52 protein-coding genes (2 of these 52 running past the window's edge) are annotated in these 56,604 nt (G+C 73.3%); 33 read left to right on the plus strand and 19 right to left on the minus strand.

Annotation, left to right across the window (positions count from 1 at the left end; all coding sequences use genetic code 11):
• From BLS99_RS05980 to BLS99_RS05995, 4 genes are all read right to left on the minus strand, one after another.
• Positions 1-37, minus strand: the start of a protein-coding gene (locus BLS99_RS05980) for a carbohydrate ABC transporter permease (RefSeq protein ID WP_091045316.1). It extends 917 nt beyond the left edge of the window; 37 of the gene's 954 nt are visible here — the first part of the coding sequence; the start codon lies at positions 35-37; its stop codon lies beyond the left edge, outside the window.
• A gap of 244 nt (positions 38-281) precedes the next feature.
• Positions 282-1,544: an ABC transporter substrate-binding protein gene (locus BLS99_RS05985; RefSeq protein ID WP_218126307.1), complete on the minus strand. Its 1,263-nt coding sequence runs from the start codon at positions 1,542-1,544 to the stop codon at positions 282-284.
• Positions 1,545-1,739: 195 nt separating this feature from the next.
• Positions 1,740-3,155, minus strand: coding sequence for a glycoside hydrolase family 16 protein (locus BLS99_RS05990; protein ID WP_091045320.1), 1,416 nt, complete (start codon positions 3,153-3,155; stop codon positions 1,740-1,742).
• Positions 3,156-3,522: 367 nt separating this feature from the next.
• On the minus strand, positions 3,523-3,978 hold the full coding sequence (locus BLS99_RS05995; RefSeq protein ID WP_091045324.1) for a hypothetical protein: 456 nt from the start codon (positions 3,976-3,978) through the stop codon (positions 3,523-3,525).
• A gap of 104 nt (positions 3,979-4,082) precedes the next feature.
• On the opposite strand from BLS99_RS05995, the gene BLS99_RS06000 reads away from it, so the two are divergent.
• Positions 4,083-4,814 carry a M50 family metallopeptidase gene (locus BLS99_RS06000; RefSeq protein ID WP_218126308.1) on the plus strand — a complete coding sequence of 244 codons (732 nt, stop codon included), beginning with the start codon at positions 4,083-4,085 and terminating at the stop codon, positions 4,812-4,814.
• Between the two features lie 15 nt (positions 4,815-4,829).
• Here BLS99_RS06000 and hrpB read toward each other — a convergent pair whose 3' ends face one another.
• The 3 genes from hrpB to msrB form a co-directional block, all read right to left on the minus strand.
• Complete coding sequence (gene hrpB, locus BLS99_RS06005) at positions 4,830-7,337, minus strand: ATP-dependent helicase HrpB (RefSeq protein WP_091047686.1); 2,508 nt, start codon at positions 7,335-7,337, stop codon at positions 4,830-4,832.
• Positions 7,338-7,493: 156 nt separating this feature from the next.
• Positions 7,494-9,071 carry a serine/threonine protein kinase gene (locus tag BLS99_RS06010; RefSeq protein WP_143034702.1) on the minus strand — a complete coding sequence of 526 codons (1,578 nt, stop codon included), beginning with the start codon at positions 9,069-9,071 and terminating at the stop codon, positions 7,494-7,496.
• 237 nt (positions 9,072-9,308) lie between these two features.
• Positions 9,309-9,722, minus strand: coding sequence for a peptide-methionine (R)-S-oxide reductase MsrB (gene msrB / locus BLS99_RS06015; protein WP_091045334.1), 414 nt, complete (start codon positions 9,720-9,722; stop codon positions 9,309-9,311).
• Between the two features lie 104 nt (positions 9,723-9,826).
• On the opposite strand from msrB, the gene BLS99_RS06020 reads away from it, so the two are divergent.
• The 4 genes from BLS99_RS06020 (at position 9,827) to BLS99_RS06035 (ending at position 15,092) form a co-directional block, all read left to right on the plus strand.
• On the plus strand, positions 9,827-10,855 hold the full coding sequence (locus BLS99_RS06020) for a lactonase family protein (protein WP_091045337.1): 1,029 nt from the start codon (positions 9,827-9,829) through the stop codon (positions 10,853-10,855).
• A 74-nt stretch (positions 10,856-10,929) separates the two neighbouring features.
• Positions 10,930-11,547, plus strand: coding sequence for an acyl-CoA-like ligand-binding transcription factor (locus tag BLS99_RS06025; protein ID WP_091045340.1), 618 nt, complete (start codon positions 10,930-10,932; stop codon positions 11,545-11,547).
• A 172-nt stretch (positions 11,548-11,719) separates the two neighbouring features.
• Positions 11,720-13,960, plus strand: a complete 2,241-nt coding sequence (locus BLS99_RS06030) for an MMPL family transporter (protein ID WP_091045343.1) — start codon at positions 11,720-11,722, stop codon at positions 13,958-13,960.
• 73 nt (positions 13,961-14,033) lie between these two features.
• Positions 14,034-15,092 (plus strand): DedA family protein, encoded by a 1,059-nt coding sequence (locus BLS99_RS06035; protein ID WP_091045346.1) that lies wholly within the window; start codon positions 14,034-14,036, stop codon positions 15,090-15,092.
• Positions 15,093-15,176: 84 nt separating this feature from the next.
• On the opposite strand, the gene BLS99_RS06040 is transcribed toward BLS99_RS06035, so the two are convergent.
• Complete coding sequence (locus BLS99_RS06040) at positions 15,177-16,205, minus strand: pirin family protein (RefSeq protein ID WP_091045349.1); 1,029 nt, start codon at positions 16,203-16,205, stop codon at positions 15,177-15,179.
• Positions 16,206-16,274: 69 nt separating this feature from the next.
• Here BLS99_RS06040 and BLS99_RS06045 point away from each other — a divergent pair, with 69 nt between their 5' ends.
• Positions 16,275-16,760, plus strand: coding sequence for a MarR family winged helix-turn-helix transcriptional regulator (locus BLS99_RS06045; RefSeq protein WP_091045352.1), 486 nt, complete (start codon positions 16,275-16,277; stop codon positions 16,758-16,760).
• A gap of 163 nt (positions 16,761-16,923) precedes the next feature.
• A complete protein-coding gene (locus tag BLS99_RS06050; protein WP_091045356.1) occupies positions 16,924-17,526 on the plus strand; it encodes a response regulator transcription factor in 603 nt (200 codons plus the stop codon).
• A gap of 196 nt (positions 17,527-17,722) precedes the next feature.
• On the opposite strand, the gene BLS99_RS26525 is transcribed toward BLS99_RS06050, so the two are convergent.
• The 4 genes from BLS99_RS26525 to lanKC all read right to left on the minus strand — a co-directional run bounded on the left by BLS99_RS26525 (position 17,723) and on the right by lanKC (position 24,483).
• Positions 17,723-19,945: an ATP-binding cassette domain-containing protein gene (locus tag BLS99_RS26525; RefSeq protein WP_218126310.1), complete on the minus strand. Its 2,223-nt coding sequence runs from the start codon at positions 19,943-19,945 to the stop codon at positions 17,723-17,725.
• Complete coding sequence (locus BLS99_RS06060) at positions 19,942-21,657, minus strand: ATP-binding cassette domain-containing protein (protein ID WP_091045359.1); 1,716 nt, start codon at positions 21,655-21,657, stop codon at positions 19,942-19,944. Before BLS99_RS06060 ends, BLS99_RS26525 begins: the two co-directional genes overlap by 4 nt.
• A gap of 67 nt (positions 21,658-21,724) precedes the next feature.
• A complete protein-coding gene (locus BLS99_RS06065) occupies positions 21,725-21,877 on the minus strand; it encodes a SapB/AmfS family lanthipeptide (protein WP_091045362.1) in 153 nt (50 codons plus the stop codon).
• A gap of 20 nt (positions 21,878-21,897) precedes the next feature.
• Complete coding sequence (gene lanKC / locus BLS99_RS06070; protein ID WP_091045366.1) at positions 21,898-24,483, minus strand: class III lanthionine synthetase LanKC; 2,586 nt, start codon at positions 24,481-24,483, stop codon at positions 21,898-21,900.
• A gap of 163 nt (positions 24,484-24,646) precedes the next feature.
• Here lanKC and BLS99_RS06075 point away from each other — a divergent pair, with 163 nt between their 5' ends.
• From BLS99_RS06075 to BLS99_RS06085, 3 genes are all read left to right on the plus strand, one after another.
• Positions 24,647-26,332 (plus strand): DUF2264 domain-containing protein, encoded by a 1,686-nt coding sequence (locus BLS99_RS06075; protein ID WP_176953225.1) that lies wholly within the window; start codon positions 24,647-24,649, stop codon positions 26,330-26,332.
• A gap of 114 nt (positions 26,333-26,446) precedes the next feature.
• Positions 26,447-27,361 (plus strand): sigma-70 family RNA polymerase sigma factor, encoded by a 915-nt coding sequence (locus BLS99_RS06080; protein WP_176953226.1) that lies wholly within the window; start codon positions 26,447-26,449, stop codon positions 27,359-27,361.
• A gap of 127 nt (positions 27,362-27,488) precedes the next feature.
• Positions 27,489-27,845 (plus strand): DoxX family protein, encoded by a 357-nt coding sequence (locus BLS99_RS06085; protein WP_091045412.1) that lies wholly within the window; start codon positions 27,489-27,491, stop codon positions 27,843-27,845.
• Between the two features lie 199 nt (positions 27,846-28,044).
• Here BLS99_RS06085 and BLS99_RS06090 read toward each other — a convergent pair whose 3' ends face one another.
• Positions 28,045-28,794, minus strand: a complete 750-nt coding sequence (locus BLS99_RS06090; RefSeq protein WP_218126311.1) for a TetR/AcrR family transcriptional regulator — start codon at positions 28,792-28,794, stop codon at positions 28,045-28,047.
• A gap of 87 nt (positions 28,795-28,881) precedes the next feature.
• Between BLS99_RS06090 and BLS99_RS06095 the strand changes: the two genes are divergently transcribed.
• The gene (locus BLS99_RS06095; RefSeq protein ID WP_091045416.1) at positions 28,882-29,550 is read left to right on the plus strand and encodes an SRPBCC family protein; all 669 of its coding nucleotides are present in this window, start codon (positions 28,882-28,884) and stop codon (positions 29,548-29,550) included.
• 36 nt (positions 29,551-29,586) lie between these two features.
• On the opposite strand, the gene BLS99_RS06100 is transcribed toward BLS99_RS06095, so the two are convergent.
• The gene (locus tag BLS99_RS06100) at positions 29,587-30,156 is read right to left on the minus strand and encodes a TetR/AcrR family transcriptional regulator (protein WP_091045419.1); all 570 of its coding nucleotides are present in this window, start codon (positions 30,154-30,156) and stop codon (positions 29,587-29,589) included.
• A 101-nt stretch (positions 30,157-30,257) separates the two neighbouring features.
• Between BLS99_RS06100 and BLS99_RS06105 the strand changes: the two genes are divergently transcribed.
• Positions 30,258-31,463, plus strand: coding sequence for an MFS transporter (locus tag BLS99_RS06105; protein ID WP_091045423.1), 1,206 nt, complete (start codon positions 30,258-30,260; stop codon positions 31,461-31,463).
• 112 nt (positions 31,464-31,575) lie between these two features.
• Here the strand turns inward: BLS99_RS06105 and BLS99_RS06110 are convergent, their stop codons facing one another.
• Complete coding sequence (locus BLS99_RS06110) at positions 31,576-32,541, minus strand: alpha/beta fold hydrolase (RefSeq protein ID WP_091045426.1); 966 nt, start codon at positions 32,539-32,541, stop codon at positions 31,576-31,578.
• Positions 32,542-32,625: 84 nt separating this feature from the next.
• Here BLS99_RS06110 and BLS99_RS06115 point away from each other — a divergent pair, with 84 nt between their 5' ends.
• The 5 genes from BLS99_RS06115 to BLS99_RS06135 all read left to right on the plus strand — a co-directional run bounded on the left by BLS99_RS06115 (position 32,626) and on the right by BLS99_RS06135 (position 36,124).
• Positions 32,626-33,285: a TetR/AcrR family transcriptional regulator gene (locus BLS99_RS06115; protein WP_091045428.1), complete on the plus strand. Its 660-nt coding sequence runs from the start codon at positions 32,626-32,628 to the stop codon at positions 33,283-33,285.
• 228 nt (positions 33,286-33,513) lie between these two features.
• Positions 33,514-33,969 (plus strand): hypothetical protein, encoded by a 456-nt coding sequence (locus BLS99_RS06120; RefSeq protein ID WP_091045430.1) that lies wholly within the window; start codon positions 33,514-33,516, stop codon positions 33,967-33,969.
• 230 nt (positions 33,970-34,199) lie between these two features.
• On the plus strand, positions 34,200-34,829 hold the full coding sequence (locus BLS99_RS06125) for a ClpP family protease (RefSeq protein ID WP_091045433.1): 630 nt from the start codon (positions 34,200-34,202) through the stop codon (positions 34,827-34,829).
• Positions 34,826-35,413, plus strand: coding sequence for a ClpP family protease (locus BLS99_RS06130; protein WP_091045435.1), 588 nt, complete (start codon positions 34,826-34,828; stop codon positions 35,411-35,413). Before BLS99_RS06125 ends, BLS99_RS06130 begins: the two co-directional genes overlap by 4 nt.
• Before the next feature lie 39 nt (positions 35,414-35,452).
• Positions 35,453-36,124: a GOLPH3/VPS74 family protein gene (locus BLS99_RS06135; RefSeq protein ID WP_091045440.1), complete on the plus strand. Its 672-nt coding sequence runs from the start codon at positions 35,453-35,455 to the stop codon at positions 36,122-36,124.
• A 33-nt stretch (positions 36,125-36,157) separates the two neighbouring features.
• Here BLS99_RS06135 and BLS99_RS06140 read toward each other — a convergent pair whose 3' ends face one another.
• Entirely contained in the window at positions 36,158-36,547 is a 390-nt protein-coding gene (locus BLS99_RS06140) for a helix-turn-helix domain-containing protein (RefSeq protein ID WP_091045444.1), read from the minus strand.
• Between the two features lie 191 nt (positions 36,548-36,738).
• Here BLS99_RS06140 and BLS99_RS06145 point away from each other — a divergent pair, with 191 nt between their 5' ends.
• The 3 genes from BLS99_RS06145 to BLS99_RS06155 are packed head-to-tail and all read left to right on the plus strand — an operon-like array spanning position 36,739 to position 40,226.
• Positions 36,739-36,951 carry a heavy-metal-associated domain-containing protein gene (locus tag BLS99_RS06145; RefSeq protein ID WP_091045447.1) on the plus strand — a complete coding sequence of 71 codons (213 nt, stop codon included), beginning with the start codon at positions 36,739-36,741 and terminating at the stop codon, positions 36,949-36,951.
• On the plus strand, positions 36,948-37,922 hold the full coding sequence (locus BLS99_RS06150) for a heavy metal-binding domain-containing protein (protein WP_091045452.1): 975 nt from the start codon (positions 36,948-36,950) through the stop codon (positions 37,920-37,922). The genes BLS99_RS06145 and BLS99_RS06150 overlap by 4 nt, the downstream gene beginning before the upstream one ends.
• 60 nt (positions 37,923-37,982) lie before the next feature.
• Entirely contained in the window at positions 37,983-40,226 is a 2,244-nt protein-coding gene (locus tag BLS99_RS06155; RefSeq protein WP_091045455.1) for a heavy metal translocating P-type ATPase, read from the plus strand.
• 53 nt (positions 40,227-40,279) lie between these two features.
• On the opposite strand, the gene BLS99_RS06160 is transcribed toward BLS99_RS06155, so the two are convergent.
• Both BLS99_RS06160 and BLS99_RS06165 read right to left on the minus strand, forming a co-directional pair.
• Positions 40,280-41,125, minus strand: coding sequence for an SRPBCC family protein (locus tag BLS99_RS06160; protein ID WP_091045458.1), 846 nt, complete (start codon positions 41,123-41,125; stop codon positions 40,280-40,282).
• Positions 41,122-41,496, minus strand: a complete 375-nt coding sequence (locus BLS99_RS06165) for an ArsR/SmtB family transcription factor (RefSeq protein ID WP_245712170.1) — start codon at positions 41,494-41,496, stop codon at positions 41,122-41,124. The genes BLS99_RS06160 and BLS99_RS06165 overlap by 4 nt, the downstream gene beginning before the upstream one ends.
• 161 nt (positions 41,497-41,657) lie before the next feature.
• On the opposite strand from BLS99_RS06165, the gene BLS99_RS06170 reads away from it, so the two are divergent.
• From BLS99_RS06170 to BLS99_RS06230, 13 genes are all read left to right on the plus strand, one after another.
• The gene (locus BLS99_RS06170) at positions 41,658-41,975 is read left to right on the plus strand and encodes a DUF3817 domain-containing protein (RefSeq protein WP_091045461.1); all 318 of its coding nucleotides are present in this window, start codon (positions 41,658-41,660) and stop codon (positions 41,973-41,975) included.
• A 185-nt stretch (positions 41,976-42,160) separates the two neighbouring features.
• Positions 42,161-43,174, plus strand: a complete 1,014-nt coding sequence (locus tag BLS99_RS06175; RefSeq protein WP_091045465.1) for a LacI family DNA-binding transcriptional regulator — start codon at positions 42,161-42,163, stop codon at positions 43,172-43,174.
• A complete protein-coding gene (locus BLS99_RS06180; RefSeq protein ID WP_091045469.1) occupies positions 43,171-44,091 on the plus strand; it encodes a carbohydrate ABC transporter permease in 921 nt (306 codons plus the stop codon). Before BLS99_RS06175 ends, BLS99_RS06180 begins: the two co-directional genes overlap by 4 nt.
• Positions 44,088-44,930 (plus strand): carbohydrate ABC transporter permease, encoded by an 843-nt coding sequence (locus tag BLS99_RS06185; RefSeq protein WP_218126312.1) that lies wholly within the window; start codon positions 44,088-44,090, stop codon positions 44,928-44,930. The genes BLS99_RS06180 and BLS99_RS06185 overlap by 4 nt, the downstream gene beginning before the upstream one ends.
• Positions 44,931-44,962: 32 nt before the next feature.
• A complete protein-coding gene (locus tag BLS99_RS06190) occupies positions 44,963-46,246 on the plus strand; it encodes an ABC transporter substrate-binding protein (protein WP_091045473.1) in 1,284 nt (427 codons plus the stop codon).
• 73 nt (positions 46,247-46,319) lie between these two features.
• Entirely contained in the window at positions 46,320-47,495 is a 1,176-nt protein-coding gene (locus tag BLS99_RS06195; protein WP_091045476.1) for an ADP-ribosylglycohydrolase family protein, read from the plus strand.
• A complete protein-coding gene (locus BLS99_RS06200) occupies positions 47,492-48,838 on the plus strand; it encodes an ADP-ribosylglycohydrolase family protein (protein WP_091045479.1) in 1,347 nt (448 codons plus the stop codon). Before BLS99_RS06195 ends, BLS99_RS06200 begins: the two co-directional genes overlap by 4 nt.
• Complete coding sequence (locus BLS99_RS06205; RefSeq protein ID WP_091045483.1) at positions 48,835-49,728, plus strand: ribokinase; 894 nt, start codon at positions 48,835-48,837, stop codon at positions 49,726-49,728. The genes BLS99_RS06200 and BLS99_RS06205 overlap by 4 nt, the downstream gene beginning before the upstream one ends.
• Positions 49,715-51,748: an SUMF1/EgtB/PvdO family nonheme iron enzyme gene (locus tag BLS99_RS06210; protein WP_091045487.1), complete on the plus strand. Its 2,034-nt coding sequence runs from the start codon at positions 49,715-49,717 to the stop codon at positions 51,746-51,748. The genes BLS99_RS06205 and BLS99_RS06210 overlap by 14 nt, the downstream gene beginning before the upstream one ends.
• Positions 51,745-52,932 (plus strand): CaiB/BaiF CoA transferase family protein, encoded by a 1,188-nt coding sequence (locus tag BLS99_RS06215; RefSeq protein WP_091045488.1) that lies wholly within the window; start codon positions 51,745-51,747, stop codon positions 52,930-52,932. The genes BLS99_RS06210 and BLS99_RS06215 overlap by 4 nt, the downstream gene beginning before the upstream one ends.
• Positions 52,929-53,735, plus strand: a complete 807-nt coding sequence (locus BLS99_RS06220; protein ID WP_091045492.1) for an HpcH/HpaI aldolase/citrate lyase family protein — start codon at positions 52,929-52,931, stop codon at positions 53,733-53,735. The genes BLS99_RS06215 and BLS99_RS06220 overlap by 4 nt, the downstream gene beginning before the upstream one ends.
• Positions 53,736-53,752: 17 nt before the next feature.
• Positions 53,753-54,271: a GNAT family N-acetyltransferase gene (locus tag BLS99_RS06225; protein WP_091045495.1), complete on the plus strand. Its 519-nt coding sequence runs from the start codon at positions 53,753-53,755 to the stop codon at positions 54,269-54,271.
• A gap of 61 nt (positions 54,272-54,332) precedes the next feature.
• Positions 54,333-54,980, plus strand: coding sequence for a maleylpyruvate isomerase family mycothiol-dependent enzyme (locus BLS99_RS06230; RefSeq protein ID WP_091045497.1), 648 nt, complete (start codon positions 54,333-54,335; stop codon positions 54,978-54,980).
• A 102-nt stretch (positions 54,981-55,082) separates the two neighbouring features.
• On the opposite strand, the gene katG is transcribed toward BLS99_RS06230, so the two are convergent.
• Positions 55,083-56,604 carry the 3' portion of a catalase/peroxidase HPI gene (gene katG, locus BLS99_RS06235; RefSeq protein WP_091045500.1) on the minus strand. Its footprint extends 704 nt past the window's final position, so the window shows 1,522 of its 2,226 coding nt (coding positions 705-2,226); its start codon lies off the right edge, out of view; its stop codon occupies positions 55,083-55,085.

Consider the following 56,604-nt stretch of genomic DNA (forward strand, 5'->3'; position numbering starts at 1 on the left):
CGCCTCGCGCGCCGGTCCCCTTGGCGGCGATGGTCATCGGGTCGCTTTCACGGTGGGTCGGAACACGGTTCGAGTGGGCAGGGTTTCGAGAGGCAGGGTTTCAGGAGGCAGGGTTTCGGAATGCAGGGTCTCGGAGTGCAGGATGCCGGGAGGCAGGGCTTCGACACACCGCTGCGAAGACGTGCTCCGCGGCGGTGCTTCGAGCATCGGCGGCCTCGGAGCGGCACGGGTCGCGAGGGGCCGGGCGGCGGGCCCGCGGGCCCGCCGCCCTCGCTCTGGGGCTAGAACGATTCGAGATCCGAGAGCACCTGGCTCCAGGCGTCCTCAGGGGACTGGCTGCCGTCCTCGATGCGGCCGAGGCCCTGGCCGATCGTGGCGAGCACGTCGCCCTGGAGCGGGCCCTGGTACTGCGGCTGCACCGCCTGCGCGGCGGCGGTGAAGATCTCGCCGACCGGCGCCTCGTTGAAGTACGTCTTGCTCAGGCCCGTCAGGGCCGGGTCCTCGTACAGCTCCGGCGTGGACGGGAAGTTCCCGGTCGCCTCGAACACCTTGAGCTGCTGCTCGGGTGCGGTCAGCCACTCGATGAACTCGTACGCCTCCTCGGCGTGCTCGCCCTGCTCGGGCAGGACCAGGTGCGAGCCGCCCATGTTCCCGGCGCCGCCGGGCACGGTGGCGATGTCCCACAGGCCGGCCGCGTCGGGCGCGTTCGTCTCGATGTAGGAGGTCATCCACGCGGGGCAGATGATCGTCGCGAACGTGCCCTCGTTGAACCCGGCGTTCCACTCCGGGGTCCACGCGGTCAGCCGGTTCGACATGCCGGCCTCGATCGCGTCGACGGTGAGGTCCCACGCCTCGCCGATCGCGGGGTTCGACTCGACGATGAGGTTGTCCTCGCGGTCGTACACGCCCTCCTCGGCCTGCTCGACCATGGCGCGGAACATGTTCCCGGAGGACTCGAAGAAGAACCCGCCGGTGTCGGCGGTGTACTGCTCGCCGACGGCGACGTAGTCGACCCAGGACCCGGCCCACAGGGCCGAGACCTCGTCGCGCTCGACCGGGAGCCCGGCGGCCTCGAACAGGTCGCGGCGGTAGCACATGGCCATCCCGCCGACGTCGGTGCCGAGGCCGATGAGCGACTCGCCGTCGGCCGACAGCGCCTGCTGCCACTTCCAGTCGAGCCACTGGCCTTCGAGCTCGTCGGCGCCGAGGTCGAGCAGGTTGTGGAAGCGGTCGGGCTGGGCGGTGTACTGCGAGATGTACCCGACCTCGACCGCCTCGATGTCGGCCGCGCCGGAGCCGGTCGCCAGGTGCGTGGTCAGGTTCGTGTGGTGGTCGGCGAACTCGGCGATGCGCTCCTCGAACTCGATCTCGGGGTGGAGCTCCGAGTACTCCTCGTACAGCGGGCCGAAGCCGAAGTCGCCGAACAGGCCCACGCTCAAGGTGATCTTGCCGTCGTCGTCCCCGCCGGAGCAGGCGGTCAGGCCCGCCGCGGTGACGAGGGCCGCGGCGAGGGCCACCGCGCGGATCGGTCTGCTTGTGTTCACTGGTTCTCCACTGTGTTCATCGGGATTCGGATGAGGGATTCACGCTCGCGCGCGATGAGAGAGCGCTCTCTGGGCGGAGGCGATCGCCGCCCTTCGAGTCGCTCAATCAAGCAATGTGTGACATGTGACGTGCCACTGCCCCGGGGAGGCGGGCGGGCCGGAGAGGCCGCGGCCCGCCCGCACCCCCGGGCCGGATCAGCGCCGGAAGTGGAACTGGTCCACGGACACGAAGTCCTGGGGCTGGCCGGAGGTGAACGTCAGGAACACGTCATGGACGCCGGTCACCGCGGACACGTTCCCGGGGATGTTGCTCCACGAGGTCCACCCGCCGGTGTTCGCGAGGGCGAACGAGCCGATCGGCGTCGCCGTCCGGGAGTCGATCCTGACCTCGATCAGGCCGCTCACCCCGCCCGCGGCGCCGGAGGCGACCCGCGCCATGAAGTCCAGCGGCGCCGTCGACCCGAAGTTCACGTCGTCGTAGCGGACCCAGTCGCCGTTCCCCAGCGGGCCGATCGCCCCGCCCGAGGACGGCAGGCTCGCCGACGACGCGTCGAACGAGGTCGCCTCGATCGCGGCGTAGGCGTCGCGGTTCCCGCCCCCGCCGGGCGTCGTGGTCGGCTCCCCGGTCGGCTCGCCCGAGCCGGCCGCGGTGTAGACCCGCACGTAGTCGACGAGCATCGAGGCGCCCGGCTGCGTCGCCGAGGTCGGCGTCGCGTGGCCCGCGACCCCGTCGGGGAAGGCCCCGCCCATCGCCAGGTTGAGCAGGATGAAGTACCCCGCGTGGTTCGTCATCGACGCCCACGTGTCGGCGGGCAGGGCGCTCTCGTTCACGGTGTGGAACAGCTGCCCGTCGGCGTACCAGCGCAGCTGGCCCGACGCGCCGGAGTCGTCCCACTCGAACCGGTAGGTGTGGAACCCGTTGTGGCAGTTGCCGCCGCACTGGGTGGTCGCGCCGAGGCCGTTGAACTCGTTGCAGGGGCCGCCGGGGGCGACGCCGCAGTGCAGGACGCCGTGCACGGTGCTCTGCCCGTTGACGTTCTCCATGATGTCGTACTCGCCGATGCCCGGCCAGTTCCAGTAGTTGCCGCGGAACGGCGAGCCCAGGGCCCAGAACGCCGGCCAGTACCCGAGGGCGGCGTTCCCGCTGACCTGGGGGAGCTGGAGGCGGCCCTCGATGGCGAGGGTCCCGCCCGAGGGCGCCTTGAAGTCGGCGCGGGCGGTCTCGATGCGCGCGGAGGTCCACGCGCCCGCGCCGTCGCGCAGCGCGGTGATCTTGAGGTTGCCCGAGCCGTCCATGGAGACGTTCGCCGGATTGTTGGTGTGGTAGGCGATCTCGCCGGTGCCCCAGTTGCCGGGCCCGCCGGGGTAGCCGTGGCCGATGTCGAACTGCCAGTTGGCGGTCGAGGGCAGCTGGCCCGCCGACCCGTTGAACTCGTCGGACCAGACGAGGTTCCACGCCTGCGCGGCCGCGGCGTCCTCGGTCTGGGCGTTGGCGTTGGCGATGGCCAGGCCGACGCTCGCGATGAGCGCGGCTCCTGCGGTGACGGCGGCGATCGCGCGGGCGAGCCGCCGCCCGGTCCTCGTGCGTACGGGGGTCTGAACGTCTGCCATGAAGGCTCCTCTGCCGGGATGGAGAGATCGCGCTCTCTCCGGTCCGATCAGTGATCAGAGCCGAGATGAGAGAGCGCTCTCTCATTCGTTCCAGGACTCATTCGTACCCAACCGATAGGCACATGTCAATGGGTTGTGGCCGAAACGTTACCTTCGGCGGTCATCGCGCCCGAGGTAAGCCCTTGCAGCGCAACCGATCGGCGATGCGGTCCGAATGCGAGAAATGTCCGCCGCCGGTGCGGTCCCGGCCGGTGGCGCCAACCGGTCAGCGGCTCACTGCCACCGGAAGCACCGGCGCCGGAAGCATCATCGCCGGAAGCACCGCCGTCGGCGGCACGCCCGCGCGGAGCAAGTCGGCGAGGCCGCGCTAGCGCGCGCCGTCCTCGCCGTCGTTCTGCGGCGGCCGCTGCGCCTCCTCGGCCCGGCGCCGCAGCTCGCCCATGCGCGCCTGCCGCTCCTCCCGGAGCCGCTCCAGCCGCTGGTGCCGCTCGATGCGCTCCTCCGGCGACTCGGTCCCGCCCAGGATCCGCTTGTCCAGCCACTCCAGGTGCTCGGCGTGCGCGGCCGCGTTGATCGCCCGCACGTCCTGGTAGGCGCCCCGCAGCGACTCCATCCGCTTGAGCGCGTCGTGGCACTGGGCGATGAGGATCTCGATGTCGGCGTGCTCGTCCTCGTCCGCGTCCGCCCGGCGGGCCTCCAGCCAGGCGATCCCCTCCCGGATCCGGTCCCGCGCCCGCAGATTGTGCATCGTCAGGTCCTCCACGAGACGGTCGCTCATCTCGAGGAAGCTCAGATGCGGATCGGGCCGGTCGTCGGTGCCCATGGGGCCGTCCTTCCACGAGGAGGTGCCTCTGCCTCCTCTACCATATGCCCGCCGCTAGGATCATCCTTCACCGCGCGTCCGTTTCACCCCGAAGACGAGGTCCTGTGGCACCGATCGAGTCCGTCATCGACACCCTCACCCAGACGCAGGACGCCCCGCCCGTCGGCGTCATGCTCGCGTGCCTCGCCGCCGCGGCGGCGGCCGTCCTCTCCGCGCCCGTCTGGCGCTGGAGCCGCGGCCTGGTCACCATCGCCCACGAAGGCGGCCACGCCCTCATGGCGGTCCTCATGCGCCGCCGCCTCACCGGCATCCGCCTCCACGCCGACACCTCCGGCCTCACCTTCTCCCGCGGCCGCCCCACCGGCTTCGGCGCCGCCATGACCCTCGTCGCCGGCTACACCGCCCCGGCCCTGCTCGGCCTCGGCGCCGCCGCCCTCGTCGGCGCGGGCCGGATCGTGCTGCTGCTGTGGATCACGCTGGTGCTCCTGGCGGTCATGCTCGTGTTCATCCGCAACTGGTACGGCGCGCTGGCGCTCCTCGTCGTCGGCGCGGGCGTGTTCGCCGCGACCTGGTACGGCAACGCGATCGTGCAGACCGTCGCCGCCTACGCGGGCGTGTGGCTGCTGCTCCTCGGCGCCGTCAAGCCCGTCATGGAGCTGGGGTCGCGCCGCCGCGGCGGGCGCGGCGCGGGCCAGTCCGACGCCGACCAGCTCGCCGGGATCACCCCGTTCCCGGCCGCGTTCTGGATCTTCGTGTTCATGCTCGCGACGATCGCCGCCGCGTTCTGGGGCACCTGGATGCTCCTGCCGGTCGACACCTGGCTCGACGCCGCCTGATCGGCGGGACGGCCGCTAGCCGCCGCGCAGCCGCCGGTTCGTCCACGCGGTCGGCGCGGCCGACGCCGGGTCCTCGGGCCACGGGTGCTTCGGATACCGCCCGCGCATCTCCTTGCGCACCTGCAGGTACGACCCCTGCCAGAACGACGCGAGGTCGGAGGTCACCGCGAGCGGCCGCCCGGCCGGGTCGAGCAGGTGCGCCCGCACCTGGACGCCGCCGATCCGCGGGATCGCGGCGGCGCCGAAGAACAACTGGAGCTTCATCGACACCACCGGCCACCCGGTCGCGTAGTCGACCGCGGTCTCGGAGCCGTTGTCGAGGCGGAGCCGGACCGGCGCGGTCCGCTCCAGGTCCTCCGACCACGGGACCAGGTTCCTGAGCGCGGCGCCCGCCTCGATCCGCTCCAGGTCCCGGCGGCGCCGGGCGCGGCTCCACCACGGTTCGAGCCAGTCCGGGGAGGCCAGCAGCGCGGCGTCGGACACGTCCGGCCACTGGTCGCCGATCTCCCGGTGGCAGAACGCCATCCGCTCGCGCGTCCGCCGTGCCGCATCGGTCCACTTGAGCACGTCCAGGCCCTCCTCGCGGAGCCCGTCGAGGAGCGCCGCGCCGACGAGGGCCGGGTCGGGGTCCCGGAGCGGTTCGGACGCGTCCTCGATCGCCCCGACCATGCGCACCGACCGGGCGGCGACGTCGCGCCGCTCCCGGTCCCAGGCGACGCGCTCCTCGCGCCGCTCGCCCGCGATCTCGCGCGCGAGCCCGCCGTCGATCGGCACGCCCGCCCTGACCTGGGCCGCGGCCCGGCCGGGGTTCCGGGAGGCGTCGGCGATCGCGAGCCATTCGCTGCCCGCCAGCGGGGAGCCCTCGGCGCAGACCGCGCCGGTGCCGCCGACGGTGAGCCACTGGCCGCCGCTGCGCTTGGCGATCCGCTCGGGGAACGCGAGCGCGACCACGGTGGCCGCGGCCTCGTCGTCGCCCACGTGCCGGTCGGTCGCGGGGACCGTGCGGGACAGGCGCTTCACCTCCCGCTCCCACTGCCGGTCCCGGCTCGCGCGGAGCTGGCGCCATTGTGCGAGCAGGTCGTCGCCGCGGCCGCGCTTGTCGAGCCCGAGCAGGGCCGCGACCTCGGCGGCCTTCACGGAGCCGACGCGCGCGGCGCCGTCCACGAGCGCCCGCGCCAGCCGCGGATGCAGCCCGGCCCTGGCGAGGACGCGGCCGCGGTCGGTCGCCGCCCCATCGTCGTCGATGGCGCCCAAGGCTTGCAAGGTCGCCTCGGCGGCTTCGACCGCGCCCGCCGGGGGCGGGCCGGGCAGCGCGAGCTCGGCGACGGGGGTGCCCCAGCAGGCCGCCTGGAGGCGGAACGCGGTGAGGTCGGCGGCGGCCACGTCGGGCACGGGCTGGGCGGCGCGGCGCAGGTGCTCGGCCTCGCTCCAGCAGCGCCACACCGCACCGGGTCCCTCGCGCCCGGCGCGGCCCGCGCGCTGGTCGGCCGCGGCCCGGGAGGCGGGCGTGGTCGTCAGGCCCGGTAGCCCCCGGGCGTGGTCGACGACGGGGCGCCGCGCGAGCCCGGCGTCCACGACGATCCGCACCCCCGGCACGGTCAGGCTCGACTCGGCGATGGCGGTGGCGAGGACGACGCGGCGCCGGTCCCCGGCGCGCATCGCGCGGTCCTGCTCGGCCGGCGACACCGATCCGTGCAACTGATATATATCGGCATCAAGGTGTCTGAGTTGGTCGGCCACGCGCCTGATCTCGGCGGCACCGGGGAGGAAGACCAGCACGTCGCCGTCGTCCGCGTCCAGGGCCCGGTCGACGATATGTGACACATGACCGAGGAACCTGGGGTCGACCCGCAGCCCGTCGGGCGGGTCGAGGCGTTCGCGGGGCGGGACCCAGTGCATGGCGACGGGGTGGCGCATCGGCTCGGAGGCGACGGCGGGCGCGGGCCCCGCGTCCGCGGCGAGGAGGCCGGTCCACAGTGCGACGTCGGCGGTGGCGGAGGCGGCGACGAGGCCGAGGTCGGGCCGCAGGACCTGCCGGGACTCGATGAGGAAGGCGCAGGCGGTGTCGGTCTCCAGGTGCCGCTCGTGGCACTCGTCCAGGACCACGAGATCGACGCCGGGCAGTTCGGGGTCGGCCAGGAGCCGGTTGAGCAGCACCCCGGTCGTGACGACCTCGACCCTGGTGGCGGCGGACCGGCGCGTCTCGCCCCGGATCTGGAACCCGACCCGCTCGCCGGGCTTCTCGCCGAGGATAGCCGCCATGCGGGCGGCGGCCGCGCGCGTGGCGAGCCGCCGCGGCTCGGCCACGAGGACCCGCCGCTGTGACATATCACGTGTCACATATCGCGACCCGTCCGCGGCGCCCGCGTCGATGAGCCCGGCGAGGGCGAGCGGCGCGAGCGTGGTCTTCCCGGTGCCGGGCGGTGCGGCGAGGACCGCGGTCCCGGTGCGCGCCACGGCGTCGAGCAGGGCGGGCAGCGACTCCCGGATCGGCAGGTCGGGCAGCGCGGGCGGTTGCGGCATGCCGACCATTGTCGCCGAGCCGGCGCGGATCCGCCCCGCGGCCGGGAGGGGTGTGCCGTACCGCCGCCGGGCCCGGCGCGGGGCACCTGCACGGTCCGGCCTGGACGCGGTTCACTGTGCGTGCCGCGGTCCCCGCCCGAGGGCGGGAACCTGCGGTCAGACGTCGCCGCCGAGGTTCCCGTCCGGGCAGGCGTCGTCGTTGGCGATGTACTCCAGCTCGATCGGGGTGTCGTAGCCGACCTCGGCGCCGCCTTCGGGCGACTGGGAGACGACCTCGCAGGTGTCGTACTCCTCGCCCTCGGGGGCGAGCGGCGAGACCGAGACCTCGTTGAAGCCCTCGTTCTCCAGCTCGTCGAGGGCGTCCCTGACGTCCTGGCCGGTGTAGTCGTCGAGGTCGGTGAGCGGAGGCTCGTCCTCGGAGGTCTGCTCCTCCTCCTCGGTGTTCTGGTCCTCCTCCTCTTCCCCGCCGTTGTCCTCGCCCTGGCTGTCCTCCTCGGCCTCGGAGGTCGTGGCCTCCTCCTCGGCGGCCGCGGTGGTCGTGGCGGTGTCCTCGGCGGCGCCCGACGGGTCGTCGTCCTCGTTGTCCCAGGGGGACCACATGAACAGGGCGATGAGGATGACCGCGACACCCGCGATCGAGACGAGGATCGGCCCGGTCGGGTTCCGCTTGGGCTGCTCCGCATCACGCGGAGGCGGCAGCGGCCGCTCGCCGGCACCGCCGGCGCGGTACTGGCCGGTGCCCGCCGCGGGCCCGTAGTCGTCCTGGAACTGCTGCTGCATCGGGCTGGTGTGCGCGGCGACGACGCCGGCGCCCATGGCCGCGCCCATCGCCCCGCCGGCAGCGGGGCTCATGACGCGCGTGGACTGCGGCGACTGCGAGGGCGGTGGAGAGGCGAGGATCGCGGTCGTGCCCCCGGTGCCGCCGGCGCGGCACACGCGGGCGAGCTCGGCGGCCGAGGAGAAGCGCTGGCGCGGGTCCTTCGCGAGGCACCGCATGATGATGTTGGCGACCGGGCCGGGGACGTCGGCCGGGAGCGGGGCGGGCTGGCCGGTGAGGTGCCCGGCGATGGCGGCGGTCGGCTCGTTGCCCGCGAACGGCGGGCGCCCGGCGAGGGCCTCGTAGCCGACGATGCCCAGCGAGTACACGTCGGTCGCGCCGGTGAGCTGCGAGCCTTGGAGCTGCTCGGGCGAGGCGTACGCGAGGGTGCCCATGACGGTGCCGGTCTCGGTGAGTCCGGCGCCGCCCTTGGCCGCGGCGATGCCGAAGTCGACGATCTTGACGCTGCCGTCCTCGTTGACGAGGAGGTTGCCGGGCTTGATGTCGCGGTGGATGATGTGGGCCTGGTGCGCGACGTCGAGGGCTTCGGCGGCCGAGGCCATGATCTTCAGGGTCTCGTTGGGGGACAGGCGCCTGCGCTGGCGCAGGACGTTGTCGAGCGCCTGGCCGCGCACGAGCTCCATGATGAGGTAGGAGACCAGGCCCTCGGGGGCGTGCTCCTCGCCGTAGTCGTAGAGGGCGACGATCCCGGGGGACTGGAGCTGGGCGACCGCCTGCGCCTCCTGGTGGAACCGGGCCCGGAACCGGTCGTTGCCGGACAGTCCGGAGTGGAGCAGTTTGACGGCGACGATGCGGTTGAGCCGGGTGTCGGTCCCGCGCCACACCTCGCCCATGCCGCCCGCCGCCAGGCGCTGTTCAAGGCGGTAACGGCCAGCGATCAGGTTCCCGGGTTCCACCCTCAGCCTCTTTCGTCATCGGAGCAGGGCACGAAGGTGAGCTTAGTCGGGTGCCGCGAGCGCGCCCTCGTCGAGCCCGCTGGGACTCGCGTCCATGCGAGTCCCAGCGGGCTCGACGAGGAGGAAGACCCCAGCTCAGAGCGCGATCACCGCTTCGGTGCGGTCGCGCTCTTGCGACCGCACCGAAGCGGCGATCATGATGCCGCACCGAGACTTGTTGCGGCTCAAGCGAAATACCTAAGCGGCCTGGTCCTCGACCGGCTCCAGCGTCAGGCTGATCGAGTTGATGCAGAAGCGAGCGTCGTCGGGGTTGTCCCAGCCCTCGCCGTAGAAGACGTGGCCCAGGTGCGAGTCGCAGTTGGCGCAGCGCACCTCGGTGCGCTGCATGCCGAGGCTGTCGTCGGTGAGCAGCCGCACCTTGTCGCCGGCCATGGGCGTCCAGAAGGACGGCCACCCGCAGCGGGAGTCGAACTTCGTGTCGGACGCGAACAGCTCGGCGCCGCACGCGCGGCAGCGGTAGACGCCGCGGCGCTTCTCGTCGACGTACTCGCCCGTCCAGGGCGCCTCGGTGCCGCCTTCGCGCAGCACCCGGTACTCGTCGCGCGTGAGCTTCTCGCGCCACCGCTCGTCATTTCCGCGTTCTGGACCCATGCCCCCAGTCTAGGACCTGCCGGGGCGGACCGGTCCCGGCCGCGCGACGGGCCCGGGCGCCCGAGCCCGCGCCGCTCTGTGACGGGGCGGCTAGGATTTGGCGCATGCGGTACCTCCTTGGCGACTACACCACTGAAGGCGGCCCCGGTCTGGTCGCGGCCGGACCCGACGGGCTCGGCGAGCCGGCGGCGGTGGTGAACCCGTCGTGGGTCCACGTCGGGCCCGAAGCGGTCTACACCCTGACCGAGACCGAGCCGGGTTTCGCCGGTGCCTGGCACCTGAGCGAGGACTTCGCGCTCGACCGCGCCGGGCAGGGCCGCTCGACCGGCGGCAACAACCCGTGCCACGCCACGGTGGACCCGTCGGGGCGCTGGCTGCTGGTCGCGAACTACGGCTCCGGTGAGGGCGCGGGCGCCTCGGTCGCGTCGCTGCCGATCGGGGAGGACGGCACGCTCGGCGAGGCCGCCGACGTCTTCCGGCTCTCCGGTTCGGGCCCGGTGCCCGACCGCCAGTCCGGCCCCCACGCCCACCAAGTGGTATGTCACATGTCACGCGTGCTGGTGGTGGACCTGGGCTCGGACCGCATCCACGCGCTCGACCTCGGCGAGGACGGCACCCTGACCCCGGCCGCGACCACGCAGCTCGAGCCCGGGTTCGGGCCGCGCCACCTCGCGTTCGTGGGCGACCGGGCGGTGATCGCGGGGGAGCTCGCGAACGCGTTCGCGGTCGGCTCCTATGACGACCGCTCCGCCACGTTCTCTTTCGGGCCCGCGGTGCCCCTGCCCACGGGTGAGGCCGTGGACTTCGCGGCGATGCCCGACATCGGCCTCGACGAGGACGCCCCCGGGTCGCTGCCGGCCGCGGTGGTCCCCGACCCCGAGCGCGGCCTCGTCTACATCACCGTGCGCGGCCCCGACCAGCTCGCCGTGGTCGACCCGGCGACGAGCACGCTGGTCCGGTCGGTCCCGGTCGGCGCGGCGTGGCCGCGCGACGCGGTGCTCACCGGCGACGGCACGCTCCTGGTCGCGTGCCAGCACGGCGGGGTGGTGACGCGGGTCGACCCGACCGGCGAGCGGCCGCCCGTCACCGAGTGGACCGTGCCCGGTGTGACGTGCGTGGCGCCTCTCACATAGCCAAACTTGCGTGATCTGCAAAATTTCATCCTGGGCATCTTGTGAACACCGGCGACCCCCGTTAGTGTTACGTCATGGCCGAATCGACCGGACTCCGCGAGCGCAAGAAGGCCGCCACCAAGGCGGCCCTCAGCGAGGCAGCGCTGCGCCTGGCGATCGCCAAGGAGGGCATCGAGTCGGTCACCGCCGAGGAGATCGCCGCCGAAGCCGGCGTCTCCACCCGCACCTTCCACAACTACTTCCCCTCCAAGGAAGCCGCGCTCCTCTACGACTTCCACGAGACCACCGGCCGCCTCCTCGCCGACCTGCGCGAGCGCGCCCGCACCCAGCCGATCTGGGACGCCTTCCGCGACGCCACGATCGACATGCACTTCGACGAGAAGTTCGACATCGACGACATGCGCTGCCGCGAGCAGCTCATCCACTCCTCGCCCTCCCTCATCAAAGAGCAGTCCGGCCAGTTCATGGAGCTGTTCGCCGAGGCCATCGACATCGTCGCCGCCTCCACCGGCACCAGCAAGGACGACCTCTACCCGCGGCTCCTCCTCGGCGCCGCCCTCGTGACCATGAAGTCCTCGACCGAGCACTGGCTCTCCGACCCCGGCGAACGCACCCTCGCCGAGGCCATCACCGAGGCGTTCGCACTCTTCGAACGCGGCATCACCCAGCCGCCGCCCGCGCCCGCGACCTGAACCGCCCGGACGCCCGAACGCACAACTGAACAAGGAACCACCAGGAAACCCACCGCCGACGACGCTGTCGGCGAACACCACCCGACCGGTCCCGCCGCACACACACCCACCGCGCTGCCGTGCAGCGCACCCTCTGGCGGGGCCGGCCAATCATCCGATTGGAGCACCCACCGTGGCCACCTTCCTCTACCGCCTCGGCAGAGGGTCCTACCGACTGCGCTGGCTCGTCCTCGCCGTCTGGATCCTCGTCGTCGGCGGCGTCGGCGCCGCAGCCGCCACCCTCCAGCAGGAGACGAACCCCGAGTTCGTCCTCCCCGGCACCGAGTCCCAGGAGGCGTTCGACCTCCTCGAAGAACGCTTCCCGGAGATGGACGCCGACGGCGGGACCGCGCAGATCGTCATCGAGTCCGAAGACGGGCAGCCCCTCACCGCCGAGGCCAACGCCGCGGCCGTCGACGCGCTCGCCGCCGTCATGGCCGACTCCCCGCAGATCGCCGGCGTCACCAGTCCCCTCGCGACCGGCCCGAACGGCGAACCGGTCGGCATGCTCTCGGCCGAGGACCAGACCATCGGCGTCATGCAGGTCGCCTACGCTGAGCCCTCCATGGAACTCGACGAGTCCACCGTCGACTACCTCGAGGACGCCGTCGCGGACGCCGAGGACCAGGGCATCCGCGTCGAAGTCGGCGGCGACGTCCTCCAGGCCATGCCCGAGACCAGCGCCACCGAGCTCATCGGCATCGGCGTCGCCCTCGTCGTCCTCATCATCACCTTCGGCGCGCTCCTCGCCGCCGGACTCCCGATCATCACCGCCGTCCTCGGCGTCATGCTCACCACCGCGGGCATCCTCGCCGCCACGTCCTTCATGAACGTCAGCGAGTCCACCGGCACCCTCGCCTCGATGATCGGCCTCGCCGTCGGCATCGACTACGCGCTGTTCATCCTCTCCCGCTACCGCTCCGAACTCGCCAAGGACGGCCGCGTCGAGGACAAGCGGGCCCGCGCCGACGCCATGGGCCGCGCCGTCGGCACCGCCGGCTCGGCCGTGTTCTTCGCCGGCCTCACCGTCATCGTCGCCCTCCTGGGCCTGTCGGTCGTGAACATCCCGTTCCTCACCGAGATGGCCGTGGCCGCCGCCGTCACCGTCGCGATCGCCGTGGTCATCGCCGTGACGCTCCTGCCCGCCTTCGCCGGGTTCGCCGGCAAGCGCATCTTCACCGGCCGCCAGCGCCGCCGCATCGCCTCGGGCGTCCACGGCAGCAAGCCCAACGGCGGCAAGCGCTGGGCCGGGTTCGTCACCCGCCACCCGATCCTCGTGGCGCTCGTCGGCATCGTCGGCCTCGGCGCGCTCGCCTACCCGGCCACCGACCTCGAACTCGGTCTCCCCGACGCCAGCTCCTACGGCGAGGAGACCACCCAGCGGCAGGCGTACGAGCTCATCAGCGACGGCTTCGGCGAGGGCTTCAACGGGCAGCTCATGCTCGTCGGCGACCTCCACGACGGCGTCGACGCGGCCACCGCCGCGGCCGACGTGACCGCCGCGCTCGGCGACGTCGACGGCATCGCCGTGACCGGCCAGGCCGTCCCCAACGAGGCCGGCGACACGCTCCTGGTCACCGTCATCCCCGAGACCGCGCCCGCGGCCGAGGCGACCAACCAGCTCGTCCACGACATCCGCGGCGTCCTCGCCGACGACGCCGACGCGGACTGGGCCGTCACCGGCGCGACCGCGCTCAACATCGACATCTCCGACAACCTCAACGACGCGCTGCTGCCGTACATGCTCATCGTCGTCGGCCTCGCGGCGCTCATCCTGCTGCTGGTGTTCCGCTCGATCCTGGTGCCGGTCATGGCCACGCTCGGGTTCATGCTCAGCGTGTTCGCGGCCCTGGGCGCGCTCGTCGCGGTCTTCCAGTGGGGCTGGGGCGCCGAGCTGTTCAACGTCGACCAGCCGGGTCCGATCATGTCGATGATGCCGATCCTCATGATCGGCCTCGTCTTCGGCCTCGCGATGGACTACCAGATCTTCCTGGTCACGCGGGTCCGCGAGGCGTACGTGCACGGCGCCGACCCCAAGGCCGCGATCGTGGAGGGCTACGGCCACTCCTCGCGGGTCGTGGTCGCGGCGGCGCTCATCATGATCAGCGTGTTCGCGGCGTTCATCTTCAGCGCCGAGTCGCTCATCGCCTCGATGGGCTTCGCGCTGGCCGCGGCGGTCGTGTTCGACGCGTTCGTGGTCCGCATGGCGATCATCCCCGCGGTCATGGCCCTGGTGGGCCGGGGCGCGTGGTGGATCCCGCGGTGGCTGGACCGGATCCTGCCGAACGTCGACGTCGAAGGGGAGCGCCTGCAGCGGCACCTCGCCGCGGACGCCCCCGAGGACGAGCGCGAGCTCGTCGGAGCGACCAAGTAGCCGAAGCCCCGATGGGGACTCGGGCCGACCCCCGGCCCGGGTCCCCGCGGGGGTTCGGTGAACGGGGGACCCCATGGTCTTCTTCTGGGCGCTGCTGATCCTGATCGGCATGATCACCGCGGACTTCTTCGTCCCGATGCTCCCGAGCGCGACGCTGGTGACCGCCGCGGCGGGGCTCGTGCTGGGGAACCCGTGGCTGATCCTCGTGCTGCTCGTCGGGGCGGCGGGCTCGTCGTGGTTCGGCGAGTTCATGGGCTACAAGGTGTTCCGCGCGGTGCGGGCCGGGCTGCGGCGGCGCCCGACCGGCTTCGCCGCGCGGGTCGCGCAGCGGACGGTGGGCGGTGCGGTGCTGAAGCTCGAGAAGCTGCTCCAGGGCAGTGTCGAGCGGCATCCCTACCGCACCACGATCGTCGCCCGCTTCCTTCCCGCCGGCCGCACCACACTCGCGTGGATCGCGGCCGGCGCCGGTCGTGTGCCGTACGGGCGGATGGCGGCGCTCGGCGGGGTGCTGTGGGCGGTGTACACGGTCAGCCTCGGCCTGCTCATCGCCTGGATCGCCGGTCCGGGCCTGCAGTCGCTGCTGGGGTCGGTGCTGACGGTCCTGGCGGTCGGGTTCGTTTTGGGGTGGGTCGCCAAGCGCTGGCAGCGGAGCCAGGTCGGCGAGCACATCGACGAGGTCGATCCTGCGGAACCGCGGGCGATCGTCGCCGGTTCCGGCGCGGCGTCGGCCCTCGATGCCGATCTGGGGGAGTCGGGTGCGGCCGGCCTGCGCGCGGCCGGGCCGGGTGCCGCTGATCGGAGCGCGGGAGAGTCGGGTGTTGATGGTCTGGGGGCCGCTGATCGGGGCGCGCTGGGCGCGGCCGAGCCGGGCAGGAGCGATCCTGGCAAGAGCGATCGGGGCGCGGCCGCTTCGGCCCGCCGGATCGATCCGGGCCGATCCGCGCGGTTCACCGGGGCTTCGGGCTCCGGCGCCGCCTGGAACGCTGCCGATTCGAGCGGCGATCTCGACACTGGCAGCGGGTCGCTCCCGAGCGATCCCGCGGTGTGCCGCCCGCGACCGGGCGGCGCCGCCGAACCCGGTTTCGGCGCGGATTCGGGACCGGCGCAGGCGGCATTACCGGCGTACAAGTAGCACATCACATGTCACACAGCACGGGCCCGTCCGGAATGGACGGGCCCGTGCCATGTCACACACTACTGAGCGTCTTCAGGCGCCTCAGAGCTGCTCGCAGCCGCCGGGGACCTCCGGCAGCCACGGGTCCTCCGGGTCGGGCGCGAACTCGCGGCCCTGCCGGCCGGCCGGGATCTCGCCCATCCGGCCCGCCTGGAAGTCCTCGACCGCCTGGACGATCTCGGACCGGGTGTTCATGACGAACGGCCCGTACCGTGCGACCGGCTCGTTGATCGGCTCGCCGCCGAGGAGGAGGACCTCCATGGCGCCGGTCGTGTGGTGCTGCTCGGGTCCGGCGCCGACGGTGATGTAGTCGCCGCCCGGCGCGAACTGCGCGAGCTGCGACTCCTTCAGCGCCCGCTTCTCGTCTCCGGCGTACCCGTCGCCGTGGAGCGCGAAGGCCATCGCCGAATACGAGTGCTGCCAGGGGATCCGGACCTCCGCGCCCGGTGAGAGCGAGGCGTGGACGAGCGTGATCGGCGTGTAGGTGCGCCCGGGCCCTTCGTGACCGGCGGCCGACCCGGCGATGATCCGGACCAGTGCGCCGCCGTCGCTGGAGGAGACGAGCGTCAGGCCGTTCCCGCGGATGTCCTGGTAGTTCGGCGGGTTCCACTTGGCGCGCTTGGGAAGGTTGACCCACAGCTGCACGCCGTCGAACACCCCGCCGGTCATGACCAGCTTCTCCGAGGGCAGCTCGTCGTGCAGCAGCCCCGAACCCGCGGTCATCCACTGGGTATCGCCTCCGCGAATGACCCCGCCCCCGCCGTGGGAGTCGGTGTGCACGAAGGTGCCGTCCATGAGGTAGGTGACGGTCTCGAAGCCGCGGTGCGGGTGCCACGGGGCGCCCTTGGCCTCGTGCGGCTCGTAGGCCGCGGTCATGTGGTCGAGGAGGAGGAACGGGTCGCCGCCGTCCATGAGGCTCGGCGTGGGGAACGGCCGCCGCACGGGGAAGCCGCCGCCTTCGAGGGCGCGGATCGAGTCGACGACCTTGGCCACGGCGCGCGGGCGCGACTCCAGCGCGGGCGCGTCGAGACGCGGCAGCGCGAGGATGTCGGGCACGGTCACTGCGGGCATGTTGGCCTCCTTTGAAGGTTGGTCAGCCAACAATATCATTGGCCGACCAACTATTGCTAGGCTTGCCCGATGGAACCCACCCGCACCGCCACCAGCGCACCGGGAAGCGACGTGTGCGACGACGAGCAGCGCGTCGGCGAGATCGGCCACGCCCTCTTCCGCGTCGCCCGCGCCCACCGCGCCGCCGCAGGGCGACTCCTGCGCGAGATCGGCCTCTACCCCGGCCAGGAGGTCATGCTCGGCCGCCTCGCCGACCACGGCCCCACCCGCCAGTCGCGCCTCGTCCTCGAACTCGGCATCGACCCCTCCACCGTCACCAAGATGCTCCAGCGCCTCGAACGGCAGGACCTCGTCGAGCGCCGCGCCGACGCCGTCGACCGCCGCGTCTCGGTCGTCGCCATCACATCGAAGGGGCGCGAACTCCTCGACAGCATCGAGGAGTCCTGGCGCCGCCTCGACGAGATCACCTGCGCGGGGTTCACTGAGGCCGACCGCAGTGCCCTCTCGTCACTCCTGGTCCGGTTGGAGCACAACCTGTCCACCTGCCAGGAATGATGAACGCTTGCATGCCTAGATGCTGATATGTCAATGATCAGACACTACGTCAGCCTTTAGTGTCCTTTCGCGACTGGTGGGTACCTCCCTAAGCTGAAGGCCGAACTTTTGGGGACGACGCGGTGGGGGCATCGTCCGCCCGACACAGATCAGGTGGGTGCCGATGATCCGGGTTCTCCTCAAGCACGACCAGGACCTCCTGCGGACCGCGCTCGCGCGCGGACTCGACGGGGCGCAGGGCATCACGGCCGTGCACGACGTCCCGTCCGACGAGGACGTCATCGCGGTCGCGCGCCGGATACGGCCCCACGTCCTGGTGCATGAGGCGGGTTTACTGCCCAACGAGCATGTGGCCTCGGTGTGCTCGGCGCTGCCGGACTCGAACGTCCTGCTGCTCCTCGATCCCGGACGGCCCATGGAGTTCCGGCCCGAACTGACGCGGTTCGCGCCGCGCGTGGGGGTCATGACGACCGGGGAGACCTTCGACCGCTTCGTCGAGGCCATCCACCGGCTGAGCCGCGGCGAGCCGGTGATCGACGCCGAGATCGCGCTGGCGGCCCTGCGCTCGCGCTCCAACCCGCTCACGCCGCGCGAGCGCGAAGTCCTCGGGCTCGCGGCGACCGGTGCGCGGACGGGCGAGATCGCCGAGAAGCTGTTCCTGCGGGTGGGGACGGTGCAGAACTACCTGTCGAACGCCATCCACAAGTCCGGCGCGCGCAGCCGCATCGACGCGATCCGGATCGCTCAGGGAGCGGGCTGGATCTGAGGCGGATGCCGAGTCGTGCTGGGGCACTGAGGGGCTGGGGCACTGGGGCACTGAGGGGCTGGGGATCTGGGGCGATGAGGTTGCGGTACTGCGGCGCTGGGACGTGGGTGCCGGGGGCCGTGCGACGGTCCAGAGGGTAGGAAACGGCCGCACTCGAGGTCGCAGCAGGACAGACGGTCCGCGATGCGGCTGGCTTCTACGTCCTGGCGTTGTGGGCGAGGAGTTCGCGGAACAGCGGTGAGACTCCTTGCAGGAGTTCGCGGTCGCCGATGGTGGCGGTGCCGCCGTCGAGGACCAGGATTCGTCCGGCGCGCAGTGCCGAGGAGGGCCGGTGCGCGATGACGATGAGGGTGCCGCGCTCGGCGAAGGCCCGCTCGGCGCGCTCCTCGGCCTCCGGGCCGAGGTGGCAGGTGGCCTCGTCGAGGATCGCCACGGGCGCGGGGGAGAGGTGCGCGCGGGCGAGCGCGAGGAGCTGGCGCTCGCCGTCGGACAGGTCTCTGGGCGCGAGCGGGGTGTCGAGCCCGCCGAGCCGGTCGACGAGATCTGCGGCGCCGACGGCCGCCGCCGAGGCGGCGATCGTCTCGTCGGAGGCGTTGGGGCTCAGGTAGGCGAGGTTGGCGCGGACGGTGCCGGTGAAGACGTACCCGCCTTGGGGCAGCAGCACGCGGTGGCGGGCGAGCGCGCGCGGCGACAGCCGCGCGGCATCGCTGTCGCCGTAGGCGACCGCGCCGGTGTTCGGCTTGAGGAGTCCGCAGAGCAGTGCGGCGAGCGTGGACTTCCCGACGCCGCTCGGGCCGACGATCGCGAGATGGTCGTCGGCGTGGACGGCGAACGCGAGGTCTTCGACGGCCGGGGCGGAATGCGGGCCGTAGGCGAAGGTGAGGTTGCGCGCGTCGAGGATCGGGACGGACGATCCGGTCGGTGCGGGTGCGGGTGCGGGTGCGGGTGCGGGTGCGGGTGCGGGGTGATTGGGAGTGTCCGGGCGATTGCCTTCAAATCGGGCGCCCGGGGGACCCCCCGTTTCAATCGTGCCAGCGGGGTCTGACATGTTGCGTTGCAGGTGAAGGTGACCGTTGCTCGGCTTCGGTGTCGCCCCCGCTTTGATGGTGCCAGGGGGGTCCGACGGGGTGATGTTCGACGGCGTGGTGCTCGGCTGGGCGGGGGTCGGCGGTGTGGTGGGGGCCGAGTCCTGGAGGGGGGCAAGGTGAGCGGGGTTCGGCTTCGGTGTCGCCCCCGGCTCAACTGTGCCTGGGGGGTCTGACATCGGGTGGCGCTGACTGGGGGTGGGGCTGAGGTGAGTTGGGCTCGGGTTGGGTGTCGCCCCCGTTTCGATAGTGCCTTGAGGGTGCGACAGGGTTTCGTTGGTGGTGGGGTTGGAGGCGGGCAAGGGCGCGGAATCGGGGTCGGCTGCGGTGCTGGGGTCGGCCGTGGCGTCGGGGTGGCCGTTGGGGGAACCGAGGTCAGTGAGGTCGTTGGGGGAGGTGGCGATGGGGTCGGTGAGGATTCTGGTGAGGGCTATGTAGAGGCGGAGGCCGCTGCTTCCGAGACCGGAGATGAGCGCCGACAGCGCCGGTTGGAGACCGGTGAGGATGTAGAGGAGGGCTCCGGTGAGCGCCCCGGCCGTGACGCCCTGGTCGAGCAGCCAGGGGGCCGCCGCCAAGAGCACCAGTAGGGGCAGCCATCCCCCGAGCGTGAAGCAGAGCGTCCGGAGCACCGCCGCTGCCGCAAGGGCCCGCTCGGCCTTCGCCTGGGCGGCGATCGGTGCTGCCGCCAGTGCCTCGGCATGGGCCTCTCCGCCGCAGGCGACCAGGTCTCGGGCGGCGGCCGCCACCTGCGTGGCCCGGTCGGTCAGGTTCGCGTCGGCTTGGGCCGCGTCGCGCTGGCGGTTCGCCGCGAAGCCGAGGGTGGCGATGAAGGCCAAGAGCCCCAGAAAGAACGGCGGCAGCACCAGGATCGCGAGCCTCGTGTCGAGGGCGATCAGGCCGGCGCCGACCCCGACCGTGGTGACCAGGCAGCCGCGAATCGACACCACGATGCCCGCGTAGGCGTCGCGGGCGATCTCGACCTGCCGGGTGAGGAGCGACAGCGCCCCTTGATCGGGGCGGCCCGCGACCGCGTTCTTCAGCGCCCGCCGGACCACCCGGCGCACCAGGCGGTCCCGGAAGGGTTCCACCACCGCCCCGAGCGCGGCGTAGACCCGGCCCGCCCCCAGGGCGCCCACGCCGGCGGCGAGGAGCACGCCGCCGAGCCATGCCGTGCCGGTCCACGGGCGGCCCGCCAGGAAGCCCTCGTCGATCGCTCGGGCGAGCATCAGGCCGAACAGGGCCGTCGGCAGGATCTCCAGGGCCGACCAGCCCAGCAGCGCCCAGGCCGAGCGCGGGTACAGACCTGATGCGGCGTAACGGATCTCGTGTCTCATCGTGCGAAGACTGCCCGGTACTCGGGGTTGGACCAGAGGACGTCGTGCGGCCCCGTGGCCCGGACCCGGCCGTCCGCCAGCCAGACGACGAGGTCGGCACGCGCGGCCAGTGCCGCGTCATATGTCACCACCAGGCGGGTGCGGCCCGTCGCCGCCAGGGCCTCCTCGATGCGGTCGGCGCTGAGGAGGTCGAGGCTGGAGGTCGCGTCGTCGAGGACCAGGAGGCGGTCGGCGTGCCAGGCGCGGGCCAGGCCGATGCGCTGGGCCTCGCCGCCGGACATGGGGACCTCGGGCAGTGGTGTGTCATATGCCGCCGGGAGGCGGGTGGCGAAGTCGTGGGCGCCGACCGCCTCGGCCGCCGCGCGGACCTCGTCGCGCGGCCTGCCCGGACCCATGGCGTCCGCGAGGGTCGCTCCCGCGAGGGCGGGACGGGCCGTGGCGAGTGAGACCGCTGTGCGGAGGTCGCTGCGGGCGAGAGCGGGGAGGGGGCTGCCGTCGAGGGCGACCTCGCCGCTGTCGGGGTCTCGCAGGCGGACCGCGGTCTCCGCGAGGGTCGATTTTCCGGAGCCCGCCTTCCCTACCACTGCCGCGGTCGCTCCTCCCGGGACCGTGAAGGTGATGTCCTGGAGGAGGACCCGGTCGCCGGCTCGGACGGTCACTTCTCGGAATGCGAGGCTGCCCGGGCCATCGGGGAGCGCATCGGTGCCATATGACATGGCACTGAGGTCGTGGACCTCGGCGATCCGCGCCACGGCCGCCCGGGAGCGGGCGACGGCGGCCACGATGCCGGTGAGGGAGCCCAGGCCCGCGCCCATCATCGCGTACTGCGCGGCGGCGAGGAGCTCCCCTGTGGAGAGGCGCCCGCCGGCGACCAGGAAGCCGGCCACCACGAGGACGCCGATCGTCGCGAGCGGGCCCGCGACCGCCGCCCTCGCACCCGCCGCGGCGAGGGCCCTCCAGGTCGCCCTGCCGTGCTCGGCGAGGGCGGGGAGGCCGGTGAGGACGCGTCTGGTCTCGGCGCCGAGCGTGCCGGCGGCGGCGATCGTGCGGGCGCCGTCCAGGGCCTCGGTCAGACGGGCCGCCATGTCCCCCTGCGCCGCCTGGTAGTGCAGGGCCGCGGTCGCGGTCTGCTTCGCGAACAGGCGCAGCACCAGCGCGACCAGAGTCAGGCCGACCGCGAACGCGGCCGCGAGGCGCCAGTCGAGCCAGATCAGGACCACCAGGCTGCCCAGGGGCGGGAGCGCCGCGGCGACCGCGCCGACCGCGCTCGGGCCGGCGTGCGCGGCGTCGGCGGCGCCCGCGGAGATCCGGGCCACGAGGTCGCCGGTGTCGAAGCGCCCGATCCGGTGCGGGGCGCCGAGGAGGCGCCGCACCATGCCGGTGCGGAGCCGCGCGGCCGCGTCCGCGGTGCATGTCGTGGCCGCGGTGGATTCGACCAGGTCGCAGGCCACGCCCAGTAGGACCAGGCCGGCGGCGATCGCGACGGGGATCCTCGCGTCGCCGCCCGCGGCGATCGCGTCGACCGCCGCGGCGAGGGCCAGCGGCAGGGCGAGCGTCCCGAGCGATCCGAGGAGGGACGCGGCGCCGATGAGCGGCAGCCGCGCGCGGGACTGCCGCACCACGGCCCCGAAGGTCAGCGGCCGCTCGGCCGCGCCTCCAGACGCGGCTTGGATCGCGGCTGTGGTCGCGGCCCCGGTCGCGGCGTCGGTCATGGTGCGGCTCCGTTCGCGGGCCGCGGCCCCGGACATCGGTGACTTGTCCGGGGCCGCGGCGGTGTTCTTAGTGGCAGAGCAGGATCGAGAGGCCGCTCGTGCCGCCGCAGAGGGTCGCGGACAGGTTCGAGGGGCAGGAGTGCCCGCTCGCGCTGGAGCCGCCGCCGTTGGTCGCGACCGCGTCGTTGTTGTCCATGCCCTGGAGGTCGAGGAGAGCCATGATCTTGTTCCTTTCGTAGGTCACCGGGAGGTGATCTTTTCGACCCGCGCGGGAGGCGCGGGCGTTCGAGGGGCGGTCGCGCCGGGGATCAAGGGAAGCCCGGGCCCGCCGTGCAGGGCGCCGAGGGCGAGCAGGACGCCCGCGCCTCCGGTCGCCAGGTCCATGGAGAGGCGCAGCAGCCCGGTCCCGGGGAACGCCATGCCGCCGCCGTACGGCAGCGCGTGCCACGCCAGCGCCGCGGCCTGCCGGCGCACCAGCGGGTCCGCGGCGGGCTCGGGCGTGCGCGAGGCCAGGTAGAGGAGGATGCCCGCGCGGCCGGTCGACAGGCCGGGCAGGATGTACATCGGGGAGGCCGCGGTGACCGCGATCCCCGCGGACGCCTCCGCGAAGTCCGCGTCGGCGCGGCGCGCGGCGTACATGTCGAGGACCAGGCCGATGCCGACGCTCCCCGCGTCGAGGTACGGCATGGTCCGCCAGCCCTCGTTGACCTCGCGGGACCCGTTGTCGCGCACGACGGTGCGCCGCAGGTCCGCCCGCAGCGCCGCCGCCGCGGCGTCGAGGTACCCGGCGTCGCCGGTGGCGTCGGCGGCGCGCATGAACAGCACGGCGCGGCCCGCGCCGCCGCGCATCAGGCCCGCCCACGGCTCGCGTCCGCCGCTGACGGCGGCGGTGCCGGTCTCGGCCGCGAGCCGGTCGGCGGCGATCGCCGCGCAGCGCAGGCCCGCCTCGGTCAGGTCCGCTTCGTCATGGGCCGCACCGAGGTGCAGCAGGCCCAGGCCGATGCCGGCGATGCCGCCGGACAGGTCGCCGCCGAGCGTCTCCCAGTCCTCGCGGAGCACGATGTCGGCGATGTCGAGCGCGTCCTGCGCGTACCCGAAGCGGTCCAGGGTGAACGCCGCGCCGAGGAGCCCGTCGTAGAGGCCCAGCCGTGTTCCCGCGGCCGGGTGGACCGCGCGGTCGCGCAGCCACGCCTCGTACTCCACGAACCGGCCCGCGCCCGCCGCGTCGAGCGCATACAGGACCCCGGCCGCGCCGAAGGACAGGCCCAGGCCGCCGGACTCGAACTGCTCGACGTCGCCGGGGAACAGCCGGTCGGTCCGCTCGGGGGTCGCGCTGGCGGTGACGGCCGCGGCGATCGCGTCCCGCACGCCCGGCCACGAGGCGGGGTCGGGGTCGATGCGGGGCGGCTCGTACGCGAAGGACGCCGGGGCGATGCGGTCGAGCGCGTCGTCGAACCAGGCGGCGGGGACGGGGAAGTGCCCGGTGATGATCTCGGTGAAGTGGCGGGCCTTGAGCCGGTGGAGGCCCAGGAGGTTCGTCATCGGCAGGAACAGCGCGAGCTTCATGCACGCCAGGGAGTACCGGTCCGCCTCGGCGCCGGCCATCGAGCGCGGGGCGGCGAAGCCCTGGTTGCCGAGCCCGGCGCGCCGCTCGGAGTCGACCGGCCCGGCCACCTCGAAGTCGAGCAGGCACGGGCTCCCGTCGGGCCGGACCATGACGTTGAACAGGTGCAGGTCGCCGTAGGCGACGCCGCGCTCGTGGACGGCCGCGACGATCGCGTCCAGGCGCTCGTACAGCCCGCGCGCCCAGTCGCTGAACACCGCGTAGTCCTCGGGCGCCGCGGTGGCGTCGATGAGCGGGTAGCGGGTGACGACGGCCTTGCTGAGGACCTCGCCCTCGATGTACTCCATCGCCATGAACCGGTGCTCGCCGAGCCAGAACAGGTCGTACACCTCCGGCACGCCGGGGACGCCCGCGAGGAGCGAGAGGACCTCGTGCTCGCGTTCGACGCGCCGCACCGCGTCCTCGCCCCACGCGTCGAGCCCGGCGTGGGGGCGCCCCTCCTTGAGCACGACCTGGCGGCCGTCCTCGTGCCGGGCGAGGTAGATGCCGCCGCCGTTGGAGAAGTGCAGCACCCTCTCGATCGCGTAGGGGATGTCGGTGACGGTGACCGCGTTGCGCGCCTTCAGGTGCGGTTCCAGGAACCCGGGGAGCTCGACCCAGTCGGGGACGTGGAACACGGGGTCGCGGCGGTCGGCGACGAGGTTGCCCTCGCCGTCCTCCAGGGCCGGGACGACCGCGCCGGTCGCGTCGGTGGTGAAGCGGTTCGCGAAGGCCCCGTAGCGGACGTGCAGGGGGCCGGTGCCCCAGCGCAGGTCGCTGAGGATGTACGGCCCGGGGGCGCCGTCGAGTTCGGCGCCGAGCTCGGTGAGGATGCGCTCGCACTCGGCGTCGTCGGCGGGGTAGACGGTGACGAGCTTCCCGGAGAACCCGCGCGGCGCGTACTTCGACACCCGCGCCCGGAACGCGCCGGGGGAGCGCAGGAACTTGAACTGGATGCCGCGCGGCACGCAGTAGTCCCACACCGCCTCCAGGACCCGCTCGGCGCCGTCGAGGCTCGCGGAGGCGTGGATCTTCCAGCCCTGGAGCGGCAGGACCGCCCCCTCGCGCCGGACGGTCAGCCAGTCGTCCTTGGCCGTGCACCGCCACGCCTCGGGGAGGTCGCGGCCCGCGACCGCGAACGAAGCGCCGGCCGTCGCCTCCGAGTGCATCGCGTCGTAGAACGACGGGTCCGCCATGCAGAACGCCTCGTACCGATCGCCCATGCGTGCCCTCCAGATCCGGCGCCGTTTGCGACGCCCACTCATATTGCGGTCCGCGGTCACGCAGAGCCACCCCGCTTTCACACGATTCGGGCCGTGAATAACCCACGGCCCGATACCCCGGCGGGGTTGCGGCGCAGGCCCGGCGTTGATAGCGTCTGCCAGCGTGACGTCTCCGCACCGCACGTTCGGACCACTGGACCAGAGCCACGCAGGATGGGGCGCCGCCGCGCTCGCGATCGGCCGCCCGGCGGTGGAGCTGGCCGCACGCGGCCCCGGTGCCATGCCGGTCACCATGTCCAACCACTCGCACCGCGAGAACTGGTTCGAACTGCTCACCCGCCCCCTCTGGGGCCTCGCCCCCGCCAAGGACCACGTCCCCGACGCCGTCTGGGCGCCCCTCGCCGCCGCCCTCGCCCGCGCCCTCGACCCCGACGACGACTGGTACGTCGGGGCCGGCGCCGGCCAGCGCAGCGTCGAGGCCGCCGCCGTCGGCTGGGGCCTCGCCACCGCCCCCGAGAAGCTCTGGGAGCCCTTGGAGCCCAAGGCGAAGGACAAGGCCGCGGCCTGGCTCTCGGCCGCCTACACGGCCGAGGTCGCCGACACCAACTGGCACTACTTCCCGGTCTTCGCCGGCCACGGCCTCAAGCGGATCGGCGTCAAGCACGACCCCGCCGTCGCCGCCGCGCACCTGGACCGCATGGGGGAGTTCCTGCTCGGCGACTCGGTCTTCGAGGACGGCTTCGGCGGGCGCGTCGACTACTACAACCCCTTCGCGTTCCACACCTACGCGCTGCTCCACTCCCGACTCTCCGGCGACGACCGGTTCGTGGAGAACGCGGTGGCGTTCGCCCGCCGCTTCGGCTCCTGGTTCGCCGCCGACGGCGCCGCCGTCCCCTATGGACGGAGCCTGGGGTACCGGTTCGCGCAGGCGTCGCTGTGGGGCGCGCTGGCCGCCGCCGACGTGGAGGCCGTCCCGTGGGGCGAGGCCGCCGGGTACGCGCGCCGCCACCTCGACTGGTGGTGGCGCCGGCCCATGCTCGACACCGAGGGGCGCCTGACCGTCGGCTACTCCTACCCCAACGACGCGGTCGTGGAGCAGTACCTCACCGCCGGGTCCCCGTGGTGGGCCACGAAGGTCTTCACCGGGCTCCTCGCCGGACCCGGCCATCCCTTCTGGACCGCCGAGGAGACCGTCCCCGGCCCGGTCGTGGAGGCGCACAAGGCCGCGCGGGCCGTCCACGTGCGCGACCGCGCCGGACACGTCACCCGCCTCAACGGCCAGGCGTGGCACCCGTGGGCGCGCAACGGCCAGGCGTCGTACGGCAAGTTCGCGTACTCCTCGCTCGCCGCGTTCTCCCACACCACGCCCGGCCCCGGCCTGGAGGCGGCCGTCCCCGACGGCGCCCTGCTCCTGTCCGAGGACGGCCGGCACTGGCGGGGCCGCGAGGACTCCGACGAGGGCACCATCGACGAGAACGGCGTCCTCACCGTCGAGTGGCAGCCGTGGGACGACGTGTCGATCACGACCTCCCTCGAAGCGGCCGTGGACGGCTGGCACGCGCGCGTGCACGTCGTCGACACCGCCCGGACCCTCCACACCGGCGAGGGCGGCTGGTGCGTCCCCAAGTCCGGGCACGTCGCCCAGGTCGGCGAGGCGCAGGCCGCCGTCACCAGCCAGGGCCTGCGCTCGGAGATCATCGACTCCGGGACCGGCCGCGAGGCGTCCCTCATCGAGCCGATGCCCGGCACGCACCTGTACTGGCCCGCGACCGTCCTGCCGGTGCTCCGGGGCATCCTCGAACCGGGCAAGTACGTCCTGAAGTCCCTCATCTACGTCGGGACCGAGTGACCCGGCCCCGCCCGGGGCTGTGCCTTCGGTCATAGCGGGCCCCCGGGTGTCACATCCGGGGCCCCCGCACCGCTCTCAGATCGGCGACACCACCCGCCGATCGAGGAGGCGCACATGGAACCCGAGGCGCAGACGCCCACCGCGGTCTTCACCGAGCACCGCGAGCTGCTGTTCGGCATCGTCTACGCGATGCTCGGCACCGTCGCCGACACCGAGGACGTGCTCCAGGAGACCTGGCTGTCCTGGGAGGCGCGCTCGCACGGCTCGCCGATCGGGCACCCGCGCGCCTACCTGGTGCGCGTCGCGGTCAACGCCGCCATCGCCCGGCAGGCCGCGATCCGGCGCCGCCGCGAGACCTACATCGGGCCGTGGTTGCCCGAACCCCTCGCCTCCGCGCCCGACCCGATCGGGGACCGCGCCGCCCGCGAGGGCGACGGCGCCGACCGGGTCCTGCTGGTCGAGTCGGTCTCCCTGGCGCTCATGGTGGTCCTGGAGTCGCTGACCCCGGCCGAGCGCGCCGTGTTCGTCCTCGCCGACGTCTTCGGCTACGGCCACAACGAGATCGCCGCGATGCTCGACCGCACCCCGGCCGCGGTCCGCCAGACCGCGCACCGCGCCCGCGCGCACGTCCAGGCCCGGCGGCCCAAGTACGCGGTCGACCCGGCCGTCCACCGGCAGGTCACCGAGCGGTTCATGGCCGCCGTCTCCGGCGGCGACCTCGACGCCCTCATCGGCCTCATGGCCCCCGACGTGGAGCTGACCTGCGACGGCGGCGGGCTCGCCCCCGCGGCCGGGCCCCGGCCCATGCACGGCCCCGAGCGCATCGCCGCGTTCCTGGTCGGACGGGTCTTCCGCCGCGGGGAAGGGCTCGCGATCGGCTTCCGGCCCGTCAACGGCTCCCCGTCGGCCCTCATGGTCCGCGACGGCGCCACGGTGGGCGTCCTCATGCTCGACCTGCGCCCCGAGGACGGGGCCGTCACCGGCGTCTACGCCGTCACCAACCCCGAGAAGCTCACCCGGCTGCGGTAGCGGCCCGCCCGCGCCCGCCGCCCTCCGGGCCGCGGGCGGGACCGGCCCTGCCCGCATCCGGCCCGGCCGCCGCACCGCCGGCGGCCCGCCTCACTTAGTTCACCCGACCACCGCAAGGAGCACTCCCATGTCCACCCTGTACCTCGTCCTGGTCCTCGTCGGCGGCCTCGCCAACCTCGGATCGGGGATCGGCGCCATCGTCCGCCTCAAGGTCATCCTGCCGCTCATGGACGGCGCGCACGTGCCGCAGTCGATGCTCGTCTTCCCCATCGGCGTCCTCAAGGTCCTCGGCGGCGCCGGCCTCCTCGCCGGCCTCGCCGGCCTCCCACTGCTCGGCACCGCGGCCGCCGCCGGACTGGTCCTGTTCTGGACCTGCGCCGTCCACACCCACGTCCTGGCGAACTTCTGGCCGAAGGAGACCTTCGGGACCTTCACCTTCCTCGGCCTCGCCGTCGCCACCCTCGCCCTCGATCTCGCCATGTGAGACCAGGCGAGTCGCGGTCCGGCCCCGCGAGGTCCGCCCCGCGAATCCAGCCATCTGCGACAGAACGATATCGACTCTGACCCGGGCGTCCGCCTCCTCGGCGGGCGCCCGGGCCGTCGAGAAAACCCCGCCCGAGGCGAATCGAGTGACGATCCGACCAGGCGGGCCGGGGGACCGCCCCCGGCTCCGGCCCGGGGCTTCAGGCGCGCTGCGCGATGAGGTCGCCGATCCCGACGAGGAGCCGTTCGAGCCCGAACTCGAACGAGGAGTCGTGGTCGGCGTCCCCCTCGCGCCGGGCCTCCTCGGCCACCCGGTGGGCGGTCGGGAACCGCGCCGGGTCGAGCACCAGGTGCAGGAACGGCTCGTGCTCCCGCCAGAACCGCTGCTCGGTGCGGCCGTCGCGCTCGTCGTCGCGGGCCTGGCTCTGGAACCGGGCCGCGCCGTAGACGAAGCTCGTCAGCGACATCACCGCCGCGTTCATCTCCGCCGCCCGCAGGCCCGTCCCCTCCAGGGCGGCCAGGTCGCGGTCGTACTTCGCGGCCACCCCCGGCCCGAACGCGGGCCGCGCGGCCGGCAGCTCCAGCAGCCACGGGTGCCGCAGGTACCGGTCCCGGTCCTGCCGCGCGACGGCCGCGCACCGCTCGCGCCAGCCGCTGCCGGACACCTCGCCGGCGTCGGCGAACACGCGGTCGAGCATGAGCGCGTTCAGCTCCTGCTTGCCCGGCACGTGCGTGTACAGCGACATCGTGCCCACGCCCAGCCGCTCGGCGACGCTGCGCATCGTCACCGCGCCGATCCCCTCGGCGTCGGCCAGCGCCACCGCCGCCTCCACGATCGCGTCCACGGTCAGCCCGCTCCCGCGGCTCGGACGCTCGGCGGTCCGCCACAGCAGCGGCAGCAGCGCGCCGGGACCGGGCCATCGTCGTTCGGGCGTACGTTGCGAAGTCACGCGCCGATTCTAGTGCCGCCCCGATCCCGCTTGCGCGAACTCTAGCGTACCTTGTACGGTACGACGTACGACAACGAAGGGAGCGCCATGAGCGCCATCAGGATCCTGCGCTGGAGCGAGCACGGCCGATCCGTCCTCGCCCTCACCCCCGGCCCCGTGCCGGGCCTCGCCGAGGAGCCCGCCCCCGCGGGACTCGACCTGCCCGGCGCCGCCGGCATCGCCGTCCTCGACGACCCGGACGGCTGGCTCGACACCGGGGCCGCGCCGCTCGGCGCCGCCCTTTACACCGGACCCGGACTCGACGCCCTCCTCGACGCCGTCGCCGACGGGCGCACCGACGCGCACGCGCCCACCCAGGCCGCGGGGGAGATCCGCATCGACGCCGACCCGCACACCGTGTGGTCGGTCCTCGCCGACGTCGCGAGCTGGCCGCACGTGCGCGGCGACGTCCACAGCGTCGAATCGGACGGCCCGGCCCGCCCCGGCGGCGCCTTCACCTGGAGCGCCGGACCGAACCGGATCGCCTCCACGTTCGCCGCCGTCGAACCCGGACGGCTCCTCACCTACGCGAGCACCAGCGCCGGCGCGCACTTCACGCACGTCTACCGCACCGCGCCCGCCGCGGACGGGACCCTCCTGTCCTGCGAGGAGACCCTGGCCGGGCCCGTCATCGCCGCGCTCGTCCCCAGCGCCGCCCTGCAAGCGGGCGTGGACACCTGGCTCGCGGGCGTCAAGGCCGTCGCCGAAGCGCGCTGAGCCGCGCCGCGGCGGGACGGGCGTCCCGCCGCGGCCCTACGGCTCCGGGTCGAGGCCCGCGACGATCGCGCGGACCGTCGCGGCCACCAGGCCCCGGTCGAGCGGGGCGCCCTCGATGACGCGCTGGATCGGCCATCCCTCGATGAGCACGTCGAGCGCCATGCAGACCCGCTCGGGGAAATGGAGGTGCAGGCTCTCGCGGGAGCGGTGGAGCCAGTCGCGGGCGATCGCCATGACCTGCGGATGGTGGTTCGCGTACCCGTACAGCTCGAAGATGAGCGTCATCTCCCGCGAGGTCCCGTACTCGGGCCCGCACACGAGCTCGACCACCGCCGCCTCCGCCTCGGCGCGCGTCCGCGCCCGCGCCAGCGAGTCCCGGTAGTGCTCGGACATGGTGTCGGCGAGGCGCGCGAACGCCTGGAACAGCAGGTCGTCGAGCCCCGCGAAGTAGTACGTGAGCGATCCGAGCGGCACCCCGGCCCGGGCCGCGACGCGGCGGTGCGTGGTCCTGTGGATGCCCGACTCGGCGACGACGTCGAGCACGGCGTCGAGGATGCGCGCCTTGCGTCCGGGGTCGTTGGGGACCTCGCGCCGTGTTCCGCCCATGTGACCAATCTGCCATAGCCCGCGCGGCGCCCCGATCCGAGACGCCCCCGCAAGTGTGTACGGTTGTACAGACTCGTGCCGCCGTCCTGAGAAGGCCCCCCGTGCCCGCTTCCCCCACCGCCCGCAGGAACGCCCTGTCCGCGCTCTTCTTCCTGCCCGGCATCACCATCTCCTCGTGGGTCACCCGGACCCCGGACGTGCGCGACCTCGTCGGCGCCTCCACCGCCCAGATGGGCCTCATCCTCTTCGGGCTCTCCGTCGGCTCGATGACCGGCATCCTCGCCGCCGGACCGCTCGTCTCCCGGTGGGGGACCAGGCCGGTCATGATCGCCGGGACCCTCGCCATGGCGTTCGGCGCGGCCGTCATCGGCACCGGCGCCCACCTGGGCTCCGGGCTCGTCGTCGCGATCGGCCTGGGCCTCTTCGGCTTCGGCATGGGCGGCGGCGAGGTCTCCTTCAACATCGAAGGCGCCGAGATCGAACGCGAACTCGGCCGCTCCACGATGCCGCTCATGCACGGCTTCTTCAGCCTCGGCACCGTCGTCGGCGCCACCGCCGGGATGGTGCTCACCGCCCTCGCCTTCCCCGTCTCCCTCCACCTGTGGACCGCCGCCGCGATCGCGGTCGCCGCACTGGCCGTCGCGATCCGGCCCGTCCCCGCGGGCGTGGGGAAGCGCACCGCGGCCGACACCGCCGTGGACGCGCCGCGCGCCGCCGTCTGGAAGGACTCGCGGCTCCTGCTCATCGGAGGCGTCATCCTCGCGCTGGCCATGGCCGAAGGCACCGCGAACGACTGGCTCCCGCTGGTCATGGTCGACGGCTACGGCATGGACGCCGCCCTCGGCTCCGGGATCTTCGCCGCCTTCGCCGCCGCGATGACCATCGGGCGGTTCCTCGGCGGCCGGCTCGTGGACCGCTTCGGCCGCGCCGCGGTCCTGTGCGCGTGCGCGCTCGTCAGCGGGGTCGGCATGGCCCTGGTCGTCTTCGCGGACAACCAGATCGTCGCGGGCGCCGCCGCGATCCTGTGGGGCCTGGGCGCCTCACTCGGGTTCCCGGTCGCCATCTCGGCCGCCGGCGACTCCGGCCCGAACACCGCCGCCCGCGTCTCCCTCGCCGCGACCATCGGCTACGTGGCCTTCCTCGTCGGCCCGCCCGCCCTGGGCTTCCTCGGCGAGCACTACGGCCTGCGCACGGCCCTCATCGCCGTCCTGGTCCTCGTCCTCGCCTCGGCCTTCATCACCCCGGCCGCCCGCAGGCCCGCGGCCCGCATCGAAGGCGCACCCGAGGAACCCGCCGAAGCCCGCTGAGCCCCGCCACGACCGGGCCGAACCGCCGGGGCGGCAGGTGCGCCCCAGCGCCCCGGGATCCGCTCCGGCCCGATCCCACCGGCGAACCGCTGGTGGAGGTCGCGGTCCCGGCTCAGGTTCGGACGGCCTTGTCGGCGTTGGCCCTCACCTCCTCCGCGTAGACCTCGTGCATCGGTGCGGGGATGTCGTGGCCGACGCCCGGCGTCACCACGAGGCGGGCGCCGGCGATGGCCCCGGCGAGGTCGCGGGCGCCCGCGGTGCGCAGGAGCTGGTCGCCGTCGCCGTGGAGGACCACGGTGGGGACCGCGATCGCGTGGAGCTTCGGACCCGACCAGTGGGCGCCGTGCTGGCGGCCCATCGAGTTGGTATCCCTGACCGAACCGGAGACGTCCTTCTCGATGCGCGACAGCGCTTCGGCCTCGTCGAACGCATAACCCGGCGAGGCCAGGGCCCGCGAGACCGCGAGCCCCATCGCCAGGTCGCCCTCGCGGGTCTCGGGGTAGCGGAGGCGCGCCATCTTCGCGACGGTGCCGAAGCGGATGCGGCGCAGCAGCTTCCACGGGCCCGCATCGGAGGACACCGAGGCGGAGAGGGCCAGGCTGCGGACCCGGCCGGGATGGCGCAGGGCGATCCGCTGGGCGCGCAGGCCCCCGTTCGAGTGCCCGAACAGGTGCGCCGAGGACCAGCCCACCGCGTCGAGCACCGCGACGGCGTCGTCCGCCACGTCCTCGCCCGTGTAGGCCGGGGCCTCCTTGCGGAAGAGGGCCGCCACCGGATGCGCCGGCGAGGCCGGGAAGTGCGTGGACTGCCCTGAGTCGCGGTTGTCGAAGGCCACCACGTGGAAGCCGCGGTCGATCAGGGCCCTGACGAGTCCGTCCGGCCACCAGAACCTGGTCACCGCCGACCCCATCACCAGCAGGAGCGGATCGCCCCCCTCGCCGCCCAAGTCCTCGTAGGCGATGCGGACCTCGCCGTTCCGCGCGTATCCGGTGGGGGCGAGGTGCGGTTCGACCGGCTCGGCTCGAGGCTCGGTCTGCGTCCGGCGCTCGGTCGGGGGCTGGGGCTGCTCTCGGTCCATGGTTCCTCCAGGTTCGGAGTTCGCGAACAGTGTTCCCGAAGTCTAGCCTTCGGGTACAGTGTTCGCAAACGACCGAGGAGTGACGTGGCCGACTACGACGAACCGATCTGGCTCCGGCCCGAGCGGGCCGCCACCGGCCGCCCCGCGGTGCGCAGCCGCCCCGAGATCACCGCCGCCGCACTGGCGGTCGCCGACCGCGGCGGACTGGAGACGGTCTCGATGCGCAACGTGGCGGCGGAGCTGGGCACCGGCGGCGCCTCGCTCTACCGGTACGTGTCCGGGCGCGACGACCTCCTCGACCTCATGGTCGACGCGACCGCCGCCGACATCGCCCTCCCGCCCCCCACCGGCGACCCGGTCGCCGACCTCGTCGCCGTCGCCGAGGGCCTGTACGCGGTCATGGCCCGCCACCCCTGGCTGCCCGAACTCGTCCTCACCCGCCCCTCACTGGGCCCCAACGGCATCGAGGTCCTGGACCATGTCCTGGCCGTCCTCGCCGACCACCCCGGCGACGGCCGGTCGAAGCTGGAGGTCTTCGCCCTCCTCAACGCCGTCACCGCGACCTTCGCCCTCAACGAGCGCGCCGCCGGGACCCGGCCCGCCCACGCCGCCGCCTACCTCGCCCACGTCGCGGCCGAAGGCGACCGCCCCCGCATCGCGGCACTCCTGGGCGACCTCACCACCTCAGACGACGACCACCGGCCGCGGGCGCTGGCGAAACTCCTCTCCGGACTCCTGGCCTGACACCCCGCGGACCGGGACTGGTCCGGCGCGCGCGACACCCCGGGTCGGCCGGTTCTCGAATACGCCCGTTCCGGGGACCGGGTTCCGGGCATTCGGGGTGAAATAGCAGTTCAGGCACGGTCTGCGGCCCTCAGGGCGGGTGTGACGCCGTCGCTCCGCACGCGCACGTGGCGAGGTAGATAACGGGCGGAGCGCGGCGACGGGGGCCGGGCCGGATACCGTTCATACATGACCTATCGATACCTCACCGACGCCCACGCCGAAGCGGTCCTCCAATCGACCTATCCCCAGGCGACGCAGCTGCCTGCGCTGTCGGAGCTGCTCGGGAGCGACCTGCGGTGGGACCAGCCGGCGCGGACGCTCGTCTTCATGGCCGAATGCTGGATCGAGGGCACCGGCTACGGGCAGCGGCTCCACACCTGCGCGGCGCGCAACATCAACAGCGACAAGGACCTCGCGGTGGAGTTCTCCCGCGCGGCCCGCAAGGGCGACCCCGAGCTCGTGGCCGCCGCGGCCGACGAGGTCCTCACCATGGTCGCCGAGGGTGTCAGCGCCGCCGACAACGCCGCGGCCGAGGCCGCGATCGGCGCGATGCTCCACGGCGGCCTGACCGAGTCCCCGTCCCGCAAGCCCATGTTCACGGCCCTGCGCACCCAGTGGACGGCCCGCACGCCCGCGTCCTGATCCGCGCCGAGGCGCGGGCCGGCCGGACACTGGTGGTGGCCCGACCGGCCCGCTCGCACAGAACACGCACCGGAACGTCGGCCATGACGCGGTTCGGGCGAAAAATCCCGCACCCATGCGGGCGCGCCGCCGCGGAGCTCCCTGCCGGACCTCCGCGGCGCTGCTGAGAGCGGATCCGCCCAGGGCGGATCCGGTTGCGGGGGAGGAGCACCCCCGCGCACCGTTGAGCCATGAGCGAAGACAACAGGCCGCAGCAGTTCTCCGAACGCGTGCGGCGGGAGCTGTACCAGCAGCGGGTGCTCGTCCTCGACGGCGTGCTCGACGACGACAACGGGACCCTGCTCGCGACGCAGATGCTGTCGCTGGCCATCGACGACCCCGCGAGCGACATCTCGCTGTGGATCCACTCCCCGGGCGGCTCCGTCCCGGCGATGCTCGCGATCCGCGACACCATGCGCCTCGTGCCGTGCGACGTCGCCACGCTCGCACTCGGGATCGCGTGCAGCGCGGGCCAGTTCCTGCTCTCGGCCGGGACCAGGGGCAAGCGCCGGGCGCTGCCCCACGCCAGGATCCTCATGCACCAGGGCTCGTCCGGGATCGGCGGCGCCGCCGTCGACATCGAACTCCAGGCCAACGACCTGCGCTACACCAGGGACACCGTGCTCCGGCTGACCGCCGAGGACACCGGCCAGGCCGTGGAGCGGATCTTCGACGACTCCCTGCGCGACCGCTGGTACAGCGCCGAGGAGGCGCGCGAGTACGGGTTCGTCGACGCGATCGTGACGTCGTTCGACGAGATCGCCCCCAAGGAGCGGCCGGGCATCGGCCTGCGGGTCCGGGCCGAAGGAGGAGCGCGATGAGCAGCTACATGATCCCCAACGTCATCGTCGACCAGGGACGCGGCGAGCGCGTCATGGACGTCTACTCGCACCTGCTCAGCGAGCGGGTCATCTACCTCGGCACCGCCGTCGACGCCGGCGTCGCCAACGCCCTGGTCGCGCAGCTCCTGCACCTGGAGGCGATCAACACCGACAAGGACATCAACCTCTACATCAACTGCGAGGGCGGCGACCCCAGCGCGATGCTCGCGGTCTACGACACGATGCGCTACATCAAGCCGCAGATCGCGACCACCTGCATCGGCCAGGCCGTGGCCGTCGGCGCGGTGCTCCTGGCGGCCGGGGCCGAGGGGAAGCGGTCGGCCCTGCCGCACGCGCGGATCGTCCTCGACCAGCCCGCGGCCCAGGGCCGCGGCACGATCCCCGACCTCATCATCCAGGCCGACGAGGTCGTGCGAGTCCGCGACGGCATCGAGCGGATCCTCTCGCGCCACACCGGCCAGACCGTCGAGGCGCTGCGCGTCGACACCGACCGGGACCGCGTCTTCACCGCCGAGGCCGCCAAGGACTACGGCCTCATCGACAACATCCTGGAGACCCAGTAGGAAGGTTCGCGCGGGCCCGGATTCGCATACACTCTGCCGATGCTCATCGTTGAAGACCTCCTCCTGCTCCTGCTCGACGACGAGAAGGGGTACATCGCCGGCGAAGGCACGCTGTACTACCCGCTGGGCGGCGCGGTCCTCATGGACCTCGCGCTCGCCGGGGACGTGCGCTTCGAGGAGCAGCAGAGCGCGTGGAGCACCGCGAAGGTCCACGCCGTGGAGGGCGCCGCGCCGCAGGACCCGCTGCTCGCGGACGCGTACGCGGCGATCGCGCCGAAGCCGCGCGCCGTGCAGGACCTGCTCGTCCGGATCGGCACGAAGCTCCGCGAGACCGTCGCCGACCGGCTCGTGGACAAGGGCCTGGTGCGGCGGGACACGAAGAAGGTGCTCGGCCTGTTCCGCTCCACCACCTGGCCCGCCGCCGACGCCCGGCACGAGGGCGAGCTGCGCGAGCGGCTCAAGGCCGTGCTCGTGGGCGGCGAGGAGCCCGACCCGCGCACCGGCGCGATCATCGCGCTCCTGGCCGCCAGCGGCAGCATGCACCAGGTCCTGAAGTACGACGAGCTCAAGTGGACCGCCCTGGAGCAGCGGGCCGGCGAGATCGTCGCGGGCCAGTGGGCGGCCGAGGCGGTGCGGAACGCGATCGCCGCGACGAACGCCGCCATCGCGGCGGTCGCGACCACGGTCGTCATCACCACCGTGACCAGCTAGGAGGAGGCCCGGGACCGGTCCCGGGCCTCCCGGTCAGGCCGCCAGCGCGTACGCCGCCCGGCACACCGGGCCGGACGGGGGCGCCGCGCGGTCGGCGACCGCGCGCTCGATCTCGATCACACTGCGGTCCAGGAGGATGCGTTCGGCGACCTGGAGGGCCAGGTCGCCGAGGGTCGTGTCGAGGGCGCCGGCGACGGCGGCGATCATCTCGCTCGACGGCTCCTTGATCCCGCGCTCCATCTCGGAGAGGTACTGCGGGGAGATCCCCGCGCGGTCGGCGGTCTCGCTCAGGGTCTCGCCGCGCTCGCGCCGGGCGGACCGGAGCCGTTCGCCGAGGGCGTCGCGCCACAGGGGCTCGCGCGGGGCGCGGCTCGGTCGGGTCGCCTCGGGCGCGTCGACCGGGTTCGGGGAAGTCTCAGCCATGCCCCACGGTAAGCCGCGGCCCCGCGAGGTTTCCACCCGTTACGCCCACGGCGGAATCGGCGGGCGTTTCCGCGCGTCGCGGGCCCGGCGCGAAAAAGTGGGACCCGACTGTTGACTCGATACCCCTAGGGGGTATAAATTCAGATCAAGGAGATACCCTCCAGGGGTATGATCGAGCGAGAGGAACCGCCATGAGCGTCATCGAGTACCAGGTCACCGGCATGACGTGCGGCCACTGCGAGATGTCCGTGCGCGAAGAGGTCGGCAAGATCGGCCCCGTCACGCAGATCGACGTCAGCGCCGCCACCGGCCGGCTCGTCGTCACCGCCGCCGGGCAGATCGACGACGCCGCGGTCATCGCCGCCGTCGACGAGGCCGGCTACGAGGCGGTGCGCGCCGCATGAACACCCCCGTCCGACTGAGCGCCTTCGGCCTCGGACTCGCCGCGCTGTTCGGGGGCGCCTACGCGGTCGCCGCCGTGGCCGTCCCCGACAGCGCCGTCGAAGACCGACTGGCCGACACCGAACCCGAACACGACATGGACATGGAGACGGACATGGAAGACCACGGCGGCCACGCGGCCGACCCGGTGCGCGGCCTCTCGATCGAGCAGGACGGCTACCTCATGAGCGAGGTCGCCGCCCCCGCCCAGACCGGCACCGACGGCGTCCTCGCCTTCGGCATCACCGCACCCGACGGCACCCCCCTCACCGAGTACACCGAGTCCCACGAGAAGCAGCTCCACCTCATCGTCGTCCGCGCCGACGGCGCCGAGTTCCGGCACGTCCACCCCGAGTTCGACGGCGAGACCTGGTCCCTGCCCTGGTCCTGGGCCCAGCCCGGCACCTACCGCGTCTTCGCCGACTTCGTCCCCGGCGACGCCGCCGAGGAACTCGACGTGACGCTCTCGCAGACCGTCGAGGTCGCCGGCGACTACGCGCCCCGCGCCGACAACCCGATCACCCGCACCGCCAGTGTCGACGGCTTCGAGGTCACCCTCGCCGGCGACCTCGCCACGGGCACCACCACCGAACTCACCGTCGAGGTCACCCGCGACGGCGAGCCCGTCACCGCCCTGGAGCCCTACCTCGGCGCCTGGGGCCACCTCGTCGCCCTCCGCGAAGGCGACCTCGGCTACCTGCACGTCCACCCCGAAGGCGACGACCCCGTGCCCGGCACCACCTCCGGCCCCGCCATCACCTTCGCCACCGCCGCGCCCACCGAGGGCACGTACCTCCTCTACCTGGACTTCCAGGTCGACGGCCAGGTCCACACCGCGGCCTTCGTCCTCGACACCGACGGCACCGCGCCCGCCGCGCCGACCGAGTCCGCGACCCCGCACGGCCACGACGGCACCGACGCCCACGACGACTGAGCTTCCGACGACCGCGCCCCCAACGACCGAGCGAACACCGAGCAGAAGAAAGGCAGACCCATGGCATCGGCCCCCGCCGCCGCGAACCGCATCGAACTCGAGATCGGCGGCATGACCTGCGCCTCCTGCGCCATGCGGATCGAGAAGAAGCTCAACAGGCTCGACGGCGTGACCGCCAGCGTCAACTACGCCACCGAGAAGGCCCGCATCGACGCCCCCGCCGGCATCGACCCCGCCGAGCTCATCGCCGTCGTCGAGAAGACCGGCTACACCGCCGCCCTCCCCGCGGCCCCCGAACCCGAGGCCGCCCCCGAGGACCGCCCCGACCACGAACTCGACTCCCTGCGCGACCGCCTCATCGCCTCGATCGTCCTGTCGGTCCCGGTCATCGCCATGTCGATGGCCCCGGCCCTCCAGTTCGACTACTGGCAGTGGCTCTCGCTCGCGCTGGCCTGGCCGGTCATCGCGTGGGCGGCCTGGCCGTTCCACAAGGCCGCCTGGACCAACCTGCGCCACGGCGCGGCCACGATGGACACGCTGGTGTCCGTCGGCACGCTCGCCGCGTTCGCCTGGTCGGTGTACGCCCTGTTCTGGGGGACGGCCGGCGAGATCGGCATGACCCACCCGTTCGAGTTCAAGGTCGAACCCAACGACGGCGCCGGGAACCTCTACTTCGAGGTCGCCGCGGGCGTCACGATGTTCCTGCTGGCCGGGCGCTACTTCGAGAAGCGCTCGAAGCGCCGGGCCGGCGCGGCCCTGCGGGCCCTGCTGGAGATGGGCGCCAAGGACGTCGCGGTCCTGCGCGGCGGCGCCGAGACCCGCGTCCCGATCGCGCAGCTCGCGGTCGGCGACGAGTTCGTGGTCCGCCCGGGGGAGAAGATCGCCGCCGACGGCGTGATCGTCTCGGGCACCTCCGCGATCGACGCCTCCATGCTCACCGGCGAGTCGGTGCCCGTGGAGGCCGGCGAGGGCGACGCGGTCACCGGCGCCACCGTCAACGCCGGCGGCCGCCTGGTCGTCCGCGCCACCCGCGTCGGCGCCGACACCCAGCTCGCCCAGATGGCCCGCCTCGTCGAGGAGGCCCAGTCCGGGAAGGCCGAGGTCCAGCGCCTCGCCGACCGCGTCTCGGGGTTCTTCGTGCCGGTGGTCATCGCGATCGCGGTCGGCACCCTCGGGTTCTGGCTCGGCGCCGGCTTCCCGGCCGCCGCGGCCTTCACCGCCGCCGTCGCGGTCCTCATCATCGCCTGCCCGTGCGCCCTCGGCCTCGCCACGCCGACCGCGCTGCTGGTCGGCACCGGCCGCGGCGCCCAGATGGGCGTCCTCATCAAGGGCCCGGAGGTCCTGGAGTCCACCCGCAAAGTGGACACGATCGTGCTCGACAAGACCGGCACCGTCACCACCGGGAAGATGACCCTCGTGGACGTCCTCCCCGCGGAGGGCGTCGACCGGGCCGAGCTGCTGCGGCTCGCCGGTGCGATCGAGCACGCCTCGGAGCACCCGGTGGCGCAGGCGATCGCGAAGGGCGCCGCCGCTGACGGGCCGCTGCCCGCGGTCGAGGACTTCCAGAACGTCGAGGGCAAGGGCGTCCAAGGCGTCGTCGACGGCCACTACGTGGTCGTGGGCCGCGAGTCCCTGCTCCGGGACTGGACCCTCGACCTCGACCCGGCGCTCGCCGAGGCCAAGGCCGAGGCCGAGCGCGGCGGCAAGACCGCGGTGGCCGTGGCCTGGGACGGTGAGGCCCGCGGGGTCCTGGTCGTCGCCGACACCGTCAAGCCGACCAGCCGCGAGGCGGTCGCCCAGTTCAAGGCCCTCGGGCTGACGCCGGTCCTGCTGACCGGCGACAACCGGGCCGTCGCCGAGCGCATCGCGGCCGAGGTCGGGATCGACGAGGTGATCGCCGAAGTGCTCCCCGAGGACAAGGTCGCGGCCGTGACCCGGCTCCAGGAGCAGGGCAAGACCGTCGCCATGGTCGGCGACGGCGTCAACGACGCCGCCGCGCTCGCCAAGGCCGACCTCGGCCTGGCGATGGGCACCGGCACCGACGTCGCCATCGAGGCGGCCGACCTGACGCTCGTCCGCGGCGACCTGCGCGGTGCGGCGGACGCGATCCGGCTCGCGCGGCGCACCCTCGGCACCATCAAGGGCAACCTGTTCTGGGCCTTCGCCTACAACGTCGCGGCGATCCCGCTCGCGGCCCTGGGCCTGCTCAACCCGATGCTCGCCGGGGCGGCCATGGCCTTCTCGAGCGTGTTCGTGGTCGGCAACAGCCTGCGGCTGCGCTCGTTCAAGAGCCGCGCGCTGTAAGCACAGACGAGGAGGGCTCCCGCCGGAACCGGCGGGAGCCCTCCTCGCGTCTGCTACGCGTCGAGCTTCGCGGCCTCGGCGGCGACGCGGGCGATCGCGCCGTCGCCCCACTGCTCCACCGCGGCGTCCAGCTCGGCCGGGTCGGTGCCGGCGACCTCCAGGAACAGGCGGGCGCCGTGGCCGGTGCCCTCCCCGAAGCGCAGCCGGACCTCCTCGCCCGGCTCGTCCGCGGCCACCGCGAACGCGAAGGACTTCGGCTCGTCGCACTCGACCACCACGCCGAGCAGCACTGCGGTCGCCTGCGGGGCCCGGAACTCCTCGCCCGGACCGGGCGCCGCCCCCGGGCCGCCGAAGAACAGGTCCCAGGCCGCCTGCGCCGGGCACGTCAACTGCCGCTCGAACGACGCCGTCCAACCGTCCGCCGTGGTCGTGACCTGCGGCCGGTCGAGCCCGAACCGCGACGCCAGCTCCTCGTGCCGCGCGACCCCGCGCCCGGCCTCGCCCGGCTTCCGGTCGGCCAGCACCTCCGCGAGCGCGCCCATGCACAGCTCCCAGCCGGCCGCGAAGCTCGCCGCCCCCGGCTTGTCGTCGAAGCCGTGGACCAGCGTGAACAGGGTCCCGTCGCCGTCCTCGGCCAGTGTGAACTCCAGCTTGTCGTCGCCCCACGTGAACGCGAGGAACCGCGGCGGGTCGGCCTCCAGGACCTCGCCCGTGCCCCCTTCGCCGAAGTCGGCCTTCCCGCCCGCGCGCAGCTCGAGGTCGGCGCCGAACGGGAACCACTGCGCGAGGTGCTCCTGCTCGGTCACCGCGCGCCAGACGCGGTCGATCGGGTGGTCGTAGCGGCGCTCGACCTTCACGGCCGGCCGGTCGCGGTCGGTGAGCAGTTCGGTGTCGGTCATCGGTCCTTCTCCTCGTCGGTTGCGGTCTCCGTTGCAGGGGCTGCTGCGGCGTCCTCTTCGGCCGCCATGGCGTCCAGGCGGTCTCCCAGCCGGTCGAGCCGCGACTCCCACATCCAGCGGTACGGCTCCAGCCACCGGTCGACCTCGCGCAGCGGCTCGGGCCGCAGTTCGTACCAGCGTCGCTGCGCCTCCGCGCGGACGCTGACGAACCCCGAATCCCGCAGCACCCGCAGGTGCTTCGACGCGAGCGGCTGGCTCAGCCCCAGGCCCTCGGCCAGCTCGCCGACGGTCCGCGGCCCCTCGCGGAGCCGTTCGACGATCGCCTGCCGGACCGGCAGCGCCAGCACCTCGAAGATCGAGGACACCACCATTGCATACTCCTTCGGTTATATAACGCTTCATTCATACACCGAGGCGGGCCGGTCCGTCAAGCAAGCCCGCGTGGCCTGGGGCGCAGGCGCGCTCCGCACCGGGGTCCGCGCGGGCGGCCGGTGCTAGGTTCGGCGCGGAAACACTCTGAAAGGAGCCCGCGGTGGCCAAGAACCCCGTCTTCCTGTACCGGATGCTCACCCTCGCCGAAGGCTGGTCCTTCGTGCTCCTCCTCGTCCTCGGCTCGGGCCTGAGCCGCGTCTCCGACATCGACCTGGTCATGCCGCTCGGCTCCCTCCACGGCGCCCTGTTCGTGCTGCTGTGCGGCTCCACCCTCCTCGTGCGCCGCCGCCTCGGCTGGGGCTTCGGGACCACGCTCCTCGCGCTCGTGTGCGCCGTCGTGCCGCTCGCGCCGTTCTGGTTCCACCACCGCAAGCGCGAGGACTTCCTCCGCGCCGAGGCCGCCGCCCAGCCCGCCTAGGACCCGCGCTTCCGCAACGCGCTCCCGGACTCCTCCGGGGGCGCGTTCTCGCGTCTTCACCTGCGAACCCGCCCGCCCGCCAGGAAACTGTTGTGACTCGTGTTGCGATCCGAAATTCCTCTGATATCGTTCTTGGAAACGTTCTTAAGAACGTTCCCAAACCCCTCCTATCTGCAGGGATGAGGATGGCTGAGACACCGAAGTCCAACCTCCAGCTCGTGGCCGCCAAGGCCGGCGTGTCCGTGTCCTCCGTGTCGCGGGTCCTCAACGGCGGCTCCGCCAGCGAAGACCTCGCGCGCAAGGTCCGCGAGGCCGCCGCCGAGCTCGGATACGTCCCCCACGCCAGCGCCCGCACCATGCGCACCGGGCGCACCGACCAGATCACCCTCGCCGTCGCCGACGTCGGCAACCCCGTCTACGTGCAGATGATGCGCACCGTGACCGGGATCGTCGCCAAGGCCGGGTACCGGCTCGTCGTCTCCTCCACCGGCAGCGACCCCGCCTCCCAGATCGACCTCGTCACCAGCCTCAACCGCGGCTACGCCGACGGGCTCCTCATGAGCCCGCTGCGCATCACCGAGGACCTCGTCGAGGCCATGAAGTCGAGCCGCCTCCCGATCGTCGTCATCGGCACCCTCCCCGCCGACGTCGAACTCGACAACGTGCGCGCCGACTCCGCCACCGGCATCGGCCTCGCCGTCGAGCACCTGGTCGCCCAGGGCCGGCGCCGGATCGCGCTCGTCAACGGCCCGGTCGACACCGTCCCCGGCTCCGCCCGCCTCGCCGGCTACCTCGCGGCGATCGAGCGGTACGGGCTCCCCACCTCCTCCGAACTCCAGGTCACCGCGACCGCGTTCACCTACCGGGCCGGGCGCAAGGCCACCGCCGCACTCCTCGGCCAGGCCAGCCCCGACGCGATCATCGGCGCCAACGACCTCCTCGCCGTCGCCGCGCTCAAGGAGCTCGCCGCCGCCGGGGTCCGCGTCCCCCGGGACACGGCGGTCGTCGGCATGGACGACACCGACGCCGCCGAACTCGCCACGCCCTCGCTGACCTCGGTGGACCTCGGCTCGGCCAAGCGCGCCAAGGCCGCCGCGAAGCTCCTCATCCGCCGCATCCAGGAACCCGACGCCCCCGTCAGCCGCATCGTGATCCCCCCGGCGCTCTCGATCCGCGAATCCACCGGAGGCCCGGCATGACCGCGCTCGCCGCACCCGCATCACCCCGGGCGCCCAAGCGGCGCAAGAGCACCGAGGGCCGCGACGCGTGGCTCCTGGTCCTGCCCGCGCTCCTGCCGGTCATGCTCTTCAGCGTCTACCCGCTCGTGTACGGCGTCCTCCTCGGCTTCACCGACGCCGAGGCCGGGCTCAACGCGGAGACGCACTTCAACGGGTTCGACAACTACACCGCGCTCGCCGGCAACGAGCTGTTCTGGAACTCGTTCAAGATCGGCCTCATCTGGGCCTTCGCGGTGACGATCCTCCAGTTCCTGGCCTCGCTCGGGCTCGCGCTGCTGCTCAACCTCGACCTGCGCCTGCGCTGGCTCGCCCGCACGCTCGCGCTCATCCCGTGGGCGATGCCGCCGGTCATCATCGCGATCATGTGGCAGCTCATGCTCAACCCGAACTACGGGCCCGTCAACCGCACGCTCGCCTCGCTGGGCCTGCCGTCCTCGATCAACTGGCTCGGCGAGTCGGCGATCGCGCTCCCGGTGGTCATCGTGGTCGGCGTGTGGGCGGGGATGCCGCAGACCACGGTCACGCTCCTGGCCGGGCTCCAGTCGGTGCCCGCCGAGCTGAACGAGGCCGCCGCGATCGACGGCGCGAGCACCTGGCGCCGGTTCTGGCACGTGACGCTGCCGGCGCTGCGCCCGATCATCACCGCGATCACCACGCTCGACCTGATCTGGAACTTCAACTCGTTCGCGCTCGTGTTCGTCCTGACCGCGGGCGGCCCGGGCGGGACCACGATGCTGCCGAGCCTGTTCGCCTACAACGAGGCGTTCCGGTACGGCAACTTCGGCTACGCCGCCGCGATGGGCAACGTCATGGTCGTCCTCATCGGCGCCTTCCTGATCCTGTACCTGCGCGCTCAGATGCGGAGCCGGAACTCATGACCCGATCCATGCGCAACCCCGTCGCCCGCCCGCTCCAGTACCTGGCGCTCCTGGCGTACATGTGCTTCCTGGCGTTCCCGCTGGTCTTCCTGCTCACGACCGCGTTCAAGACCGACCGCGAGATCCGCTCGCCCGACCCGTCGTTCCTGCCGCGGTCGCTCAACTTCGACAACTTCACCGCCGCGATCGAGCGCGCCGACCTGTTCCAGGCCGCCGCCAACAGCCTGCTCACGGCGGTCACCACCACGGTGATCGTCACGGCCGTCTCGCTCCCGGCGGCCTACGCCCTGGTCCGGTTCCGCACCAGGCTGCGGGCCGTCGCCACCGGGTGGATCCTGCTCTCGCAGGTCTTCCCGTTCATCCTCATCATCATCCCGCTGTTCCTGCTGCTCAAGGACATCGGCCTGGTGAACACGCTGCTGGGCCTGGTCCTGGTGTACGCCGTCTGGGCGCTCCCCTTCGCGCTGTGGATGCTCCAGGGCTACGTCTCGGCGATCCCGGTCGAACTCGAAGAGGCCAGCGCCGTCGACGGCGCCGGCCGGTTCAAGACCCTCGTGAAGATCGTCCTGCCGCTCCTCGCGCCCGGCCTGGTCGCGACCAGCCTGTTCACCTTCATCAACTCCTGGAACGAGTTCTTCTTCGCGCTCGTGCTCATCCAGGACCCGGACATGCAGACCCTGCCGCTCGCCCTCGCCCGCTTCGTGGGCGCCGAGGGGCAGGTCCAACTCGGGCCGCTGGCCGCCGCCGCGCTCATCGCGTGCGTCCCCAGCCTCGTGTTCTTCATGCTCATCCAGAAACGGCTCACCGCCGGACTCCTCAGCGGCGCGGTCAAAGGCTGACCGGGCCGACCACTATGGAAAGAGAGAACGAAATGCGCACTCGCACCAGCGCCAGCGTCGCCGCGGTAGCAGGGCTCATATCCCTGCCCCTCGCGCTCACCGGCTGCTCCGCCTTCGGGGTCGGCGACGACTCGGACGAGGGCGGGAAGGTCACCCTGACCTTCCAGTCGCTGGCCTACCAGGACACCACGATCGCCGCCACGCAGGAGATCGTCGACGCCTGGAACGCCGACAACCCCGACGTCCAGGTCGAACTCGTGCAGGGCTCCTGGGACAACGTGCACGACCAGCTCGTGACCCAGTTCCAGGGCGGCACCGCGCCCGACGTCATCCACGACGAGTCCGCCGACATCATGGGCTTCGCCGAGCAGGGCTACCTCGCCGACCTGACCGACCTGCTCAGCGACGACACCAAGTCCGCGGTCTCGGACGACATCTGGGGCACCGTCACCTCCTCGGACGGCGCGATCGTCGCCGCCCCGACGCTGCTCCAGTCCTACGTGGTCTTCGCCAACACCGACGCGTTCGCCGACGCCGGCGTCGAGGTCCCCGCGGGCGAGAGCCTGTCGTGGGACGACTTCCAGGCCCTCGCCGGCCAGCTCGGCGGCGACGGCGGCTTCGGCCTCGGGTGGGGCCTCCAGCAGCCCACCGCCGCGGTCATGAACCTCTCGCTCGGCTTCGACGGCACCTACTTCGAGGGCGACGCGATCAACGTGGCCGAGAACGAGCTGGCCGTGCCCGAGCGCATCCACGCCATGGCCTACGAGGACGGATCGCTCGACCCGGTCTCGCTGACCCAGTCCGGCTCCGACGTCCTGCCCGGCTTCTTCGACGGCCGGTACCCGATGTACGTGGCGGGCAACTACATCGCCCAGCAGATCACCGAGTCCGCTCCCGAGGGCTTCAACTGGGCCGTCCTGCCCCCGCTCGCGGGCACCGCCGGCGCGGTCCAGGCCGCCAACCCGCAGACCATGTCGGTGGCCGCCGAGTCCGAGCACGTCGAGGAGTCGGCCGCGTTCATCGACTTCTTCATGCAGGCCGAGCACCAGGCCGCCCTCGCGCAGGGCGACTGGCTCATCCCGTCCTCGGACACCGCGCGCGAGCTCGTCGCCGAGCAGACCGCGGGCGAGAACGGCTGGGACGCGATCCTCGCCTCCGGCGAGGGCCTGTCGGCCGCGCCGTTCCAGTCGGCCGTGAACTACCCGCAGTGGAAGGACCAGTACGCGACCCCCGCCCTCCAGCAGTACCTGGCGGACGAGATCACCGTCGAGCAGCTGCAGACGCAGCTCACCGACGGCTGGAACGACCTGGGCTAGCGCCGCACGAACACCCTCCGCCCGCCGGGGCCGCGGCCCCGGCGGGCACCGAACCAGAACCTGAGGAGACACGATGACCCTGCCGCCGAACGCTGAACCGTCGAGCGACATCCTGGTGGACAAGGCGACGGGCGCGCTCGCTGGCGCGGCGGTGGGCGACGCGCTCGGCGGCGCCGCCGAAGGGAACACGCCCGCGGCCATCCAGGCCCGCTACGGCGGCTTCATCGAGGGGATCGTGCCGCCGTTCAACACGGACTGGCGCAACGCCCGCCCCATCGCCCCGTACCACAAGGGCGACGGGCACATCACCGACGACACCCTCATGACCTGCGCACTCGTCGACGTCTACGCGGACGTGCGTGGCCACCTCGACGCCCACGCGATCGCCTCGCACCTGGTGCCGCTCCTCATCGGCGAGAAGCGCTGGATCCCCGAGTTCGAGGCCGAGGGGCTGCTGCTCCACCGGATCTTCCTCGCCGAGAAGTGGCTCGTCGCGCGCCTCCACTACGGCCACATCGACCCCCGCGAGGCCGGGGTCGGCAACATCGTCAACTGCGGCGCCACCATGTACGCCGCCCCGATCGGCATCGTCAACGCAGGCAGCCCCGAGGCCGCCTACGCCGAGGCCGTCGACGTCGCCGGCGCCCACCAGTCCTCCTACGGCCGCGAGGCCGCCGGGGTCTACGCCGCCGCCGTCGCCGAGGCCATGCGCCCCGGCGCCGACGTCGAGTCCGTGGTCGCCACCGCGCTGCGCCTCGCCAAGGACGGCACGAAGCACGCGATCGCCGCCGTCGTCGAGGCCGCCCGCGGCGTCGCCGACTGGCGCACCGGCCTCGCCGACCTGCGCCGCGCCGTCGAGCCGTACGACACCGTCGGCCCCGACTACCGCGCCCCCGCCATGGACGCGCGGATCCCGAGCCGCACCAAGGCCATCGAAGAGCTCCCGATCGCGCTCGGGATGCTCGTCGCCGCCCGCGGCGACTACCGCGACGCCGTCCTCGGCGCCGTCAACTACGGCCGCGACTCCGACTCCATCGCCGTCATGGCCGGTTCGATCGCGGGCGCCCTCGGCGGCCTCGGCGCCGTGCCCGCCGCATGGGTCGAGGACGTCAGCGGCAACTCCCGCATCGACGTCACCGCCACCGGCCCCGTCATCGCCGCCGTCGCCCGCGACATCTGGGCCGCCGACGCGCGCCGCGCCGCCGAGGTCGACGCCGCCCGCACCGCCTACGCCGGAGCGGCCGCATGATCCGACTCTCCTGGACCCAGCCCGAGGACCTCGTCCCGCACGCCCTCGAAGCCGCCCGCCTCGACGGCCGCGACGCCGCCGCGATCCGCGACCGCTGGACCACCGCGGGCGGCTCCACCCAGGCGCCGGTCTCCGGCGCGACCCCCCGGCCCGCCCCCGCGGCGCTCCGGGCGCTCGCCCGCGACCTCCTCGCCGAACTCGACACGCTGCCCGACCCCGAAGCGCTGCGAGCGAGCGAACCCGACGAGCCCGGCGCGATCCTCGCGTTCGCCGCACCCCCCGAGCTCCCCGCGCCCGGCGACGTCGAGGACCGCGTCCTCGGCGCCTGGCTCGGCCGCGCCGCCGGCTGCCTCCTCGGCAAACCCGTCGAGAAGATCTCGCTCGGCGGCATCCGCGCCATCGCGAAGTCCACCGGCAACTGGCCGCTGCACGGCTACTTCACCGAGCGGGGCCTCGACCCCGCCGTCGCCGCCGCCCACCCGTGGAACCGCCGGTCGCGGCCCACCAGCCTCGCCGAGAACATCGACGGCATGCCCGAGGACGACGACCTCAACTTCCCGCTCGTCGCCCTCACCCTCCTCGAACGCCACGGCGACGCCTTCACCACCGACCACGTCGCCCAGGCGTGGCTCGACCTCCTCCCCGGCGGCCGGGTCTTCACCGCCGAGCGCATCGCCTACCGCAACCTCCTCGACGGCATCGAACCCGAGCGGGCCCGGGCCGTGCGCAACCCCTTCCGCGACTGGATCGGCGCCCAGATCCGCACCGACCTCTACGGCTGGACCCGCCCCGGACTCCCCGTCGAGGCCGCGGTGCTCGCCTGGACCGACGCGCGCCTCTCCCACGGCCGCAACGGCGTCTACGGCGCCATGTTCGCCGCGGCCGCCTCCGCCGCCGCCGTCACCGGCGCCCCGGTCGCCGCCGTCATCGAGGCCGGCCTGTCGGTGGTCCCGCCGAACTCCCGCTACGCCACCGCGATCCGCTTCGGCACCGACCTCGCCGCGGGCGCGCTCGGCGACGAGGCCGCCGTCGACGCCCTCCACGCCCAGTACGGGCACCTCCACTGGGTCCACGTCCTCAACAACGCCGCGCTCCTGGCGTTCGCGCTGGCGCGCGGCGACGGCGACCTGCACCGCACCATCACGCTCGCGGTCTCCGGCGGCTGGGACACCGACTCCGTCGGCGCCACCGCCGGTGCGGTCGCGGGCGCGCTCACCGGCGCGAAGGCCCTGCCGCGCAAGTGGACCGACCCGATCGACGACCGGTACGCGACCTCGGTGCCCGGCTTCGCCGGCGTCCGCTTCACCGACCTGGCCGCCCGCACCCTGGAGGTATCCCGATGACCGCCGTCGTCGTGCTCGGCTCCGCGAACCTCGACCTCGTCTACGACGTCGAGCGCATCCCCGCCCCCGGCGAGACCGTCCTGTCGCTCGGCTTCGGCGCCTTCCCCGGCGGCAAGGGCAACAACCAGGCCGTGGCCGCCGCCCGCGCGGGCGCCGACACCCGGTTCATCACCGCGCTCGGCCGCGACGGCTCCGGCGACCGCCTCGCCCGGGAAGCCCGCGACGCCGGGATCACCCTCCTGGACCGGCGCGTGGACGCCCCCACCGGGACGGCCGCGATCTTCGTGGACCGCCGCGGCGAGAACTCCATCGTCGTCGACTCCGGCGCCAACGCCGCCCTCACCGACCTCACCGGACCCGAACGCGAGGCGATCGGCGCCGCCGACGTGCTCGTCCTCCAACTCGAGACCCCGATCGGCACCGTCGCCGAGGCGGTCGCGGTCGCGAAGGCCGCCGGGACCCGCGTGGTCCTCAACGCCGCCCCCAGCGGCGAGGTCCCGCACCACGTCCTCGACGGCGTCGACGTGCTCGTGGTCAACGAGCACGAGGCCGCCGACCTCGCCGGCCCCGGCGCCGACCCGATGGCGGCCCTGACCGGCCGCGGGTGCGCCGTCATCATCACGCTCGGCGCCGAAGGCGCCCTCGTGGGCCTGCCCGGCGAGACCCCGGTGTCCGTGCCCAGCCACAAGGTCGACGCCGTCGACACCACCGGCGCCGGCGACACGTTCGTGGGCGCGCTCGCCGCCGCCCTCGACGGCACCGGCCTGGAGGCGCTCGTCGCCGCCACCGGCTTCGCCACCGCCGCCGCGGCCATCGCCGTGCAGCGCAAGGGCGCCGTCCCGTCCATTCCGACCCTGGAGGAGGTGCGGGCGTTCCGTGACGCACGCTGATCCCGACGAGGCCGCCACCAACACCATTGATCCGCTGGTGCCCCGGCCCATCGACCGCCCGACGACCCTGCCGCCCGGCGGCCGGATCGACCCGGCGGCCGGCGACATCGCCAAGATCTTCGCCGCCCCCGACGACCCCGCCGACTGGCCCGCCTGGCGCGCCGACCTCGCCGCCTGGCGCGACGAGGCCCGCGCCCGCCTCGCCTACAGCGGCGAGGCGTACGACGACCCCGCCGTCCGGTGGGCCGCGCGCGCCCACGCCGTCGCCCAGGTCTGGCTGTGGGACGAGCGCCTGTTCGACCACGCCGAGCAGCGGTTCACCCCCGAGCGGTTCCTGGAGTCCGTCGCCGCGCAGGGCGGCCTCGACGGGCTCGTCCTCTGGCACGCCTACCCCGTCATCGGCATCGACGACCGCAACCAGTTCGACTTCTACCGGGACGTGCCCGGCCTCGCCGACCTGGTGCGCCGCTTCCACGACCTCGGCCTGCGCGTCTTCGTCGACTACAACCCGTGGGACACCGGGACCCGGCGCACCGGCCGCGGCGACGCCGACGAGCTCGCCGACCTCATGCGCGACCTCGACGCCGACGGCGTCTTCCTCGACACCCTCAAGGAAGGCGACGCCGCGCTCACCCGCGCCCTCGCCGGATGGGTCCTGGAAGGCGAGTCCCGCGTCGCCAACCCGCGCATCGAGGACCACCTCCTGTCGTGGGCCCAGTGGTTCGCCGACTCCGAGGCCCCCGGCGTGCAGCGCGCCCACTGGTACGAGCGCCGCCACATGATGCACTCGGTCCGCCGCTGGAACCGCGACCACTCCGGGGAGCTCCAGTCCGCGTGGATGAACGGCACCGGCGTCCTGGTGTGGGACGCCGTGTTCGGCGTCTGGGTCGGCTGGAACCGCCGCGACGAGGCCACGCTGCGCCGGATGCTCCGCGTCCAGCGCGCCGCCACCGACGTCCTGGTGGAGGGCGAGTGGGCGCCGCTCGACGGCGCCACCCCCGAGGCGGTCGCCGCCGGGGTCTACGCCTCCCGCTGGACCCGCGGCGACGTGACACTGTGGACGATCGTGAACCGGCGCGACCTCGACTGGGTCGGCGACCCGCTCGCCGCGCCCGCGACCGGCCCCCGCTACGACGTCACCGCCGGCACCGAGGTCGCCGGCGCCGTCAAGGTCCCCGCCCGCGGCGTCACCGGCGTCCTCGACCTCGCCCCCGGCGCCGAGCGCCCGGCCTGGCTCGACGCGCTCCTCGCCGAGGCCGCCGCCGACCCCGGCGCGACCGACGCGACCTTCCCGGCCCGCGAGGCGGTCCGCTTGCGGCCCAAGCCCTCCGCACTGCAGATCCCGCCCAACACCGCGATCCGCGTCCCGGCCGGGCGCCGGGACCTCACCGTCGCCTTCCGCCGCCGCGAGACCGGCTTCTACCAGGGCGCCCCCTACGTCGAGGAGTGGAAGCCGCTCCCGCCGCGCCTCCACGACGACCGCGAAGCGGTCCTCACCGCCGAGACCGGCCCGGTCGCCGTGGCCGCCAACGAGGTCTCGCTCCTGCAGTACCGGCTGTTCCTCGACCGCAGCGGCTACGAACCGCAGGTCCCGCACCGGTTCCTCACCGGCACCGAGGACGCCGACCCGGCCGCGCCCGTCACCGGCGTGTCCATCGAGGACGCCCGCGCGTACGCCGCGTGGGCCGGCGCCCGCCTGCCCGACGAGTTCGAATGGCAGCTCGCCGCCGCCGCGCCCGGCTTCACCCGCCGCCGCCCGGCCGTGTGGAACTGGACCGAGAGCGAGCACTCCGACGGCGTCACCCGCTTCGCGATGCTCAAGGGCGGCAGCGACCACCGCTCCGAAGGCTCCGACTGGTACACCGACGGCGGCCTCAAGGACCCCGGGTTCAGCCTCAAGTTCCTGCTGCCGGGCCTCGGACTCGAACGCTCCGCCAGCATCGGCTTCCGCATCGCCTGGGACCTGCCCGGCGACGGCCTTCCCAGTGACGATCCATCCAGGAGCGAGGAGACCGCATGACCGCGCCGCTGGAGGGCCTGCGGGTCCTCGACGTCTCGACCCTGTTCGCCGGGCCCATCGCCGCGACCTTCCTCGGCGACTTCGGCGCCGACGTGATCAAAGTGGAGCACCCGACGAAGCCCGACGCCGCGCGCGGCCACGGGCCCTCCAAGGACGGCGTCAACCTGTGGTGGAAGACGCTGGGCCGCAACAAGCGCACCGTCACCGTCAACCTCGGCACCCCCGAGGGCGCCGAACTGCTGCTGCGCCTGGCCGCCGACGCCGACGTGCTCATCGAGAACTTCCGGCCCGGCACCCTCGAACGCTGGGGCCTGGGCCCCGACCGGCTCCACGAGGCCAACCCGCGCCTCGTCGTCGCCCGCGTCACCGCGTTCGGCCAGACCGGCCCCTACTCGGGCCGCCCCGGCTTCGGCAGCCTCGCCGAGGCCATGAGCGGCTTCGCGGCCCTCACCGGCCAGCCCGACGGGCCGCCCACCCTGCCGCCCTTCGGCCTCGCCGACGGCATCGCCGCGCTCGCCACCGCGTACGCCGTCATGGTCGCGCTCCGCTCCGCCGACCGCGACGGCGCCGGCCAGGTCATCGACCTCGCCATCATCGAGCCGATCCTCATGCTCCTGGGCGGCCAGATCACCGCCTACGACCAGCTCGGGGTCCTCCAGCCGCGCAGCGGGAACCGCTCGGTCAACAACGCGCCCCGCAACGTCTACAAGACCGGCGACGGCGAATGGGTCGCCGTCTCCACCAGCTCCCAGTCCATCGCCGAACGGGTCGTGCGCCTGGTCGGGCGCGCCGACCTCGTCGCCGAGCCCTGGTTCGCCTCCGGGCACACCCGCGCCGAGCACGCCGACGAACTCGACGAGGCCGTGGCCGCCTGGATCGGCGCCCGCCCCACCGCCGAGGTCGTCGCCGCGTTCGAGGACGCCCAGGCCGCCGTCGCCCCCGTCTACGACGTGCGCGGCGTCCTCGCCGACCCGCAGTACCAGGCGATCGGCACGGTCCAGACCGTCCAGGACGACGAGCTCGGGCCCGTCAGAATGCAGAACGTCCTGTTCAGGCTCTCGGGGACCCCCGGCGCGATCCGCTGGCCCGGGCGCCGCCACGGCCAGGACACCGACGAGGTGCTCGCCGAGGTCGGCGTCACCCGCGAGCAGCTGGAACGACTGCGGGAGAAGGGGATCGTATGAACCCGGTCAGCGCCCTCTACGTGCCGGGCGACCGCCCGGACCGCTTCGACAAGGCCGCCGCCTCCGGCGCCGACGTCGTCATCCTCGACCTGGAGGACGCCGTCGCCGACGCCGCCAAGGCCGCCGCGCTCGACCACGTCACCGCCTGGCTCGCCGCCCGCACCGGCGGCCCCGAGGTCCAGGTCCGCGTCAACGTGGGCGCCGACCACGAGATCCGGGCCGTCCGCGCCACCGGCGCGCACGTGGGCCTGCGCATCCCCAAGGTCGAGGCGCCCGAGGACCTCGGCGTCATCGCCTCCCTCGCGCAGGGCCTGCCGCTGACCGCGCTCGTCGAGTCGGCGCGCGGCCTCCAGAACGCCGGACCCATCGCCGCCCACCCGGCCGTGGCCGCGCTGGCGCTCGGCGAGGCCGACCTCGCCTCCGACCTCGGCTCGACCGCCGAGGCCGTCCTCGACCACGCCCGCATCCGCCTCCTCGTGGCCGCCCGCGCCGCGGGCCTGCCCGCCCCGATGCTCTCGGTCTACCCGCGGATCCAGGACCTCGACGGCCTGCGCGCCGACACCGAGCGCGGCCGGGCCCTGGGCCTGCGCGGGCGCACCGCCGTGCACCCCAAGCAGCTCCCGGTCATCCGCGAGGTCTTCGCGCCCGACCCCGAGGAGACCGCGTGGGCCGAGGCCGTCGTCGCGGCCCTCGGCGGCGCCGCGGACGGCGGCGGGGGAGTGGCGACCCTGCCCAGCGGTGAGATGGTCGACCCCGCGATGCTCGGCCGCGCCCGCGCCATCCTCGCCGCCGGGCGGCCCTGAGCGGGCATACTCGGGCGGTGACACTCATCCGACGCGAGAGGGACGGCGACCGCGACGCCGTCCACGCCCTCCACACCGCCGCCTTCGCCGGACTCCCGCACGCCTCCGGCGGGGAGGCCGACCTCGTGGACGCCCTGCGCGGCACCGCCGCCTGGGACCCGCGGCACTCTCTCGTGGCCGAAGTGGACGGCGAGGCCGCCGGCCACGTCCTCTCCACCTACGGCACCGTCGGCGAGGCCCGTGTCCTCGGCCTCGGCCCCATCGGCGTCGACCCCGCCCTCCACCGCCGCGGCATCGGTTCCGCCCTCATGCACGCGGCCCTCGCGGCCGCCGACGCCTGCGGCGAGCCCGCGGTGATCCTCCTGGGCGACCCGGCCTTCTACGGCCGCTTCGGATTCGTGCCCGCCGCCGACCACGGGGTCGTCCCCGAGCACCCCGAATGGGGCCCCTACTTCCAGATCCGCACCCTCAGCGCCTGGGACGAGGGGCTGCGCGGCACGTTCGCGTACGCGCCCCCGTTCAGCGAGTTCGGCTGAGGCGCGCGGCGATGAATCGCGCCCGGCCGCGTCGTCTGCACCGCGAGAGAACGGAGACCAGGTGACCCACGCCGACCTGTCGCGCAAGCAGCTCTGGAGCGCGATCTTCACCGAACGCCAGGCCCTCGCCGACGACCTCGACGGCCTCGACCCCGCGGCGTGGACCACGCCCTCGCTGTGCGCGGGCCTGTCGGTCCGCGAAGTCCTCGCCCACCTCACCGCCGGGGCCAGCCTCGACTGGGGCCACTGGATGGCAGGGGTGATCAAGCACCGCTTCGACTTCGACGCGCAGTCCGACATGCAGCTGCGCCGCCGGCTCGGCGACTCCGCCGCCGACACCCTGGCGCAGTTCAAGGCCGCGGTCGCCAGCACCACCCGGCCGCTGCCGCTCAAGGCCGTGCTCGGCGAGATCGTCGTCCACGGCGAGGACGTGCGCCGGCCGCTCGGCATCCGCCGCGACCACCCGACCGCCACCGTGACCGCGGTGGCCGACTACTTCCAGCGCACCAACATGACCGTCCCCTCCGGCAAGCGCGCCGCGGGCCTGCGGCTGGAGGCCGCGGACGGGCCCTTCACGGCCGGTGACGGCCCGCTGGTCTCCGGCCGCACCATCGCCCTCGTCATGGCGATGACCGGCCGCGCCGCCTACGGCGACGAACTCGACGGCCCCGGTGCCCCGGTGCTTTTGGAGCGCTGCGCGTCCATGTGAGGCTGCGGGGGCGGGTCGGCGCGAGTCAGGGCGCCGGGTGCGAGACGCCGCACACGCGACAGCCGCCGGGCCCGAACGGGCCCGGCGGCTGTCACTCGCCTGCTAGCGCAGGTCGAACCGGTCGAGGTTCGCGACCTTCACCCACGCGGCCGCGAAGTCCTTCGCGAACTTCTCGGCGGCGTCGTCGCTGCCGTACACCTCGGCGAGGGCCCGCAGCTCGGAGTTCGAGCCGAACAGCAGGTCCACGCGGGTGCCGGTCCACTTCGACTCGCCCGTGGCGTCATCGTGCGCCTCGTAGGTCCCGTCCTCGGCGGCCGACCAGGTGACGCCCGGCGCCAGGAGGTTCCGGAAGAAGTCGTTGGTCAGCTGCCCGGGGCGGTCGGTGAAGACGCCGTGCTTCGCGTCCTCGAAGTTCGCGCCCAGGACGCGCAGGCCGCCGACGAGGACGGTCATCTCCGGGGCGGTCAGCGTGAGCAGGTTCGCCTTGTCCACGAGCAGGAACTCCGCGGGGATGCGGTGGCCCTTCCCGAGGTAGTTGCGGAACCCGTCGGCGGTCGGCTCCAGCGGCGCGAACGAGTCCGCGTCGGTCTGCTCCTCGGTCGCGTCCACGCGGCCGGGGGAGAAGGGCACCTCCACGTCGAACCCGGCGTCCTTCGCGGCCTTCTTGACCGCGGCGGCGCCGCCCAGGACGATGAGGTCGGCCAGCGAGACGCGCTTGCCGCCGGTCTGCGCGGCGTCAAACGCCGCCTTGACCTCTTCGAGCTTGGCGAGGACGACCCCGAGCTTGTCGGGCTCGTTCACCGTCCAGCCGCGCTGCGGCTGGAGGCGGATGCGGGCGCCGTTGGCGCCGCCGCGCTTGTCGGAGCCCCGGAACGACGACGAGGCCGCCCACGCGGTCGACACGAGCTGCGCCACCGTGAGCCCCGAGTCGAGGATCCGGGCCTCGAGGTCGGCCACGTCGGCGTCGGTGATCGCCTCGTAGTCGGCCGCGGGCAGCGGGTCCTGCCAGATGAGGTCCTCTGCGGGGACCTCGGCACCGAGGTAGCGGACCTTCGGGCCCATGTCGCGGTGGGTCAGCTTGAACCAGGCGCGGGCGAACGCGTCGGCGAACGCCTGCGGGTCCTCCGCGAAGCGGCGCGAGATCGGCTCGTAGACCGGGTCGAAGCGCAGCGACAGGTCGGTGGTCAGCATCGTCGGCGCGTGCTGCTTGGTCGGGTCGTGCGCGTCGGGGACGGTCCCGGCGCCCGCGCCGTCCTTCGGCCGCCACTGGTGGGCGCCGGCGGGGGACTGGAACAGCTCCCACTCGTAGCCGAACAGGATCTCGAAGAAGCTGTTGTCCCACTGGGTCGGCGTGTTGGTCCAGATGCCCTCCAGGCCGGAGGTGATGGCGTCGCCGCCCTTGCCGGTGCCGAAGCTCGACTTCCAGCCGAAGCCCAGCTCCTCGATCGAGGCGCCCTCGGGCTCGGCGCCGACGTGCTCGGCCGGTCCCGCGCCGTGGGTCTTGCCGAAGGTGTGGCCGCCGGCGATGAGCGCGACGGTCTCCTCGTCGTCCATGGCCATGCGCGCGAAGGTCTCGCGGATGTCGCGGGCCGCGGCGATCGGGTCCGGGTTCCCGTTCGGGCCC

This window comes from Glycomyces sambucus (genome assembly GCF_900102815.1).
In the GTDB taxonomy this organism is placed as follows: domain Bacteria; phylum Actinomycetota; class Actinomycetes; order Mycobacteriales; family Micromonosporaceae; genus Glycomyces; species Glycomyces sambucus.

Coding starts and splice junctions, on each gene's coding strand:
- BLS99_RS06195 (WP_091045476.1), top strand. CDS start 46,320: ATGACCCTGCCGCCGAACGCTGAACCGTCGAGCGACATCCTGGTGGAC.
- BLS99_RS06060 (WP_091045359.1), bottom strand. CDS start 21,657: ATGACCGACGCCGCGACCGGGGCCGCGACCACAGCCGCGATCCAAGCC.
- BLS99_RS06135 (WP_091045440.1), top strand. CDS start 35,453: ATGCTCATCGTTGAAGACCTCCTCCTGCTCCTGCTCGACGACGAGAAG.
- BLS99_RS06120 (WP_091045430.1), top strand. CDS start 33,514: ATGACCTATCGATACCTCACCGACGCCCACGCCGAAGCGGTCCTCCAA.
- BLS99_RS06080 (WP_176953226.1), top strand. CDS start 26,447: ATGGAACCCGAGGCGCAGACGCCCACCGCGGTCTTCACCGAGCACCGC.
- BLS99_RS06050 (WP_091045356.1), top strand. CDS start 16,924: ATGATCCGGGTTCTCCTCAAGCACGACCAGGACCTCCTGCGGACCGCG.
- BLS99_RS06185 (WP_218126312.1), top strand. CDS start 44,088: ATGACCCGATCCATGCGCAACCCCGTCGCCCGCCCGCTCCAGTACCTG.
- BLS99_RS06165 (WP_245712170.1), bottom strand. CDS start 41,496: ATGGTGGTGTCCTCGATCTTCGAGGTGCTGGCGCTGCCGGTCCGGCAG.
- BLS99_RS06100 (WP_091045419.1), bottom strand. CDS start 30,156: ATGGGCGGAACACGGCGCGAGGTCCCCAACGACCCCGGACGCAAGGCG.
- BLS99_RS06180 (WP_091045469.1), top strand. CDS start 43,171: ATGACCGCGCTCGCCGCACCCGCATCACCCCGGGCGCCCAAGCGGCGC.
- BLS99_RS06205 (WP_091045483.1), top strand. CDS start 48,835: ATGACCGCCGTCGTCGTGCTCGGCTCCGCGAACCTCGACCTCGTCTAC.
- BLS99_RS06095 (WP_091045416.1), top strand. CDS start 28,882: ATGAGCGCCATCAGGATCCTGCGCTGGAGCGAGCACGGCCGATCCGTC.
- BLS99_RS06145 (WP_091045447.1), top strand. CDS start 36,739: ATGAGCGTCATCGAGTACCAGGTCACCGGCATGACGTGCGGCCACTGC.
- BLS99_RS06020 (WP_091045337.1), top strand. CDS start 9,827: ATGCGGTACCTCCTTGGCGACTACACCACTGAAGGCGGCCCCGGTCTG.
- BLS99_RS06220 (WP_091045492.1), top strand. CDS start 52,929: ATGAACCCGGTCAGCGCCCTCTACGTGCCGGGCGACCGCCCGGACCGC.
- BLS99_RS06110 (WP_091045426.1), bottom strand. CDS start 32,541: ATGGACCGAGAGCAGCCCCAGCCCCCGACCGAGCGCCGGACGCAGACC.
- BLS99_RS06140 (WP_091045444.1), bottom strand. CDS start 36,547: ATGGCTGAGACTTCCCCGAACCCGGTCGACGCGCCCGAGGCGACCCGA.
- BLS99_RS06035 (WP_091045346.1), top strand. CDS start 14,034: ATGGTCTTCTTCTGGGCGCTGCTGATCCTGATCGGCATGATCACCGCG.
- BLS99_RS06040 (WP_091045349.1), bottom strand. CDS start 16,205: ATGCCCGCAGTGACCGTGCCCGACATCCTCGCGCTGCCGCGTCTCGAC.
- BLS99_RS06150 (WP_091045452.1), top strand. CDS start 36,948: ATGAACACCCCCGTCCGACTGAGCGCCTTCGGCCTCGGACTCGCCGCG.
- BLS99_RS26525 (WP_218126310.1), bottom strand. CDS start 19,945: ATGAGACACGAGATCCGTTACGCCGCATCAGGTCTGTACCCGCGCTCG.
- BLS99_RS06085 (WP_091045412.1), top strand. CDS start 27,489: ATGTCCACCCTGTACCTCGTCCTGGTCCTCGTCGGCGGCCTCGCCAAC.
- BLS99_RS06200 (WP_091045479.1), top strand. CDS start 47,492: ATGATCCGACTCTCCTGGACCCAGCCCGAGGACCTCGTCCCGCACGCC.
- BLS99_RS06175 (WP_091045465.1), top strand. CDS start 42,161: ATGGCTGAGACACCGAAGTCCAACCTCCAGCTCGTGGCCGCCAAGGCC.
- BLS99_RS06155 (WP_091045455.1), top strand. CDS start 37,983: ATGGCATCGGCCCCCGCCGCCGCGAACCGCATCGAACTCGAGATCGGC.
- BLS99_RS05995 (WP_091045324.1), bottom strand. CDS start 3,978: ATGGGCACCGACGACCGGCCCGATCCGCATCTGAGCTTCCTCGAGATG.
- BLS99_RS06190 (WP_091045473.1), top strand. CDS start 44,963: ATGCGCACTCGCACCAGCGCCAGCGTCGCCGCGGTAGCAGGGCTCATA.
- hrpB (WP_091047686.1), bottom strand. CDS start 7,337: ATGCCGCAACCGCCCGCGCTGCCCGACCTGCCGATCCGGGAGTCGCTG.
- BLS99_RS06025 (WP_091045340.1), top strand. CDS start 10,930: ATGGCCGAATCGACCGGACTCCGCGAGCGCAAGAAGGCCGCCACCAAG.
- BLS99_RS06160 (WP_091045458.1), bottom strand. CDS start 41,125: ATGACCGACACCGAACTGCTCACCGACCGCGACCGGCCGGCCGTGAAG.
- msrB (WP_091045334.1), bottom strand. CDS start 9,722: ATGGGTCCAGAACGCGGAAATGACGAGCGGTGGCGCGAGAAGCTCACG.
- BLS99_RS06130 (WP_091045435.1), top strand. CDS start 34,826: ATGAGCAGCTACATGATCCCCAACGTCATCGTCGACCAGGGACGCGGC.
- lanKC (WP_091045366.1), bottom strand. CDS start 24,483: ATGGGCGATCGGTACGAGGCGTTCTGCATGGCGGACCCGTCGTTCTAC.
- BLS99_RS06065 (WP_091045362.1), bottom strand. CDS start 21,877: ATGGCTCTCCTCGACCTCCAGGGCATGGACAACAACGACGCGGTCGCG.
- BLS99_RS06215 (WP_091045488.1), top strand. CDS start 51,745: ATGACCGCGCCGCTGGAGGGCCTGCGGGTCCTCGACGTCTCGACCCTG.
- BLS99_RS06045 (WP_091045352.1), top strand. CDS start 16,275: ATGGAACCCACCCGCACCGCCACCAGCGCACCGGGAAGCGACGTGTGC.
- BLS99_RS06125 (WP_091045433.1), top strand. CDS start 34,200: ATGAGCGAAGACAACAGGCCGCAGCAGTTCTCCGAACGCGTGCGGCGG.
- BLS99_RS05990 (WP_091045320.1), bottom strand. CDS start 3,155: ATGGCAGACGTTCAGACCCCCGTACGCACGAGGACCGGGCGGCGGCTC.